The following is a 57,671-nucleotide window of genomic DNA, read 5'->3' as shown; positions in this document are numbered from 1 at the left end:
GTGACGTGGCTCAGAGAGAGCGTCGAGGAGACCGCCTTCTGGGAGGCCGCGGTCGAACACGACGCCACGGTCCAGATTCTCTGCGACCACGGGCAACTCGACCAGGCGCTCGAACTCGTCGAGACGTACCCCGAACTCACCTACCTGTTCGACCACTTCGCCCACGCGGGCCCGGACACGCCCACCGACGAGGGGACGTTCGGCCGCTTTGCCGACCTCGCGGAACACGACTCGGTCGCGGTGAAGGTCTCGGAGATCGTCCACATGTCCGACTCGGCGTTCCCCTATGCCGACATGCACGACCACGTCCGGTGGCTCCTCGACACCTTCGGGCGCGAGCGGGTCGTCTGGGGTTCCGACTATCCGAACGTCAGCGACGTGGCCAGCTACGCGGAGGCGTGCAACTGGCTCAAGCAGGTCGACTCGCTGTCGGCGGCCGACCGGTCGTGGCTGACCGGGAAGTCGTTCCGGCGGCACGTCGACCTCGGGTGAGCGTGACGGTCGCTCAAGCGCGCTCGCTCGGCTGCGTCATTCGCCACCCGTCGAGCCGTGACACGCGATTCTCACCGACATATTTATTATAATGAACTATAGTGGTTTGTAATGGCACATCATGACAGACAGTGGTTCACAGAACCGGCTCAGTAGGCGGCGGTACGTGACCGGGTTCGGAGCGGGTCTCACGGCGGCGTTGGCGGGTTGTATGGGTGGCGGAAACGACGGTGGCGGCGGTTCCGGCGGCGGCGGGTCCGGGTCGCAGTCCCTCGACTTCTGGCTGTTCGGCGGCATTCCCGCAGAGCGGGAGTACATCAGCAATCACTACAGCGGCTACGGCGACCACGACGTCACCTACCAGCACCAAGAGTGGGGACAGAAGTACCAGATTATCGCGTCCGCGGCGGCCAACAACAACCTCCCGGACGTGATGGCCGGCCAGACCCAGCAGATTCCGGACTACGTCGGCGCGAGCGCAATTCAGCCGCTCGACCAAGAGCAGTTCGCCGACCAGTTGGAGGAGATAAACAGCCGGTTCATTCAGGCGAACGTCGACACCCAGATTTACGACAGCCTCGGCGACACCGACGGGGAACGACAGTGGGGGCTCCCCGGCGGCTACGCCGACCTCGGTCCGTTCGTGGACATCCGAACCGACTACCTCGAACAGACGAGCTTCGACAGCCCGCCGCGCAACTGGGAGGAACTCATCCAACTCGGCGAGGAGATGCAGGAGCTCGACGAGGTGTCGGCGGCAATTACCGCGCCGGGAACCGACTTCGGCCTGACGACCGGGTACTTCATCGGCTTCGTCTACGCCAACGGCGGTCGGTACTTCGACCCCGAGACGCTGGAGGCGACGGTCGACCAACCCGGCTTCGTCGACGCCGTCAAGCTCTATCAGGACATCGCCGAGGCCGGGCTGTTCCCCGACTCGATGGCCGAGAACGACCACATCGGTGCGGGACGGCTCCTCCGCGAGGGCGAGTCCGGCATCTTCATCACGTACTCGCACGCCAACGCGGTCTACCAGACGACCGGCGCGCCGCAGGCGTGGCTGGACGGCGAGGGCCACACCGTCACCCGCGCGCCGCTTCCGGACAGCCCGTCGGGGAGCTTCGAACCTCGCGACCTGCTCTTGCAGAACGCGCAGGGCTTCATGCTCGGCAACGGCACCGACTCGGAGGCCGAACTGCAGGCCGCGTTCGACTTCACCGAGTGGTGGAACTCCGAAGAACAGCTCGCGCCGTGGACCTACGACGCCGAGAACGACGTGGGCATCCGCGGGCGCGTCCCGACGCTCAAGAGCGCCTTCGAGGACCCGAGTGACCTCTTCCGGAGCCAGTTCGGCGACCTCGTGACGCTGTACGAGAACGACGACCTGTTCACGCGCACCTCGCGGTTCCCGTCGTTCTCGGGCATCGCGTCGGTCCAGAGCATCATCAACACCGAGGTCATCCAGCCGGTCGTCCTCGGCAACGCGACGGCCGAAGAGGCCTGTAGCACCGCCAACGAATCGGTTCAGGAAGTCATCGACGAGGAGCTCGCCTGACGATGCGACTCGAACCGTCGCTCGAACGACGGCGGCCCAACGGCGGTGAGTTACGGCCATGAGTTACTCGAAGCAGGCGAGGGGCTCGTTCGAGAGCGTCTCCGAGCGGATTCCGGAGGGTGTCAAGGTGTACCTCCCGGTCCTGCCGGTGACGGCGCTCGTCGGACTGTTCATCCTCTACCCCATCGCGCAAGCCATCTATTCGAGCTTCTTCAACAAAGACCTGCTCGCGCCCAGCGAGGCCGAGTTCGTCGGACTGGCGAACTACGCCGAAATCTGGTCGAATCCGACTATCCATCAGGTCCTGTGGAACACGCTCATCTGGGTCGTCGTCGGCAGTTCCGCCGCTATCGTCCTCGGCTTCCTGATGGGCTGGCTCCTCCACGAGAAGCTCCCGTACACGAGCGTCGCGAGCGCAATCGTGCTCATCCCGTGGGTCCTCCCGCGGGTCGTCGGCGCGTCCATCTGGCAGTTCATGTTCGGCGGGTCGCAGGGCATCATCAACGAACTGCTCGTCCAGCTCGGCGTCATCGACGAGTACATCGTCATGCTCGGCTCGACGGAGCTCTCGTTGTGGCCCCCCATTATCGGGATGATTTGGCGGCTCGCACCGCTTTTCGCGCTGTTGACGCTCACGTCCTTGCAGGGCATCGACGAGCATCTCTACGAGGCCGCGCGCATGGACGGCGCGACACCGTGGGAGCAGTTCCGGTTCATCACCATCCCGATGATGCGGTACAACCTCGCCATCGGGTTCCTCCTGATGCTCATCTACAACATCAGGAACTTCTCGATGATTTGGGTGATGACGAAGGGCGGCCCCGGCGTCTCCAGCAGCACGCTCCCGGTCATGATTTACCGGACGGCGTTCGTCGACTTCGACGTGGGGCTGGCGTCGGCGCTGTCGCTCATCCTGTTCGTCGTCCTGCTCGTGTTCTCGTACTACTACATTCAGGTGTACGACCAAGTGCGGGGTGACGTCTGATGGCGGCGCAAGACCCCGACCCGGCCGCCGAGTTCCGGCGGAACGAGTCGTGGCTGTTCGACACCACGCCGGGCGCGTACGTCCGCAAGACGGCGGTTTCGCTCCTGACGCTCGTCGTCTTCGCGTTCGTCCTCTTCCCGCTGTACTGGATGGTCGTGACGGCGTTCAAGACCACCGCGGAGATTCAGCAGATTCCGCCGACGGTGTACCCGAACGACTTCTCGTTGGAGGGCTTCCGGCTCGTCGTCGAGTCGTCGATTCAGGCGGGCGGCTACACCTCGCTTTTCGCTAACCTGTTCGGCTGGCAGGCGTCGTCGGCCATCGACATCGACATCCTGTCGCTCGTGCTGAACAGCCTGAAAGTCGCGATCGGCGCGGGCGCAATCGCGCTCGTCTTCGGGACGGCCGCGTCGTACGTGCTCTCGCGCCGCGACTTCGCCGGGAAGAACGCGCTCATGAGCATCTTCCTCGCGTCGCTGATGTTCCCCGGGACCGCCATCATGGTCCCCGAGTGGGAACTCGTCTCGGCGCTCGGCCTGTTCAACACGCACCTCGTGTTGATCTTCATCTACGGCGCGATGACCGCGCCGTTCGTCGTCTGGCTGATGAAGGGCTTCTTCGACGACTTCCCGGACTCGATTATCGAGGCCTCCCGCATCGACCAGTGTAGCTCGATAGAGACGTTCTGGTACGTCATCGTCCCGATGGCGCGGAACTCGCTCATCGCATCGTTCATCTTCGCGTTCCTCCTCGCGTGGAACGAGCTGGTGTTCGCGCTGACGCTCCTCGACAACTCGCGGTACACGGTTCCGCCGGGGCTCCTGACGTTCGTGCAGGGGTTCAACACCCAATGGAACGTCGTCGCCGCGGCCTCCATCATCATCTCGCTTCCCGTCCTGCTCGGACTGGCCTACATCCAGCGCTACTTCGTGCAGGGACTCACCGGCGGCGCGATTAAGGGATAACACCCTTCTCCCGCCGTCTCGACGTACCGAGCGCCCCGGTCAACGTTTGCCGTCGGTCGCTAGGTTTAAGAGGCGCAACACGCTAATGATTTACAATGACACACCTCACAGTAGACGGTGTCACGAAGATTTTCGGCGACCCGGACAAAGACGGCGTCGTCGCAGTCGACGAACTCGACATTGACGTTGAAGACGGGGAGTTTCTCGTTTTGCTCGGCCCGAGCGGGTGCGGGAAGACGACGACGCTCCGGATGATCGGCGGACTGGAGACGCCTACCTCCGGTGAGATTCGCTTCGACGACGTCGTCGTCAACGACATCAAAGCCCGCAACCGCGACGTGGCGATGGTGTTCCAGGACTTCGCGCTCTACCCGCATATGACCGTCCGAGAGAACCTCGGGTTCGGCCTCAAGCGGGAGGACAACGGCATGTCGACGGCGGACGTCAACGAGCGGGTCGAGGAAGTGGCGACGATGCTCGAAATCGAACAGCTCCTGAACAACAAGCCCGCACAGCTCTCGGGCGGGCAGAAACAGCGCGTCGCGCTCGGCAGAGCGATCATCCGCGAGCCGCGGCTGTTCCTGTTCGACGAGCCGCTCGCGAACCTCGACGCGAAGCTCCGCAAGACGATGCGGACCGAAATCGACGAACTGCAGTCCGAGGTCGGAATCACCTCCGCGTACGTCACCCACAACCAGGAGGAGGCGATGACCATCGCCGACAAAATCGCCGTCCTCAACGACGGCGCGCTCCAGCAGTTGGGCCGCCCGGAGGAGGTGTTCAACGAGCCCGCGAACCTCTTCGTCGCGCAGTTCGTCGGGAGTCCGGACATGAACATCTACGACGGCGTCGTCGAGGAGGCCGCCGACGGCGTTCGCGTCGAACTCGACGGCGTGAGCTTCGAACTGCCGAGCGACGCCCTCGACGCGGAGGTGCCGCCCGGCGGCGTCAACGTCGGCTTCCGGCCGCAGGACTTCTACCAGACGGGGAAGCGGCGCGCCGACGGACTGACCTTCGACGTCGATATCCGCGTCATCGAGCCGGTCGGAACGAAAGCCATCGTTCACGGCGACGGCCCCATGGGCGACGTCACCGCCGAAATCGGCGAGTTCCACGGGCTGTCGGCCGGTGACACGCTGTCGCTTTCCATCGCGCCCGAACACGTCTACCTGTTCGACGCCGAGACGGAGGCGCTGCGCAAGGGCCGGCGTATCGAGAACCGGGCGTCCGTCCAATCGCAGTCCCAGTCGTCGGAGTCGGACGGCGTCGAAATATAACTCGGCGCGACTGCCGCCCAGCAAACGTCAGCGGGCGTGGTGTCTCGCGGCACGCAGAGCCGCGGCTTCAGCCGCGCTACGGCCGAAATTCTCCGACCGCACCCAAACATATTAATCGGTGTGTTCACATGGTGTAACCGAGACGAACTCACACGGTTATTCGCAACTATGAAAGCCATTATTCAGACCGGGCCGCGCTCGGTAGAGACACAGGAGCGGGAGGTCCCCACACCCAGTGCAGACGAACTGCTCATCAAGGTCCACACCGCGGGACTCTGCGGCAGCGACGCCCACGCCTACAAGTACGACGGCGGCTACGAGTGGATTCCCATCCCGCGTATCATGGGCCACGAGTACTCCGGGACGGTCGCGGAGGTCGGCGAGAACGTCGAGACGTTCGAGGTCGGCGACAAGGTCGTCGAGGAGCCGATTCACGACTGCGGTCACTGTTTCCAGTGTCAGAACGGCCAGCCCAACGTCTGCCAGAACTTCTCGATTACGGGGATGCACCGCGACGGCGCGTACACGGAGTACGTCACCGTCACGCCAGAGCACGTCCACGCGGTGCCCGAGGGCGTCCCCCTCGAACACGCCGCCATCACCGAGCCGACGAGCATCGCCACGCGCGCGGTCCTCGACCAGTCGGTGACGACGCCCGGCGACAACGTCCTCGTTGAGGGGCCCGGCCCCATCGGCATGCTCGTCGCCGCCGTCGCCGACTCCCTCGGCGCGAACGTCGTCGTCTCCGGGCTCGGACAGGACGCGGCGTATCGCCTCCCGCTGCTCGAAGACCTCGGCATCGATACGGTGAACCTCCAGGAGGAAGGCGTCCTCGACGAGCGGGTCGAGAGCCAGACCGACGGCATCGGCTTCGACGTGGTCTTCGACGCGACGGGCCACCACAGCGGCGTGGTCTCCGGCAACGACGTGGTCCGTAAGGGCGGCCAAATCGTCGTCGTCGGCATCCCGAACTCGCCGAGCGAACTCAGCCTCACCTCGACCGTTCGCGGTGAAATCGACATCAACACCTCCTACGGCTCGACGTGGACGAACTTCGAACAGGCGCTCCGTCTCATGGAGCGCGGCGAAATCGCGGTCGACAAGATTCTCGACACCTCCTACGGCATCGACGACCCGGCCGAGGCGTTCGAGGCGTTCCTCGACTCCGAGACCTGCAAGCCGGTCTTCCAGTTCGACGGCTGAGCGACCCCGCTTTCCGGCCGCGAACCGTCCGACGACAGAAACTATTTTACCCGTGCCGATTGGATGTGAGAACGTACCAAACAAATCATGGAGATTACAGACATCTCAGCGACGAAAATCAGCAACGAGTCGTGGGGCGAGTTCATCGAGTTCCCGCTCGTCACCATCATGTCGAAGTACGACGAGTACCGCAACGTCGACGGCGAGAACCCGCAGGCCCGCCGCAAGTGGATGGGGCCGGTGGGCGACGTGGTGGTCGAAGTCGAGACGGACGCGGGCATCACCGGTGTCGGCGTCGGTAACTGGGGCACCGGAGCCATCGCGACCGTCGTCGAGGAGACGCTCTCGAAAATCGTCGTCGGCGAAGACCCGGCACAGCGCGAGCTTCTCTGGGAACAGATGTACCGCGCCACGCTCCCGTTCGGCCGGAAGGGCGTCGCCATCATGGCCATCAGCGCGGTCGACCAGGCGCTGTGGGACATCGCCGGGAAGGAAGCCGGCAAGCCGGTGTACGAACTGCTCGGCGGCCCCACCAAAGACGAGATTCCCGCCTACGCGTCGAACCTCCACCCCGTCGACATGGAGAAGCTCGAACGCGAGGCCGTCCAGTACGTCGAGGAGGGCTTCGACGCGATGAAGCTCCGCTTCCTCCACGGCCCCGAGGACGGCCGCGCGGGCATGAAGAAAAACGAGGAAATCGTCGCGACGGTCCGCGACGCCGTCGGCGACGACATCGAAATCGCGGGCGACGCCTACATGGGCTGGTCGGTCAAGTACGCAAAGGAGATGACCAAACGCCTCGGCAAGTACGACATGGCGTGGGTCGAGGAGCCGGTCATCGCCGACGACATCTCCGGCTACGCCGAGGTTCGCGAGGCCGCGCCGATGCCGATTTCGGGCGGCGAACACGAGTTCACCCGCTGGGGCCACGAGGACCTCCTCGAAGAGGGCGCGGTCGACATCCTTCAGCCCGACGTGGGTCGCGTCGGCGGTATCACGGAGCTCCAGAAGGTCGCCGACATGGCCGAAGTCCACGACGTGCCCGTCATCCCGCACGCCGGCACGAATCCGACGCTCCACGCCATCGCCGGGCACACGAACATGCCGATGGCGGAGTACTTCCCGACCCCCGAGTGGTTCGAGGAGCGACAGGAGAAACGCGAGTCGACCTACGCCGACGCCATCTTCCAGAACCCGCCGTCGCCCGAAAACGGGTCGATTCCGCTCCCCGACGAACCCGGCGTCAGCACCCAACTGAACCGCGAGGCGCTCGAACACTTCGCCATCGAGTGACGATGTCTGACATCAGCTTCGAGTACAACGTCCCCGTCTTCGCCGGCGCGCCCGACGAGGGGTCCGAGCCGACGCACCGCGACACGCCGCAGTACGAGGCGCTCGACTGGGAGGCGACCAAGATGGGCGTCCAGAAGGCGGAGGAACTCGGCTTCGACGCGGCGTGGGCACCCGACCACCTGCTGTTGGGCCGCGACCACGCCGAGTACGAGTGCTGGACGCTGCTGTCGGCCATCGCCGGCTTCACGGAGGACATCAACCTCGGCTCGCTCGTCCTCTGTAACGACTACCGCAACCCGGCGCTCGTCGCCAAGATGGCCGCGACGCTCGACGTGATTTCCGACGGGCGACTGGAACTCGGTCTCGGCGCGGGCTGGCACGAGCCGGAGTACGACGCCTACGGCTGGGAGTACCGCGACGGCTTCGAGCGCCTGATGCGGCTCGACGAGTCCATCCGTCTCATGAAGCGCATGTGGGCCGCCGGGACCGACGGCGCGAGCTTCGACGGGAAGCACTACCAAATCGAGGACGCCTACTGCGTTCCGGGTCCCGTACAGGACCCCCATCCGCCCATCCTCGTCGGCGGACAGGGCGAGGAGGTCACGCTCAAACTCGTCGCCAAGCACGCCGACGTGTGGAACACCGACGTGTTCAACGGCGACGTGGAGACGCTCGAACACAAAATCGGCGTCATCGAAGACCACTGCGAGACCGTCGGCCGCGACCCCGACGACATCGAGTACTCGTGGGACGGCCACGTCATCTGCACCCGCGACGAGGAGAAGTTCGACCGCCTGCTCGACCTGATGACGCCCATCCAGTTCGAAGCGGAGTATCAGGACCAAGCGCCCATCGTGACGGAGGAAGACGCCCGGGAGTACTTCATCATGGGGACGCCCGAGGAGTGCGCGGAGGCCATCGAGCGCCGCATCGACGCGGGCGTGACGAAGTTCCAGGGCTGGTTCATCGACTTCCCCGACACCGACGGCATGGAACTGTTCGCGGACGAAGTCATCCCGCAGTTCAGCTGAGGCACCCTGCGGGTCGACCGCGCCGCGGTCGGTCCGCTTTTTCGTTCTGGATTTCACTCGTTGATTCGTTTTTCACGTTGTTTGGTTATCACCGCATAGACCCCGTGAGCGCCATCACTTCGCCATTTCAGACGCGCTGGAACACGTTCTTCGACGCTGGTTCACTTCCGGCCATAGCGGAAAGACCTTTGAAGGATGGAGTTTCATAACTAACTATGACGTCAGACGTTCCGGTCAACGCGGTCAAAATCTCGCTCGAACTCGTCGACCTCTTGCGGGAACTCGACGGGGCGGGCGTCTCGGAGGTAGCCAAGCGACTGGACAAGCCCACCAGCACGATTCACGACCACCTGCGGACGCTGGAGCAACAGGAGTACCTCGTCAAGGAGGACGACACCTACTACGTCAGCACTCGCTTTCTCCAACTGGGTGCGCACGCGCGGTCCCGCCAGAAGGTGTTCAAAATCGCGCGTCCCGAGATAAACGAACTCGCGCAGGTGACCGGCGAGCACGCGAACCTGATGATAGAGGAACACGGCGTCGGCGTCTTCCTGTACCGCTCGCGGGGTCCCGACGCCGTCAGGCTGGACACCCACGCAGGGATGCGCGTCCCGCTACAGACGACCGCGCTCGGGAAGTCCATCATGGCGAACCGGCCGCGAGAGGAGGTCGAACGAATCCTCGACCGCCACGGCTTGGAGGCGGTGACGGACCGGTCTATCACCGACCGCGAGGAACTGTTCGACGTGTTGGAACAGGTCCGCGAGCGCGGCTACTCGTACGACGACGAAGAGCGCGTCAAGGGCATGCGCTGTGTGGCCGCGCCGATACTCAACGAGGACGACTACGCCATCGCCGCCGTGAGCGTCTCGGGGCCGAAAAGCCGGATGCGAGAGGAGCGGTTCACCGAGGAACTGCCGAACCAGATTCTCAAGAGCGCGAACGTCATCGAGGTGAACCTGACGTACTCGTAGTTGACCACCTCGCGCCCGCGTTTCCGCCCGGCCGTCGTAATGCTGCGTAGAGCGCAACAGTTACGTATCACGGTGTGGCAGACTGTAACGATGCAACTCGTTCGATACACCGCGGGCGGTGCCCCCGAATGGGGCGTCCGCCGCGACGACGACGTCGTCCCGCTCTCCGGCCTCCGCGAAGACGTCACCGTCCAGAACCTGAACAGCCCCGGCTTCCTCACCGTCGTCGAGGACGCCGCGGACGCCGCCGAGGACCAGTCGGTCCCCGTCGAGGACGTGAAGCTCCTCGCGCCCGTCCCGCGCCCCGGAAAAATCGTCTGCGTCGGGCTCAACTACCACGACCACGCCGAAGAACAGGACGAAGAAGTCCCCGAGCGCCCGCTCCTGTTCGGTAAGGCCGGCACGTCCGTCACGAACCCCGGCGACCCCATCGTCCACCCGGCGGCCATCGACGAGGTCGACTACGAGGTCGAACTCGGCGTCGTCATCGGGCAGACGGCCAAGAACGTGGACGCCGAGGACGCCTTCGACTACGTCGCGGGCTACACCGCCATCAACGACGTGAGCGGCCGCGACGCGCAGTTCGACGACGGCCAGTTCTTCCGCGGCAAGAGCTACGACACCTTCGCCCCGATGGGGCCGACGTTCGTCCCCGAGGGCGACGTCGACCCGCACGACCTCGACGTGGCCTGTCGCGTCAACGGCGAGACGAAACAGGAGTCCAACACCTCCGAGTTCATCTTCGGCGTCGACGAGGTCGTCGAGTACATAAGCGGCATCACGACGCTCCGACCGGGAGACGTCATCTCCACCGGCACGCCCGGCGGCGTCGGCATCTTCCGCGACCCGCCGGAACTGCTCGAACCGGGCGACAGCGTCGACGTGGAAATCGAGGGCATCGGCACGCTCACCAACCCGGTCGTCGCCGAGCGCGACGAGTAACCGGCCGCCGCACAGCGCAATTATTTATACGATATCCCGGTACTACCGACTATGAGCACGCACACAGACACCCGACTGAGAGACAAGCATATCGTCGTCACCGGCGGCGCGCGCGGCATCGGCCGCGGTATCGCGGTCCGCTGCGCCCGCGCCGGAGCCGACGTATCGATTTTCGACACGAAACCCGAGGTGGCCGCCGAGACCGCCGAACTCGTCCGCGAGGAGGGCGGTGAGGCCGCGGTGTACGAGGTCGACGTGACGGACGCCGCGGGCGTCGAAACCGCCGTCGACGCCGCCATCGAGGCGCTCGGTGACATCCACGGTCTCGTGAACAACGCGGGCGTCCAGCAGGCCGTCCCGCTCCTCGAAACGACCGAAGACGACTGGGACCTCCACTTCGAGGTGAACGCCAAGGGTACGTTCCTCGTCTCCAAGGCCGTCGCCGCCCGGATGGTCGACCGAGACGTCGAGGGGAGCATCGTCAACATCTCGTCGGTCGGCGCGGAGCGACCGTTCGCCGGACAGGGCGCGTACGGCGCGTCCAAGGCGGCAGTCCTCGCCTTCACGACCGTGCTGGCGAAGGAACTGAGCGACCACGGCATCACCGTCAACGCGCTCAAACCGGGTACCGTCGAGACGCCGATGGTCGAGACGTGGCTCGACGAGCACGCCGAGCAGTCCGGTAAGTCGTCGGACGAAATCCTCGCGGAGACGCTCGACGCGCACATCCTCGACCGAATCGGCCAGCCCGAAGAAGTCGGCCACGTCGCGGTTCTCCTGCTCTCCGAGGAGGGCGACTGGATAACCGGCGAGTCCATCGCCGTCGACGGCGGTTACCTCAAACACTGACTTCGACGAGGAGGCGCCCGGTGACTCGCCCACATAGGTCCGCGCGATATTTGTGGGTTCCGATCGTCTCCCCGTGAGCGAACCCGTCTTTTCGAACTGGTCCCTATCGCCCGAGTCGTCCGTCCCCGCGCTCTTCGCGTCGATGCACGGTCGCCTCCGCCGGTCCGGCATCGTCGGATATAGATTACGTCAATGTTCGGTGACGGTCGCCCCGGAGGCGTGCCACGACGCGCGCCGCAGAGGGGGGCCAACCAGTCTGAGACGTCCGCCTCGCGCGTTCCTCTCGTTCGGAGGCGAGGTCCGGCCTCCGCCCGTGTGACCGCGGTTGCCAACTACACAACTGTTATATCGATGTGTCTCGTGGTAACATGTGATCAGATCGGTCTGATCACGTGCGACCAGTATCCCGTGCGTCCAGCACGATAGCCATCAGTACGACGACCATCACGTACGCTCGGTGGCCGCCACGGAGTACACCTGCCAATCGGTACTCGCGGATATGCAGTGCGGCCGCCACCCGAGCACGACGTCCCATTGATACTCCATTTTTTGATGACCAACGTCCGGGTACGGCCGAGTCCGACTCGTCGGTCTGAGGGACACCGGTCCGCGCCACCGGCTCTTCGTTCGCGCGCTCGGTCCGGCACTGCCGGATACGCCCCCTTCGATTCAGTCCGTGGGCGCACCGCTCGGGCCGTCGAACCGGGCTCGAACCTGAAGATATTTTACGCTACCGTGTGAAATCCGGGTAATGGGTACCGATCAAAGCACGAACCGTCGCCTGAGTAAGGTAGAGCGGGTCATCGAGACGTACGACTTAGACGGGTTCGGCGAGCAACTCGCCGAGCGGTGGACGGCCCCCGAGGACAGCGATAGCCTCCGGGACCTCGCGGATCTGATGAACGAACGGGTGCTCGACGCCGCGCTGCGCGAGGCGGGCGAGGACGTTCTCGAAGGCGAGGTGGAGAACCTCTATACGCTTCTCACCGGCGACGAGACCACGGAGGGGATGCGCGTTCAGGCGAAGAACACGCTCCAGTCCCGCGGCGTCGACGTCGACCAATTGCTCTCGGACTTCGTCTCTCATCAGGCGGTCTACACCTATCTGACGGAGATTCGGGGCGTCTCGAAAGAGTCCTCGTCCGGAAACAGAATCGACAACGTCGTCGAGTCCATCCAGCGACTCCGCGGTCGACTGGTCGCGGTCATCGAACAGAGCCTGAGCTCGCTCCGCAACACGAGCAAACTCCGGCTCGGAGACTTCGACGTCCTCGTCGATACGCAGGTGTACTGCCGAGACTGCGGGACGCAGTACGAAGTCGTCGAACTGCTTCGGCGCGGCGGGTGCGACTGCGACGAAAGCACGTCGAACTAAACGATTACATACTTAGCTCTGTCACATTCCGCTCGATTCAACGGGTGATTTTATATTGATGTACCTATAGCATCAAGGTATGAGCTCAGAACAAGTGTCAAGATCCAAAGTCCACCTTTCGGTCGAGAACATCGGTGGCATTGACAACCTGTCAACGTCGTTCGAGCCGGGTGTGACGGTGTTGGCGGGTCGGAACGCCACGAACCGAACGTCGCTCTTGCGGTCCATCATGGCCGCACACGGGAGCGACGACGTCGCGCTCAAAGGCGACGCAGACGAGGGGTCGGTCGAACTCACGATCGGCGACGAGACGTACACCCGGACGTTCGAGCGACAGGGCGACGCGGTCATCTCCGGTGGGAACCCGGTCCTCGACGACCCGGACCTCGCTGACCTGTTTGCGTTCCTGCTCGAAACGAACGACGCCCGGCAGGCGGTCGCCCGCGGCGACGACCTCCGCGACCTCATCATGCGCCCGGTCGACGTCGAGTCGATAAACGAGCAGATCGAGTCGCTCCAGCAGGAGAAACGCGACATCGCCGACGAGCTCTCGACGCTCAGCAACCTCTCTGACCGCCTGCCGCAGCTCGAACGCCGGCGGACGAAGCTCGAAGACCAAATCGAGGAGAAAGAAGAGGAACTCGCCGAGAAAGAAAAAGAGGTCGAGGAGTACGACGCCAGCGTGAGCGAGCGTCAGGAAGTCGAGAGCGAACTCGAATCCAAGCTCGGCGACCTCCGGAGCAAGCGCCGCGACATCAACGACGTCGACCGCCGCATCGAGACGGAGAAACAGAGCCTCGACGCGCTCGAATCCGAGGAAGACGAACTTTCGGACGACGCCGAGGACCTCCCCGAGGTCGTCGGCGGCAAGATCGACGAAATCGACTCCGAGATCAGCCGGCTCCGGACGCGCCGACAGGAGATTCAGTCGACCGTCAACGAGCTTCAGTCCGTGATTCAGTTCAACGAGGAGATGCTCTCTGGAACCTCCTCGGACGTCGTCGACGCGCTCCGAGACGCCGACGACTCCGGCGGGAGCGTCACCGACCAACTGCTCGGCGACGACCAGGTCGTCTGCTGGACGTGCGGCTCCGAGGTCGACAAGTCCGAAATCGAAGGGACGATCGAACGTCTCCGGACGCTCCGCGAGGAGAAACTCGAAGACAACCGCGAACACCGCGAACAGCTCTCCGAACTCGAAGACGAGAAGTCCACCTACGAGCGCCGCCAGCGCGAGCGCGACCGCATCGAGCGCCGCCTGTCTGAAATCGAAAGCGAGCGCGAGACTCGCCAGGAGCGCATCGAGGAGCTCAAGTCCGACCGCTCGGACCTCGAAGCCGAAATCGAGTCGCTCGAACAGACGGTCGACGAACTCGAAAGCGAGGAACACGGCGACCTGCTCGACCTCCACCGCGAGGCGAACCAGCTCGAATACGACCTCGGACGCCTCCGCAGCGACCTCGAAGACGTCGAAGACGAAATCGACGACATCGAGCGCAAACTCGACGAGCGCGACGAACTCGAAGCGGCCCGCGAGGACATCGAAGACGAACTCGAAGAGCTCCGGACGCGTATCAAGCGCCTCGAATCCGAGGCCGTCGAGGAGTTCAACACCCACATGGACGACGTGCTCGACGTGCTCGAATACGACAACCTCGAACGCATCTGGATCGAGCGCACCGAAAAGCGGGTTCGGGAGGGCCGAAGGAAGGTCACGAAGTCCGTCTTCGACCTCCACGTCATCCGGACGAACGAAGACGGCGTGAGCTACGAGGACTCCGTGGCGCACCTCTCGGAGTCCGAGCGCGAGGTGACCGGCCTCGTGTTCGCGCTCGCGGGCTACCTCATCCACGACGTCTACGAGACGGTGCCGTTCATGGTCCTCGACTCGCTTGAGGCCATCGACTCGAACCGCATCTCGCGGCTCGTGGACTACTTCGCCGACTACGCCGACTACCTCGTCGTCGCCCTCCTCGAAGAGGACGCGCAGGCCGTCGACAGCGCGTACCCGCGCTACTCGCCGGCGTAACGAGGTCGTTCTCGTTTTCTGTTTTTTCGACCCCGAACTGTGCCGCGTCTCGGCCGAAGTGGTCCGTTTCGAGTTACACTAATAGCGATGTAACGTTGACCGGAGAACTGCGAGGACGACTGCGGCGCGTTCAGGAGAGCGCGATGCTCAGTTCGAGTTCCTCGGCGATGCCGAGGAGGACCTCGGTGAGACGGTCGAACTGCTCGCCTTTCATTCGGTTTGAGGGGCCGGCGACGCTCAGCGCGCCGAACACGTCGCCGTCCGGTCCCATGACGGGAGCGCCGACCGCGCGGACGCCGCTAATCTGCTCTTCGACGTTCAGCGCGTAGCCGCGCTCTCTGATCTCGTCGAGTTCGTCGAACAGCGCCTCCTCGTCGTGAATCGTCTGTTCGGTCTCCTTCGGGAGGCCGATCCGGTTGATGATTTCTCGGACCCGCTCTCGCGGCATATTGGCGAGAATGGCCTTCCCGCTCGCCGTCGAGTGGAGATAGACGCGCTTTCCCACCGTCGACTGCGTCCAGACGCCGTGTTTTCCGGGTGCGGTGTGGACGTACACGCCCCGCCCGTGCTCCTCGACGGTGAAAATCGAGCGCCGTTCCGACTCCTCGGAGAGGACGTTGGTGTAGTGTTCGGCCTTCCCGAATTTTCGTTTCCGCGTCCGGACGAAGTTTCCGAGACCGAGGAAGCGAAGCCCGAGATGGTACGTATCGCCCTCTTTAACCACGTATTCCTGCGCTTCGAGGGTCGTCACGTGGGTGTGTGCAGTGCTCGGCGCGATGTCGAGTTCGCGGGCGATTTCGGTCACGCCGGCACCGTCGCGTTCCCTGAGCAATTCGACGATTCTGAGGGTTGTGACCGTCGTTTTGAGCGAGCGGTCGTTCGGGGTTTCGGTCATTACCTGCGGGTCGTCACCATTGCACATAGTCGTTTCGGCTCTCCCGAATACCAGTTGTTCGATGGCGAATGCGGGCCACGCTGTCGCCGAAACGAGTCGTTTGTGAACGATACGCACGCCCTGTGGCCGGACCGGGGTGCGACGCCCCGGCCCAGAGACGGCGAGGTCGGCGACCGAAATCGGCAGAGAGCGGTACGGACGCATCCGAAAGGCGGGGGGTACGCCGCTCGCACGATTTCGGCGTCTCCCGGTGTTCGCATTCGTTCCTCGTGAATAGTCTCTTCTGTGGGTTAATCGGAGCCCGAACGTCCACCGGTCCGGAAGTGTTATTATCGTTTCTCCAGTCGATTCGGACGAAACTCAATGAACCACAACGAGACGTTCGAAACGGTCGAGTCGCTGGAGGCGGAGCTCGTCTCGCTCGCCGAGTCGCTCTGGGAGACGCCCGAACTCGGGCTTCACGAGACCGAGTCCGCCGAGTCGCTTTCGTCGGTCCTCCGCGACGCGGGATTCGACGTCACCGAGGGCATCGGCGGGATGCCGACGGCGTTCAGCGCGACCTACGGCGAGGGCGACCCGCACGTCGGCATCCTCGGGGAGTACGACGCCCTGCCCGGGCTGTCCCAGACGGTGTCGTCGAGCAGGGAACCCGTCGAAGTCGGCGCGCCGGGCCACGGCTGTGGACACAACCTCTTCGGCGTCGCCGGCGTGGGGGCCGCCCTCGCCGCGAAGCGCGCCATCGACGACGGGCGGGCCGAGGGGACGGTCACGTTCTTCGGCTGTCCCGCCGAGGAGATTCTCGTCGGCAAGGTGTTCATGGCCCGCGACGGGGCGTTCGACGACCTCGACGCCGCGCTCACGTGGCACCCGAGCCACCTCAGCGCGCCGTTCATGGCGCAGACGCTCGCGATGAACTCCGTCGAGTACACGTTTCACGGCGAGTCGGCCCACGCCGCCGACAGCCCGCAGTCGGGTCGGAGCGCGCTCGACGCCGTCGAACTGCTGAACACCGGGTCGGAGTTCATGCGCGAGCACGTCTCCGACGACGCCCGCATCCACTACACCATCCCCGACGGCGGCGGCGCGCCCAACGTCGTCCCCGCGGAGGCGACGGCGTGGTTCTACGTCCGCGCGCCGACCCGCGACGAGGTCGACCGCATCACCGACTGGCTCGACGACGTGGCCGAGGGCGCGGCGCTCATGACCCAGACGACGGTGTCGCGGCGGTTCCACACCGGCTGTTACGACTACGTGGCGAACCACGCGCTGTCGGATACACTGCTGGAGAACATGCGACTCGCCGGCCCCATCCCGTACACCGACGAGGACCGCGAGTTCGCCGCGGAGCTTCGGGAGACGCTGTCGGCGGAGACCATCGAGGCGCGGACGGCGCAACTCCCCGAGGAGCGGCGGGAGGCGGCGCGCTCGTCGGTGCTGTATCCGGACGCCCAGCCCTCCTACGACGTGGGGACCGTGCTCAACGGCTCGACGGACGTCGGCGACGTGAGCTGGATTACGCCGACCGCGCAGTTCTGGGCGGCGTCGTGGCCGGTGGGGACGCCCTCGCACACGTGGCAGGCGGTCGCCGCAAACGGGAGCTTCGGGTCGAAGGCCGCGGTGTACGCCGCGAAGGTCCTCGCGGCGACGACGCTCGACCTGTTTTCGGACGAGGCGCTGGTGGCGGCGGCCCGCGAGGAGTTCGAGGCGTCCGTGCCCGGCGAGTACGAGACGGCGCTGCCGGAGGGGACGGAGCCGCCGTTCCACCTCACGCTGTAGGCGGCGAGCGTCGGGAAAATCAGCCCTCGTTTCGGCTCCGGTTCCGGTACGCGGTTTCGCTCGCTTCTGTCCGTTCTTCCGTCGCCGAGACTCGCGTTACTCCAGTTCCGACCGGAGGTGCGTCAGGATGCGGTCGGTCGTCGCCTCGATGACGTCTTCGAGGAACTCGGGATCGGACTGCGTCGGGTCGCCGAGGCCCCCCTCGACGGTCAGGTCGTCGAAGTGGGCGTACTGGCGGACCTCGTAGCGGTTCTTCTTCGTCTGCGGCGTCTTGCGGTCGCCGCGGACGAGGTCGGGTCGGTAGTGTTCGATGACGCTCGTCTCGTACTCGCCGGCGTGACCCCACTCGGTGCCGAACCGCGCTTCCAACTGGTCGCGGGCGAAGTCGGTCCAGTGGGCGTAGTACGAGTCGAGTTCGTGGTCGCGCTGGAGTCGGTCGAGGGCGAGTTTGTGCGGCTCGATGTTGCCCCCGTGGAAGTTGGCGACGAGAAACCGGGTCGCGCCGTGGCGCTGGACCGACCGGCCCACGTCGATGATTATCTCTTGGTACGTGTCGGCTCCGAGCGAAATCGTCCCCGCGTAGTTGATGTGGTGCTCCGAGTAGCCGTACGGGAGGACCGGCAGAACGAGGAGATTCAAGTCGTGTTCCGGCGCGGCCGCGGCGAGTTCCGCGGTCAGGTTCTCCGCCCGGATGGAATCGACCGAGGTCGGGAGGTGCGTCGAGTGCTGTTCGGTTGCCCCGCAGGGGAGCACGACGAAGTCCGCCTCGTCGAACGCGGTTTCGGCTTCCTGCCACGTCATCTCCGCTAGGAGCGACTGTGACTCCGTTGAGTCCATAGAGAGATACGCACAGTTCCGATATATAATGGTTCACAATTAGGCAGTCTGAGTGGGTAAGCGGAAACGAGTGCACAGTATGCAAATGCTTATGTTGGTGATGCCGAAATGATTCGGCGTCAATGATGAGAGAGAGTGTCTCACGTAGAGATATACTGAAAACGACGGGTGCGTCGATACCCGTCCTGCTCGCCGGTTGTACGTCCGACTCCGGGTCCGAAGCGACGACCGAGGGCGACGGTGGCGGCGGCGAAACGACTACGAGTGGCGGCACGGAGACGGCTGCCGGGAGTTCCGGCGCGACGATACGCATCGGCCAGTCGCTGAACCCCGTTCGATTCGACCCGATAACCCAGCTTTCGAACCCGGACGCGCTCGTCGCCAACCGAGTGTTCAGCCAGCTGTACACCTACGGCGAGGGGACGGACGTGGTCCCGAACCTCGCGACGAGTATGCCGACCATCGAGCGGGACAACACCCGTTACACCGTCGAGATCGTCGACAACGCGATGTTCCACAACGGCGACCCGGTCACCGCCGAGGACGTGGCCTACTCGTTCCGCGCGCCCATCGAGGAGGAGACGCCCCTCCTGGGCATCTTCAGCGTCATCGACTCCGTCGAGGCCATCGACGAGACGACGGTCCAGTTCGACCTCTCGAACCCCTACGCGATGTTCCAGCACGTCCTCACCCATCAGGTCGTGCCGGAGACCGTCCGCGAGGAGGACAAGGAGGCGTTCAGCACCGAACAGCCCATCGGTTCGGGGCCGTTCCGGTTCGTCGAGTGGGAAGAGAGCAACTACGTCACGCTCGAACGCTGGGACGACTACTGGGGCGACGAACTGCCCAACGTCGCCGGCGTCGAGTTCACGCCCATCACGGAGTCGACGACGCGCGTCACCAACCTCAGAACGAGCGACGTGGACGTCATCGAGACGATTCCGCCGCGGCTCTGGGACACCGTCGAGAGCACCGAGGACACGAGCATCTCCGAGGTGGAGAGCGTCGGCTACTTCTACGTCGCGTTCAACTGCAACGAGGGGCCGACCGCCGACAAGCGCGTCCGCGAGGCCATCGACTACAGCTTCTCGATGGACGACGCGGTCGAACGCTACATCGACCCGGCCGGACTCCGCCAGTACGGCCCGCTTCCGGGTCCGATGGTCGAAGAGTGGGACATGCCGCTCGAAGAGTGGATGGAGATTCCGAACGACAAGGACGTCGAGCAGGCGACGGCGCTGTTCGAGGAGGCCGGCGTCCCCGCCGACTGGGACGCGAAAATCATCGTCCCGCCGGACGACAACCGCGAGAACATCGGCCTCTCTATCGCCAACGGCATCAAGGAGGCCGGCTACGAGGCCCACGTCGAACGGCTCGACTGGGGCGCGATGCTCAGCCGCGCGTACACCGGAAACGCCTCGGACTACAACATCTACGTCCTCGGATGGGTCCGCTACCCCGACCCCGACGACTTCATCTACAACCTGTTCCACGAGGACTCCGAGGGCGTGAATCAGGGCGTCTACTACCGGAACGACGAGGTCATGGCGCAGATTCAGGGCGCGCGCGAGTCGACCGACCGCGACGAGCGCCAACAGCTCTACCAGTCGGCCATCTCGACGCTCTTGGAGGAGAAGGTCCACCTCCCCGCGTTCAACTACAAGAACTCCTACGGGGTGAAGTCCACCGTCAGCGACTTCCAGGTACACCCGGTCTCGCCGCAGAACCCGCGGCTCCTCACCTCCTACAACAACGTCTCGGTCGACAGATGATCTCCAACAGACGGTAACAGTTACCAAACGTTATATGCTCTCTCCCCATCCACCCTATCAATGACGACAACCGGCTACATCGGACGGCGATTACTCCAAATCGTCCCGGTCTTGTTGTTCGTCGTTACGGTCACGTTCGTCCTCATCAACTCGATTCCCGGCGACCCGGTTCGCATCTTGGTCGGGCCGAGCGCCGACGCGGCGGCCATCGAGGCCGCTCGCGCGAGGTACGGCCTCGACCAGCCGCTGTACGTCCGGTACGTCAAGTACGTCGCGGCGGTCGCCACGGGCGACTTCGGGACGAGCATCCACTACGGGGGAGTCCCGGTCACGGAGAAGATTCTGGAGCGGCTTCCGGTGACGCTGCTCCTCCTCGCGTCGAGTTTCACCCTCGCTATCGGCTCGGCGATTCCGCTGGGTATCTTCGCCGCCAAGAACCGTAACAACGGCTACGACCACCTCGCTCGCATCACGTCGCTCGTCGGCGTCAGCACGCCCAGCTTCTGGGTCGGCCTGCTGCTCATCATCGTGTTCGCGTACTACGGCGACCTCCTGCCGCCGAGCGGGCTCGTCATGCCGTGGGCGGACCCCGCGTCGGTCGACGGCGCGACGTCGAGACTGGACGTGCTGGCGACCGCGGCGTCGCATCTGATACTCCCCTCTATCACGCTGGGGACGCTCCAGATGGCGGCCATCACGCGCATCGAGCGGTCGTCGATGCTCGAAGTGCTCAACAAGGACTACGTCCAACTCGCCCGCGCCTACGGCGTCTCCGAGCGGACGATTCTCCGGCGGCAGGCGTTCAAGAACGCGCAACTGCCGGTGCTCACGGTTATCGGCATCCAGATGACGACCGCCCTCGGCGGCGCGGTGCTGACCGAGACGGTCTTCAACATCAACGGGATGGGGAACCTCATCATCACCGCGGTCCGAGCGCAGGACTACCAGCTCATCATGGGCACGACGATATTCTTCGCCATCGTGTTCGTCCTCGGCGTGCTCGTCGTGGACGTGCTGTACGCGGTCATCGACCCGCGCATCTCCTACGGGGGTGGTGCCGGTGAGTGATTCGACGGCCGCCGTCGGCGACTCGGCTCACACGGGCGGCGTCGCGGACGCGGGCGAGCGGAGCTCTGTCTCCCGCACGTCGCAGGTGCTCCGACAGCTCAGGCGCAATTCGGCGTCGCGCGTCGGCCTCTACGTCATCGGGCTCGTGACGCTCGTCGCGCTGGTGACGACCATCGACGCCGACCTGTTCGACTACCAGTTCGCGGCGACGTACTGGTACCATCCGGAAAGCGACTCCGCGGGCAGCGCCATCCTGCTCCCGCCGGTCGGCATCGAAAACAGCTTCGGGACGGGGACGTGGGCCCATCCGCTCGGGACGGACCACCGCGGCCGCGACGTGCTCGTCAGACTGGTGTACGGAACGCGCATCGCCGTTCAGGTGGGTCTCATCGCGACGGGCATCGGGATGACCATCGGGACGGTCGTCGGTGCGGTTTCGGGCTACTACGGCGGCTGGGTCGACGACGTGCTTCAGCGGTTCGTCGAGTCGCTGTACGCGATTCCGTTCCTCATCCTCGTCATCGCCATCATGTCCGCGTTCGGCCGCGAGCTCGGCATCGCCATCGTCGGCGTCTCCATCACGACGATTCCGGTGTTCACGCGCCTGATTCGCTCGCAGGTGCTGAGCGTCCGGGAGATGGAGTACGTCGAGGCCGCGAAGGCCGCCGGCGTCCGCGACCGCCACATCATCTTCCGCCACATCATCCCCAACAGCTTCGCGCCGGTGCTCGTCCAGTCGACCTTGCAGGTCGGCGTGAACATCCTCATCGTCGCGTCGCTGTCGTTCCTCGGGTTCGGGGTCCAGCCCCCGACGCCGTCGTGGGGGCAGATGCTCGCCCACTCGCGGCAGTACATGATCGTCAACCCGTGGTTCAGTCTCTGGCCCGGCCTCGCGATTCTCGCGACGGTCGTCGGCTTCAACCTGCTGGGCGACGGCCTGCGCGACGCAATCGACCCGCGGTCGAACGACTGACGATGAACGGACGACACCTCTCACCGACCGTTCGCCGCGGGCCCGGGAGTCGCCCGGCCTCCGCCAGTCGCTCGCCCGCCGAACCACCGCTCCCTACTCGGGGCGGCGTCGGAACTCGCTCTCGCGGTTCTGCAGAGGCACCCATCTCACGCACCGGCGCCCCCCACGATTCCACGACCAATGTCTGACACGCTACTCACCGTCCGCGACCTGCACACCCACTTCCGCACCGACGCGGGGACCGTCCGGGCCGTCGACGGTATCTCGTTCGAGGTACAGCGCGGCGAAGTGCTCGGTATCGTCGGCGAAAGCGGCGCGGGAAAGAGCGTCGCGGCGCGGAGCATCATGCGCCTCATCGACTCGCCGGGCGTCATCGTCAACGGCGAGGTCCGCTTCGAAGACGACCTGCTCGTCGGCGTCGAGCGCGGCGACGACCCCGACGGCGAACCCCGGCAGGACCCCGAGATGCTGTCGAGCCGCGAGATTCGCGAGCGCGTCCGGGGCCGCGAAATCGCGATGATATTTCAGGACCCCACGGAGAGCCTCAACCCGGTGTTCACCGTCGGCGAGCAGTTGAGCGAGATTATCGGGCTCAACCGCGACGTGTCGGCGGCCGAAGCCGAGGCCATCGCGGTCGAGCGCCTCCGCGAGGTCGGCATCCCCGAGGCCGAACGCCGGATGGACGACTACCCCCACGAGTTCTCCGGGGGGATGCGCCAGCGCGTCCTCATCGCGATGGCGTTCGCGTGCGAACCGAGCCTCGTCATCGCCGACGAGCCGACCACCGCGCTCGACGTGACCGTCGAGGCGCAGATTCTCGACCTCGTGAAGGACCTCGCGGCGCGCTACGACACGTCGTTCGTCTGGGTCACCCACGACATGGGCGTCGTCGCCGAGATATGCGACCGCGTGGCCGTGATGTACCTCGGCGAAATCGTCGAGCAGGCGACCGTCGACGACCTCTTTCACGACACGAAACACCCCTACACCGAGGCGCTCCTCGGGTCGATTCCGCGGCCCGACCGCGACGTGGACGGCCTGTCGCCCATCGAGGGCATCATGCCGGAAGCCATCAATCCGCCGCAGGGCTGCCGCTTCCACACGCGGTGTCCTCACGCCCGCGAGGCGTGTCTGCACGCCCACCCCGACGCCCGCGTCGTCGACGGCGGGAGCGAACAGGCCCGAGACGTAGAAACCGCTGACGGCACCGCTCTCACCGAAGTCGCCGCCGCGCCGCACCGAGCGGCGTGCCTGCGCAACGACGCGTTCGCCGAGGCGGGCTACTGGGAGAGCGTCCCGCTCGACGACGCCGAGTCGGTGTCGGCTTCGACCGCCGCCGAGTCGGCTTCCGATTCCGCCGGTGACGCCGCCACCGACGCTACCGGCCCCACCGACGCCCCTGACGCTACCGCCGCCGCCAGCAACGGCTCCACCGTCGACCCGGACGCCGACCCGCTGCTCAGCGTGCGCGACCTGCGGAAGTACTTCGACGCGAGCGACGGCTTCCTCGACCGCCTCCGGTTCGACCGCGACGCGGGGCTGCTCCCCTTCTCGGCCGACCGCGAGCACGTCCGCGCGGTCGACGGCGTCTCGTTCGACATCCTGCCCGGCGAGACCCTCGGCCTCGTCGGCGAGTCCGGGTGCGGGAAGTCCACGCTCGCGCGGACGCTCCTCCGGTTGGTCGACCCGACGTCCGGCGACATCGTCTTCGACGGGGAGAACCTCGCCGAACTGTCGAAGGAGGAGCTTCGGAAGCGCCGCAAGCGCATGCAGTTCGTCTTTCAGGACCCGCAGGCGTCGCTCGACCCGCGGATGACCGTCGGCGAAACCGTCGAGGAGCCGATGCGGGCCCACGGGCTCTACGAGGGCGACCGCGAGGGGCGGGCGCGCGAACTGCTGGAGACGGTCGGTCTCGACGCCGACCACTACAACCGCTATCCGCACCAGTTCTCCGGCGGTCAGCGCCAGCGGGTCAACCTCGCGCGGGCGCTCTCTGTCGACCCCGACTTCATCGTCTGCGACGAACCGACCTCGGCACTCGACGCGTCGGTGCAGGCGCAGGTGCTCAACACGATGAAGGAACTTCAGGACGAGTTCGGGCTGACGTACCTGTTTATCAGCCACGACCTGAGCGTCATCCGCCACGTCTGCGACCGCGTGGCCGTGATGTACCTCGGCGAACTGGTCGAACTCGCGGACAAGGACGACCTGTTCGAGTCGCCGAAGCACCCCTACACCCGGGCGCTCCTCTCGTCGATTCCGGTGCCCGACCCGCGGGTGTCCCGCGAGACGGTCCCGCTGTCCGGCGACGTCCCGTCGCCGATTCATCCGCCCACCGGCTGTCGGTTCCACACCCGGTGTCCGAGTCTCGTCGCCCCGGCGGAACTCGGCCTCGGTGACGACGAGTGGGACCGCGTGCGCCGGTTCGTCAGGGCCGTCCAGCGCGAGTCCCCGGACGTCGTCGCCGACGATGCTCGCGCGACCTACTTCCCAGACGGCCTCCCAGCCGGCGACGCCGGCGCGACCGTCGAGCACGCGCTCTCGCTCGCGGCCGATGGCGCGTGGCGCGACGCCGCGTCGCTCCTGACCGAGACGTTCGTCGAGCCGAGCGTCTGCACCTCCGAGGTGCCGACGCTGGACTCGCCCGGCGGACTCGACCGTATCGTCAGCTGTCACCACTACTCCTGAAAAGCGCCGCCGCCTTTACTTCGTCCTCACGCCGACCCGAATCGGTCGGCGACCTCGCCCACGGTTTCGAAGGCGACGCCCGGCGCGTCGGCGACGTGTTCGACGAACGATTCGAGCCGGGCGAGCCGGTGGGACTGCCCGATGACCTGCGGGTGCATCGTGAGGACGAACACGCCGCCGTCGACGTTGTCGACCATCCAGTCGAACTGCTCGCGCCACTGGCGGAACACCGCTTTCTCGTTCGCGTAGCCCCGCTCGCGGTTGAACGCGAACGCCGGGAAGTCGTCGCGTTGCCACGACACGGGCACCTCGACGATGTCGGTCTCGGTGCCGCGTTCGAAGGGGGCGTCGGCGGGCGCGGCCCACCCCTCGCGGACGCGGTACGGCTCGAAGTCGGTCGCCATCTGGCTGGAGTCCCACTCGAAGCCGAGTTCGTCGAGGATGCCGAGCGTGTGGGTCGAAAAATCCCACGAGGGCGAGCGGTAGCCGGTCGGCCGCCGGCCCGTGAGGTCGACGATGCTCTCGACGCCGCGTTTCACGTCGTCGTACTCGGCCGCCCTCGACTCGTACTGTCGCGGGCGGGTGTGCGACCAGCCGTGGTGCTGGACGTCGTGGCCGCGGCTCCACACCTCCTCGGCGGCCTCGGGGAAGCTGTCGATGGTGTGGCCCGGCGTGAACCACGTGGCCTCGACGCCGAACTCGTCCAAGAGGTCGAGGACGCGGGGCGCGCCCACGTCGACGCCGAACAGTCCTCTCGACAGTTTCGTCGGGCTGTCCGGCGACCCGAAGGAGTGTATCCACGAGGAGACGCCGTCGAAGTCGAACGTGAGGCAGACGCTGTGGTGAGTCACGCTTCGACCTACGAAAATCGATGTGATAGCTGTTTCCATGCCGCACTCCCGTCCGGCGACCTATCGTCTCCTGCCTCGCGAGTTACCGAAACGCCGGCGCGACGCGCTCGGCGAACAGTTCGGCGCTCGTCGTCTCGGGGAAGTCAACGAACTCGACGACGACTTCGCCGAAGCCCATCCCATCGAACGTCTCCAGTCGCTCGCGGACCTGCTCGGGCGTGCCGACGAGCGGGTACTCGCTGTCGGCGACGTTCTCGGGTTTGAACCGCGGGAAGTGTTCGTCGAGGAGGGCGTCGAGTTCCGCCTCGTCCTCGCGTATCAGACACCGCGCGAACCACGAGCGCTCTATCTCCTCGAACGGCCGGCCGTAGCCCTCGCAGTGGCGTTCCAGCACGTTCAGTTTGTGTCGCATCACCTCCGGCGGCCCCCAGAAGTTCCACGAGTCGGCGAACTGGGCGGTGATTCGGAGGGTGAACGACTCGCCGCCGCCGCCGACCATGATGGGCGGGTGCGGGTCTCGGACGGGATACGGCCGGCACATCGCCTCGTCGAGGCTGTAGTAGTCGCCGTCGAAGCTGACCGTCTCCTCGGTCCACAGGCGCTTGAGCATCCGAATCGACTCCTCCAGCATCCGGAGGCGAGTCGGCGCGTCCGGCCAGTCGTAGCCGTAGGCCCGCGCCTCGCTCTCCTTCCAGCCGGCTCCCATCCCGAGTTTCAGTCGTCCGTCGCTCACGGCGTCGAGGGTCGCGGCCTGCTTGGCGAGGAGCGCGGGGTTTCGGAAGTGGTTGTTCACCGTCTTCGGGTAGAGGTACACGTCTTCGGTCTCGCGGGCGATACCGGCCAGCGTGACGAAACACTCCGTCGTGGGGCCGGTGCCGGTCATGACGTGGTCGGGGACTGCGACGCCGTCGAAGCCGAGGCCCTCTATCGCCACGGCGAACTCGACCTGCGCGTCCCACGAGATCTCGTCGCAGAACGCCAACTGGGAGTGAACCGAGTCGCCGGCGCTGGTCGGAACGTTGACTGCGAACTGCATACGAACGGCTCACGCGCGACCACGAAAACAGTTACCACTTCTCGCATCGCGTCACCCGCTGCTACACTTCACTCGCCGTCACCCCAACACGTACTACGGTTCGCGCCCTCCGGAACAACATGACGGACCACCAGCGCGCGGCAATCGTGACCGGCGCGTCCAGCGGTATCGGTCGGGCGGTCGTCGAGCGACTCCGAGCGGACTACGACCACGTCGCCTGCTTCGACGTCGCGACCGGCGAGAACGACTGGGACGACGAGCGCGTCCACGAGTTCGCGGTTGACGTTCGCGACCCCGACGCGGTCGCGGACGCGGTGGCCGCGGTCGAATCAGTCGCCGACGTGGCGGCGCTCGTGAACAACGCGGGCATCTCGCGGGCCGTCTCCCTCGCGGACCTCGACCCGGACGAGTGGGACCGCGTCCTCGGCGTGAACCTCAAAGGGCAGTACGTCGTCGCCCGCGCCGTCGCCCCGGGGATGGTCGAACGCGGCGAGGGAGCCATCGTCAACGTATCGAGCGTCGCCGGCCTCCGCGGGAGCGCCACCGGCGGCGTCCACTACTCCTCGTCGAAGGCGGGCGTCTTCGGGCTGACGAAGGGGCTGGCGAAACAGCTCGGCCCCGAGGTGCGCGTCAACTGCGTCGCGCCGGGACTCGTCGAGACGCCGCTTCTCACCGAGTCGAACCTCTGGACCGAAGCGGCGCTCGCCGAGTACGCCGCCGACCTCCCGCTCGAACGCATCGGAACCCCCGAGGAAGTCGCCGACGTGGTCGCGTTCCTCTGCGACGGCGCGAGCTATATGACGGGCACGGTGCTGACGGTCGACGGCGGGTCGATGCTCCGGTGACGCGACGTGCGATGTACTCAGGGGCGGTTCCGCGTCGCGCCGACTGAGCCGACTGATATCGAACATATCAGAATAAATTTTATATATAATTTTGAATGTGTCGTTTTGATTTTCAATTCTTGCACGACTCGCCATCGGTGAGTCTCGTCGGTGGCCGCGATAGCGCAATCCGGCGGGAAAACGCGCTAGACCGCCCTAAATCTGCCCTTGGTCCTTTCTCCATGTCCGTGTGTCCGAGGTGACGACCGGACGAGCGTGGTTGGACTGAATGACCGTGTCGGTAGTCCGAGATTTCGACGGCGATGCTACCGACTGCTCCCGTCTATCCGAGGAGAAAGCGTCTATAGCGGGCTGGTAACCCGGGGACCCCGATGAATGAGGAGACGGGGATAGTGGTCTCTGGTCGATGCGAAACCGGCCAGTCGAGTGTCGAGAGAGCTCGGACGAATATATACAAAAATTGATTAGTTTGTAGTTCACTCAGATAATCGAGTACTCTGACACCACCGTTGGCCCGCAACGTTGAGTCTTTCAAAACATATTACGCAGCCGCCGCTGTACCGGACCCTCGGGCACAATCATGGACTACGTCAAAGAAGACGACACGGTCGTCGTCAGGTTGGACCCCGGCGAACAGGTCCTCGACTCGCTCGCGTCGGTGCGCGACGAGTTCGACATCGAACACGGCTTTCTCACGGGTATCGGTGCGGTCGACTCCGTCACGCTCGGCCACTACGACGTGGACGATCAGGAGTACCTCGAAGAGGAGTTCACGGGCCAGTTCGAGGTGACGAGCTTCCTCGGCAACATCGGCCCCGACAAGATTCACACGCACATTCAGGTCGGAACGCGCGACTTCGAGACGCTCGGCGGCCACTGTTCCGGCGCGCGCGTCTCCGGGACGTTCGAGGTCGTCATCCACCTCGGCGAGACGCCGTTGACCCACCACCTCGACGAGCGGACCGGACTCGACGTGTTCGATATCTGAACTGGCCCAGCTTGGGCCGAGCCGAGCCGAACTGAACCGAACCGAGCGAGCCGCGGTGCGGACACCCGGTTTCTTTTCTGTGCGACTGTCGCGGGTCGAGAGCGCCGCGCTCGTCGGGCGACGTGAGACGGTCCGGGGAAGAAAAGTCGGCGCTGTCGGGGCGTCGGCCGGTGGTGGAGGGCCGAAGCGAGGGGGTGGGGGGCGTGCGGTCGGCGGACTGGCCGGCGCCCCGAACGCGCCGAACGAGGGTTCCGGGGGGCGTCCGCCGACGCGGGTTCCGCCGCGGGGACGCGGCCGGGGACCGGTGGTCGCGTCGCCGTCGGCGGGGCAACCGCCGTTCCGTCTGAGTGCGGCCGGCGGCAACTATTCGTAGTCGGTACCCCACATTGTCGGTTCCTCGGTTACTACCGTGTGTAACGTGAGTAGCGTGAGTAGCATGTGTACGTCGGTATGTGTGGCTTCAGGCGCTCTACCGCCGGCTCGTGCGAGAATCTCCCAATCGAATGACTTTCGACGCGGGGGGTCGTGGCCGAGAGTGATAGATGAAACGACACCTCCGCGTTCACATCGTCCCCCTGTGGCGCGAACACGACCGCATCGTCGGCCCCATCGAGGACGACCGGCCGGATAAGGTCTACCTCCTCGAACACGACGACCCGTCGGTCGAGCGCCCGACGTATCACGAGGCGGTCGTCGACCGCATCGCCGACGTAATCGGCTCCCCACCGGACGTCGAATACTTGGACCTCTTCGACATGTACGAGGTGATGGGCGCGATTACGACCATCGCCGACTGGCACCCCGACGACTTCGTCCGCGTCAACGTCACCGCCGGCACCAAGCGCGCGGCCGTCGGCGCGACGATGGCCTGCATGGACGAACACACCGACGCCGAACCCTACGTCGTCGACCCCGAGGTCCGGCCGCACGGCCTCGACGCGCCGGTCACTGAGGGCTTCGAGCGGGCGTCGCTCCTGACCACCTACCAAATCGACTCTCCTTCACCCGACCAGGTCGCCGCGCTCGCCATCATCGAGGCCCACGACACCGACGCCAAACACGCGAAGAAGAAGACGCTCATCACCGAGGCGGCCCGCTACGGCCTCGACTTCATGCGCGGCCGCGTCGACGGCGACGCCGCCGACTACGACCCCGTCACCGGCGACTACAACGTCCTCGACAACCGCGTCACCGCGACGCTCGAACACCAGGGCTACGTCACCGTCACCCGTCGCGGAACCCGACGGTATCTCGAACTCACGGAGGAGGGCAGACAGACGCTCCGCGCGTTCCGCCACCGGGCCGAATCGGTCGTCTCGGACCTCGAAGCCCGGACCGAAGACCCCTCCGAGAACGTCGATTTCGCCCTCGACAACCCGGTCGACGCGCTCGTCGAAAATCGGTAGGGATAGTCGCCACTCTCGCACCCCGAGGGTAACTGTTAGTACAGTCGAGAAGATATGCTGACATATATGCCCTCCAACAAGCAGACGCGCAGAGCCGTCCTCGCGGCCGGCGGCGCGACCGCCCTCGCGTCGCTCTCAGGCTGTGTCGCCCGCGCGTTCAGTGCCCTCGACGTTGAGCGCGAGTACCGACGCGACGCGCCCGTCGGCGACGTGGCGGGTGCGTGGCCGACCTACCAGCGCGATTTCGCCAACACCGGCCACACGACCGACCCCGGGCCCTCGGCGGACGCGAGCGTCGAGCGAATCGCGTCGGGCGACGCGGCGCTCGGCACGTCGGTCGCGCTCGCCGACGGGCGCGGCGTGCTCGGCTACAGCGACGGCGAGGGCGAGGACGGGGTCTACCGCGCGCTCGACCTCGATTCCGAGACCGCTCCCGCCGAGTCCGACGACGCGTGGACCATCGACTACGCGTACGGCAAATCCACGCCCACGCTCGCCGGCGACGCGATGTTCGTCTCGACCGCCGAGTTCGTCGCGGCCTACGACGCCCGGACCGGCGAGCGGTGCTGGCGGACGAGCGAGGGTGGGTACGGGACTCCCGCGAACGCGCCGGTGCTCGCCGCGGGAACGCTCGTCGATGGCGGCGGCTCGACGGTCTTCGGGCGCGACCCCGCGACCGGAGAGGAGCGATGGAGCTACGACGCCGGCAGGGCGTCGCCGGGACTCGTCGCCCGCGACGGCGTCGTCTACACGCCAATCGGCGCCGACGGACTCGCCCTCGGCGTCGCCGCGCTCGACGCCGCGACCGGCGAGGAGCGGTGGCGACGCGAGGACATCCCGCAGACCGGCGTCCCATTCGCGGTGGGCGACGCTCACCTCTACTACAACGCCCACCGCGGGAACGTGTTCGCCCTCGCCCTCGAAGACGGGTCGACGCAGTGGCGGGCGTCGATCCCGCTCCCGGAGAACGGAAGCCCGCAGACCGCCGTCGCGGGCGACACGCTTCACGTCCAGTCCTCGCGGGGGAGCCTCGCCGCGTTCGACGCCGCCGACGGCGCGACGAACTGGTCGCTGTCGCTCGATGCGGATACGTTCTCCCGACCGCCGGTCGTCGCCGACGACACCCGGTTCGTGGCGACCGACGACCGAATCTCCGCAATTTCGGCGGCGTCCGGCGAGGAACTGTGGTCGAAGGCGCTCGACGCCCGTCCGACGGGCGGTCTGTCGGTCCGCGGGTCTGAACTCTACTTCGCCGGAACCGGAAGGAACCCCGGCGTGTTCCGCGTGGCCGACTGACGGCCGCGGGCCGTCGTCGTCGAGTTTGTCGCCCGCGGCGAGACCATGAACCGCCTCGCCGTCAGTCGAACGTGTACGTCCGATACCGTCGAATCGCGTACCGGTACGAGCCGTAGGAGACGCCGACGGTCACGAGGAGGTACAGGCCGAGTCCGACGGCGAGAAGCGGCGTCGCCGAGACGTGGCCGGTGACGCCGAACCACGTGGCAACGAGGCCGATGACGGTGCCGGGGCCGACGACGAACATGAACGCCATCAACACGAGCGTCGAGGGAACGACCGTCTTCGCGCCCCAGAACTCGCGTTCCTCGTATATCGGGTAGGCCGCGCCGATGCCGACCGCGAAGGCCGCGGCGGCGACGCACATGAAGACGCCGACGAGCGCGAACCCGACCGCCGACAGCGGCGACGTGCCGAGGGCGACGGTCAAAAGCGGGAGCGCCGCGGCGACCGGCACGCCGAGGACGACCCCGGCGAGCACGCGCCCGCGGACCAGCGCCCGCGGCGCAGTCGCCGTCAACAGCAACAGCGGGAACTGCGGGCGGTCGTCGCCGAGGGGATTGAGGCCGAACGTCGCGCCCGCCAGATAGGTCCCGAGGCCGGCCCCGCTCGCCGCGAGAAGCGGCCCGAGACCGTCGGCCGAGGACTGGACGATGGTCGTCCCGAGCGGGCCGAGGAAGAACGCCAGCATCACGAGGTGCGTGAACTTCTGGGGGTGGCGGACGCCGCGGACGAGCAGGCCCCACGCGACGCGGCCGCCTTTCGTCGCCGACAGCGGTCGGGGGACCGAGAAGCCGCCGGGCGAGCCGTTCGCCTCCGCGTCCGCCGCCGCCGACGAGCCTCGGTCGCCACCGGTCGCGCGGTCGGTGAACCAGAGCGCGCTCGCCTGTCGGGTGGCGACGACGAGGCCGACGGGCGTGAGCGCGACGATGGCCGCGAAGGTGGCGACGGCGACCGCAGAAAACGGTCTGGCGAGCGGCGTTCCGACGAACGCGAGCGCGAGGTAGTCGCCGAGCGGGCCGACCGCCAGCGTCGCCGCCAGCCACTCGACCGGGAGCGACCCGTCGGCCAGCGACCGGCCGACCGACTGCGAGACGAGGACGAACGCGACCGTCGCGACGAAGCCGACGACCTTGAGAATCCGCCGGACGCCGGGCAGGCGCTCGAACGCGCGGAGCACGGCGATGCCGGCCGCGTAGCCCCAGACGGTCGTACAGCACGCGAGCGGGACGACGACGAGGGCCGCCGTCACCAACAGCGACGGCGCGCCGAGACCGGCCGTGAACGTCGCGGCGACGACCGCGAACGGGAGTCCGAACCAGAGGGCGACGCGCCCGATTTCGGCCGCGATGAGTCCGATGACGACGGCCCGCGGATGGACCGTCGTCAACACGAGCGACTCGTGTTCGACGCGGCCGATGCGTTCGAGCGTTCGGAACGTCGCCAGAACCGCGAGCGCCACGGGCACCCCGGTGGCGGCGAGGTCGAAGAAGGGAATCTCGGTCACCGACTGCGCGCTTCGGCCGGCGACGTAGACGACCGGGAGCGAAAACAGGAGGCTGCCGCCGAAAAACAACAGGAGTAACAGGAGCCCGACGATTCGGCGCGTCTCGGAGGCGTATCCGCGGAGGCTCCGCACGAACTCGGCGCGCCCGATTCGCAGGCCGTGGCGAACGTCTCGTCGGAGGCTCATTCGTCTTCGACACCCGACAGTTGCGGCTCGTCGCTCGTGACCGCGAGGAACGCGTCTTCGAGCGAGCCCTCGCCGCCGGTCTGGGCGCGCGATTTCACCTCGTCGGGCGTCCCCTCGGCGACGACGCGACCGTCGAACAGGACGCCCACCTCGTCGGCGACGGCCTCCACGACGGGGAGGATGTGCGTCGAGAGGAAGACGGTCGACCCCGAGTCGGCCACGTCGCCGATGGACGTCCGAATCTGCCGGGCCGCGCGGGGGTCGAGCCCGGAGGTCGGCTCGTCGAGAAACAGCACGTCCGGCTCGTGGAGCACGCTCTGGATGAACGCGGTCTTCTGTTTCATCCCCTTCGAGTACGTGCCGATGCGCTTGTTCGCGTCGCCGACGAGGTCGAACTGGTCGAGCAGGTCGTCGATGCGCGTCTCGGCCGTCTCCGACGGAATGTCGCGGAGGTCGGCGACGTAGTCGAGCTGTTCGCGGGCGCTGAACTCGTCGTACAGCGGCGGCGTCTCCGGGAGGTAGCCGACGTGGGGTGCGAGCTGTCGACGGTCACTCGCGTCGAGTCCGCAGATGCGGACCGAGCCACCGGTCGGCTGCGAGAGTCCCGTCAGAATGCGCATCGTCGTCGTCTTCCCCGCGCCGTTCGGCCCGAGGAAGCCGTACACTGTTCCGCTCGGAATCGACAGCGAGACGCCGTCGAGCGCGACCTCGGAGCCGTACGATTTCCGGAGGTCAGTCGCTTCGATGGCGACGGCCGCGTTCGTGGAGGGCATGGGACGACCCCCGATTCACCCTCCGGACGCCTAACGGTTGCGACTTGATACACGAGCGACAGAACCGCGTCGATTCGCCCGCCGTCTCAGGGAGTCGTCGTCTCGGGGTTCGTCGGGCGAATCGACCGATAGAACGCCGTCGAGTACGCGGCGAAGAAGCCGCCGATGAGACCGCTGAAGAGCACGAGTCCGACCGCGAGGGCGACCATGCCGACGACGCCGACCGTCGGGAGACTCGAAAACGCCGACGCGGCGGGAGCGCCGGTACCCGACCCGGCCACCGCGGTCCCTTGGTGCCGGAGCGACGGGGTGAGCAGGAGCGAGATGACGACAGCGAACGCGCCGGCGAGGACGCCGCCGAGGCCGGTGATGACCGAGTAGCCGAGGACCGAGACGATGTTGCGCCTGACGCAGGAGACGCTTCGCTTGATGCCGTCGACCGCGCCGAGGTCGTCGATGACGATGGCGTGGCCGAAGAACTGCACGACGAACACCACGGCGAGGTAGGTGAGGGCCACGGCGAGGACGACGACGGCCAGAATCGCGAGCGCGACGGTACTCGTCTCCCCGCCGACTCCGAGGACGGCGATGCCGACGAACACCGAGGCGAAGACGCCGACGAACGACAACACGAGATTGACGGCCAGCAGGGAGAAGTACACCACGAGCAGCGAGACGTAGTGTGACCTCCCCTCGCTGACGAACGTGCCGAGCGAGGTGCGACCGTCGATTGCCTCGTTGGCCATGCCGAGGACGCCGCCGAGGAAGAACAGGGCGATGAATATCGTGAGTCCGCTGAACCCCAGCGAGATGATGCTCCCGATGAACGGGCTGACCGCCTGCGCGAACACCGACGGGAGTTGAATCAGGCTGAACGCCGCGGCGACGGCGAACAGTATCGGGTTCCGTCTGAGGGACCCGGCGGCTGTACCGATGGATTGGAGGGCTGCCATACCGGCCACGTCTCGACACCGCACAATCAATGTTTGGTTGACAGGACCTCTCATTCCGCCCGCGGCCCGAACCGCGAGCCGGCCGAAGACGACCGCGAGACGGCTCGTTCTCTGCAACTGTCGTTACACGGGTCTCCCCGTGTTCGACGTCTTCACGAGTGACCGGCCCGGTCACGGAGGAACGCGTCGACGGCGGCCGCGACTCGTTCGGGGTCGTCACCCGGGCCGCCGTGGCCGAGTGCGTCGAACTCCACGAACCGGCTGGTCGGGAGGGCGTCGTGGACGTTTCGTGCGCTCTCGCGGAGGAAGTCGGGGCCGTCGGTGCCGGCCAAGACCACGGCGGGCGCGTCAACGTCCAAGCGGGCCGGAAGCCGGTACTGCTCGACGGCGCGGTTCATCCGGACGACCTCCTCGGCGAGGGCGACGCAGTCGGGCCAGACGGGCCACTCGTCGAGCCACGCGTCGAGGTCGTCGATGCCGTCGGGGTGGAGCACCTGCTCGACGTAGCGCTTGACCGCCTCGCGCCGCTCCCCCGCCTCGACGAGCGCGGCCATGCGCTCCGAGAGGTCCGCCTCGCTTCGGTACGCCTCCGGGAGCACCGCCGGTTCGTAGGCGGCGACGGCGGCCACCCGCGCGTCGGTCGCCGCTTCGAGGGCGGTGAGCGCGCCGTAGGAGTGACCGAACAGCACCGGGTCGCGTCCGGTCACCTCATGAATCTCGTCGACGAGTTCCCGGACGTACTCGACTTCGCGCTCCAGCACCGCCTCGGCGGGCGTCGACTCGGCGTCGTCCAGACAGGTGCCGAAGCCGGGTCGCTCCGGGACGACGACCTCGTAGTCCCCGAGATGCGGGACGACCGGGTCCCAGAACGCCGGCGGTGCCATCCCGCCGTGACAGCACAGGAGCGGCGTGTCGTCTCCGAATCGGTCGTCGGACGGTTCGGCTCCGGGTTCGAATCGAATCGGTTGCATCGCACTCTCGCTTGTCGCCGGCGTCGGCTAAGTCGCACTCTCAGCCGTGCGGCCGTTTAAGTACGACCCGAGACTGCGGCCGCCTCGGCCGCTTCGACACGCCCATGACCGACCGCCGAGAGAGCGGACGTATGGGTCTCATCGCCGAGTTCGACATCGACTGCGACGCGCTCCCGCTGACCGGGGTCGCGGCGGCGGTCTCGGAGGCGACGCTCGCGCTGGAACTCCAGTACAACCACGGCGAGCGCCCGATGTTCGTCGTCACGGTCACGGGGGGGTCGGCGCGGGCGCTCGAAAGCGTCATCGACGACTCTCCCGACGTGGCCGACTGGACCCGAATCGGCGAGTCGGGCGAGACACGCCGGTATCAGGCCGTCCCGGCGCGGAGCTTCGAAGAACAGCTCGGTGACAGCCTCGACGACCTCGCCGGACTGGAATCTCTCGCCACCGCCGACGCCATCATCGAGCGCATCGAGGTCCGGCCTGCGGGCTGGCGACAGACCGGCTGGTTCGCGGACCGCGACGCGTTCGGGCGGTTCGCGTCGTTCTGGCGGCGGAACGCCGGTTTCGACCTCCGACGCCTCGCCCGCGACGGCGACCCCGAACCGCCGGGCGAGGGACTCACCGACCGACAGGACGAGGCGCTCCGGTCGGCGTACGAACTGGGCTACTTCGACATCCCCCGCGGGGCCACCCTGCGGGAGGTCGCCGACGAACTCGGCATCACCGCTTCTTCGGCCTCCGAGCGACTCCGACGGGCGCAGACCCGGCTCATCGCCGAGACGGTGGCGACGACGTGGCCGCCGCTTCCGAACTGACGGGTCGACGAACCGGAACCGACGAACTCGACGAACCACTCGGGTCGGTCACGCCCGAAGACCGACCTAACTCAGCCGAACGACGGCGCTCCGGCCGGCGAAGTAGACGCCGCCCTCGGCGATGCTCGGGCCGATATCGAAGCGCTGGCGCTTGCCCGCGGCCAGTTCTTGTCGCGTGTTTCCGGTCGGGGCGTCGAGAACGGTTACCGCTCCCCCGCTGTCGTCGTGCGTCGGGACGAACACCCTCCCCGCGCCGACGGCGATGCCGCTCGCATAGCTTCCGGCGTAGCTCCGATTATCCCAACAGCGAGTGCCGTCCGCCAGCGCGAGCGTGACCAGTCGGTCGTCGGTCGCGACGTACACTCGACTCCCGTCGGTCGCGATGGTCTCGGGCCGTCTCGGTCGACTCTCGCCCCTCGTCTTTCTCGGTTCGAGCCGATAGCGCCAGCGCCGTTCGCCCGTCTCGGCGTCGAATCCGAGCACGCTCCCGGCCTCGGTCCCGACGAGGACGGTTCCCTCGACCACCGAGACGTTGCACGCGATTCGGGCGTTCGTCTTCGCCCGCCAGCGCTCCGTCCCGTCAACCGCGGCCAGCGCCCGGACGTAGGTGTCGTCGCCGGCGGTGTAGACGGTGCCGCCGGCGACGGCGGGCGTCGAGTCGGACGGGAACCCGGTCGCGGCCCGCCAGCGGGTCTCGCCGGTCGAGAGCGCCAGCGCGCGCGTCGCCACGCCCGCTTGGACGTAGACGGTGTCGCGCGCGACGATGGGGCTCGCGCCGAAGATGCCGCCGCCGAGTCCCTCCCGCTTCCAGCGTCGGTCACCCGTCGCCGCGTCGAAGGCGTGGGTCTCTTCGCGGGTCACGACGACGAGCGTTCCGTCGCCGACTGCGGGCGCGGGCTCGGGGTCGGTGAGCGGTCTGGTCCACGTTCGCTCGCCCGTGTCGGCGTCGACCGCGGAGAGTTCGTCGTCCATGTCGTGGACGTAGACGGTGCCGTCGGCGACGACCGGGACGTGGTGGCCCACGTAGGTCTCCACGGGGACCGTCCAGTCGATGGCGAGGTCGCCCTCGGGGACGGCCTCGGCCGCGACGGCCCCGGTGTTCGTCGTCGGCCCCATCACGCCGCGCCAGTCCGTGGTCGCCGGCTCGACGGGGTCGTACTCGGGGCACTCCCCGCTCGTCGGGTTGTGCTCCGACGGCGTTCCGAGACAGCCCGTCGCGCCGACGGCGACGGCGCTTCCGAGACTCGCCAAGAGCCGTCGCCGAGTCGGGCGCTGGTCGGCGTCGGTCATGCGACTTTCACCACCCCGTGGTGCGCGTGGGTCAGATACGTCGCGTCCTCGGTGACGACCGGAGACGCCATCGACCGCTTGTAGTACGGTTCGGCGAAGTAGTTCCCCGTCTGGAGCCACTCGTCGGCGTCGCCGCCCCACAGCCGCGTCCCGTCGGCGGCGTCGAAGGCCCCGGTTCGGAGGTAGACCCGGCCGTCGGCGACGGGGGGACGAGCGAGATACGGGAGCGCCGTCGGGTCGCGCTCGTGGCTCGGCGGCGCTTCGTTCACCACGCGCCACTGTTCGACGCCCTCGTTCCGCGAGAGCGCGTAGAGGTTCTTCGCGCCGACGTACACTCGCTCGTCGTCGACCGTCGGCGGGCCTGCCACCGCCGAGCCGGTTACGAACCGCCACCGCTCCTCGCCGGTGTCGGCGTCCAGCGCGTAGACGGTACCGCCGACGGTCGCGTACAGCGCGTCGTCGGTGACGGCGAGGCCGTTGGGCGACCGGCCGTACCGCCCGTCGAGCACCGTCCGCCAGCGCCGCCCGCCGCCGTGGTCGTAGCCGAGGACGACGACCGCCTCGCGCTCCCGCTCGAACGGTGTGAAGGCGGCGTAGACGCCGCGCTCGTCGGCGACGGGCATCGTCGTCTCGACTGGCTCGTCCGGGCCGACGAGAAGCTCTGCCGGCCCCGGCCGGTCGGCGGTCCACAGCCGACTCCCGTCGTTTCCGACGGCGTGCAGGCGACCGCTCCCGCTTTCGACGTACAGCCGGTCCCCGTACGCCGTCGGCGTGCCGAGCCGGCCGCCGAGGTCCGCGGTCCACCCGCTCGACCCGTCGCTTCCGACGGCGTGGAGCGCGCCGTCGTACCCGCCGACGACGACGGTTCCGGAGTCGTCGCCGACGACCGCGGGGCCGCCGCCGAGTCCGTCCGCGAAGCCTTCGACCCACCGGACCGACCCGGACGCGGCGTCTATCGCGGCCAGCGGGCTCACGAAGTCGTTCGGCCTGTAATAGTGGGTGGCGAATCCGGCGACGTAGACGGTGCCGTCGGCGACGACCGGCGGGGAGAGTGCGCCGTAGAGCGGCGGGTCGGCGGCATCCCGCGAGACGCTCCACGAGAGGGTTCCTTCGGTCGGGCCGGCGGGGGCGCGACCCGTTGCCTGCGGGTCGTAGCCGGCGGTCGGCCACGCCGTCGTCGGGGCGTCGAACGTCGCGTCCGGGGTCGGCGAGGAGCCGCCACAGCCGGCGAGACCACCCGCGAGCGCGGCTCCGCCCGCGGCCAGCACCTCGCGTCTGGAGAGCATACGCCCGCCGTCTCGGCGCGGGATAAAAACCTTCGTGGCTCCCCGCTCGGGGACTCGCCGGACGCGACCGGTCGCGCCGCCGTCGGAACCACAGACGTATTATCAGTCGGGCCACACGTCCTCGCTGATGCCCTCCTATTCGAGACGCGACGCGCTGAAGGCGATTCCGGCGCTCGCCGCCGGTCTCGCCGGCTGCGCGACCCTCACGGGCCGCGACGACTCGCTTCCGATGCCGACCGCGTGGACGGCGGACGTGCGAACCCCGACCCGCGCCCGCCGGCCGCCGTCCGGTCCCCTGCTCGTCGGGACTGGAAGCCCGTTTCACGACGACCCGATGGTGACAGCGGTCGACCCCGAGACGGGCGAGGAGCGCTGGGCGGTGACCGGTCGAAAGGGTCACCGGTCGCCCCTCGGCGTCGACGACCGCCGCGCCTACCTGCTTTCGAAGGCGGGACGGGCCGCGGCGGTCGACTACGAGGCGGGCGAGCGAGCGTGGACCACCGAACTGACGGGCGTGGACAGAGCCGACCCGGGCGTCGTCCAGTACCCGCCGGTCGTCGCCGGCGACACCGTCGTCTTCCCCATCTCGGGCACGGAGAACGACGTGGTGGACCGACTGCTCGGACTGTCCCGCGCGGACGGCGACCGACGCTTCCGGGCCGAGCTTCCGGCCTCGCTCGCCGGCGCACCTGCTCCTGCCTCCGCCGTGGGCGACTCCGAAGCGGGCGTCGTCGCGCCCGTCCTCGACGGGACGCTCCGCCGGTTCGCCACCGATGGCTCCGAATCGTGGCGCGTCGACGTTGGTCCGTCGCCGTCGTCCGTGGCGGTCGCCGGCGACACCGCCTTCGTCGGGAGCGCGACCGAGGAGCTGTTGGCGCTCGACGCGGCGACCGGCGAGGTTCGGTGGCGCGCGCCGCTCCGAAACACCGTGTTCGCCCGGCCGCTCGTCTCCGACGGCCGCGTGTACGTCGGCGGCGCGGACTACTTCCTCTACGCTTTCGATGCCGAGTCGGGCACCCGGCTGTGGCGGGACGAGCTGGCCGCCCCCGTGACCTGCGGGCCGACCCGCGTCGGCGACCGACTGGTGACCGTCGTGGGGTCGGACATCCTCGTCCGGGGGCACAGCGGGACCGTCCCGTTCGACCCGACCGCGCTGTACGTCCACGCGACCGACGGGACGCTTCTCAACGAATATCGGTTCGAGGGCTACCTCGACGGCGGCAGGGTGAACTGGGCCGTCGCCGCGGGCGACGGCGTCTACGTCGGACAGGAGTGGCAACTCGCCCGCCTCGACGCGGAGGTGCTCGATGCCGAGTGAGCGTCCGGACCGGTCTGAGGCGACCGGGAACCGGGACCGAAACGTTTCCCGTCGAGAGGTGCTCGGCGGCCTCGCGGCCGTCGGTTCGCTCGCCGTCGCCGGCTGTAGTTCGATTCCCGGACTCGGCGGGAGACGACCGGTCTGGCGACGCGATATCGACGGCGCGTTCATGGCCGGCCCGCCCGCCGTCACCGACGAACTGGTTCTCGTCGGGATGCAGGACAAAGCGCTGTACGGCCTGCGGCGCGAGGACGGCTCGACCGCCCTCCGGTTCGAGACGGGCGGACCGATAGAGGCGCGGCCCGTCGCTCCCGCGTCCGGCGGCCCGTACCACGTCCACAGCACCGACGGCGACCTCTACGCCGTCGACTCGGCGGGCGACGAACTCTGGCGCGACGAGGGCACGCCCTACCGAGCGCGACTCGTCCGCACCGGATCGCTCGTCGCCGAACTCGACCTCGCCGGCCCCGAGAACACGCTCGCGGGCTACGACCCGCAAACCGGCGACCGACGCTTCGAACGAGCCGTCTCGTCGTACTTCCTCAACGGCGTCACCGACGACTCGTTCGTGGTGCCCGTGCCGGTGAGCGAGACCGAATCGCGCGTCACGTCGCTCTCGCCGGCGGACGGAAGCGTTCGATGGCGGACCGAGCCCCGGCGGTGGTATTCCAACGTGGTCGCGGACGCCCGACTCGTCGTCGCCGCGAGGGACGGAACGCTGACGGCCTTCGAACGGTCCGACGGGAGCGTTCGGTGGCGCGTCCCCATCGGCGACGTGGGACGGACGATGGTGCTCGGGTCGCAGGCGTACCTCACCCGCGACCGGGACGGCGGGCGGCAGGAACTGCTCGCGTTCGACCGGGAGACCGGCGAGCGCCTGTGGGAAAATCCCACGGGCTACCAGATTCGGGCGGTCGAGGCCACGGACGACGCGGTGTTCGTCGGGAGCCGCGTCGACGACCCCGACGGCGGGATTCTCGGCCGAATCGACTGCTTCGGTCTCGACGGGACGCGACGGTGGCAGACCGTCACCGGACTCCCGTCGCTCGACTCACTCGGCGTCACGGACTCTCGCGTCGTCGCCGTCTGGGACCGGGGCTTCGAGGTGCTGGCCCGCGAGACCGGCGCGTCGCGGTGGTCGTACGAACCGGAATCGTACAGTCGGCTCTCTCTCCGCGTCGAGCCGTCGTCGGTGTTCGTCTCGTACGTCGGCGACGGTGCAGTCGCGCGGTTCCCGCTGGACTGACTTCCACTCGGCGCTGGCGGCGCGCGATGCACCAACCAACTTATTGCTGTACCGAGGGGATACTGCGCCAACGAGGAGCACGAACCGATGGACGACACACGCCGCGCACCCCCGCTGGAGCGCCTCATCGAATCAGTCGAGGACCGCGCCTACGGCAAGGTGAGCGACTCGCTCGGGGCGCTCCGGGCGGCGTCGGCCGAGGACCGCAAACAGGCGCTCCGCGAACTTCGAGACCTCGCGGACGACCGGCCGACCGCGTTCGAGTCGTTCCTCCCCGCCGTCACGCCGTTTCTCACCGACGACGAGCGCGCCGTTCGACTGCTGACCGCGAAGGCGCTCGTTGCGGTCGCGGAGGCCGCTCCCGATGCGGCCGCTCCCGCGGTTCCGGCGCTCGCCGAGCGCCTCGCCGACGAAGACGAGTTCTACTTCGTCCGCGCCCGGTCGGCCGAGGCGCTGGGATACGTCGCGCTCGAACACCCCGACGCGGTCGCCTCGCCGGCGGTGCTCGCGGACCTCCGCGTCGGCCTCTCGTTCGACGAACCCGAGGTGAAACGGAAGCTGGCGAAGGCGCTCGAATGCGTCGCGCTCGGCGACCCCGGCCGGCTTCGCCACCGCGTCTCGACGCTCGTCGAACACCTCGACGACCGGGACGTACTCGTTCGATATCACCTCTGTACGGCGATGGCGGCCGTCGGCTGTGACGCCCCGGACTCGCTCGGCGCGGGTCGGTCGGCGCTCTCCGCTCGGCTCGCCGACGAGAACGCCTTCGTCCGGGGGCGCGCCGCCGAGGCACTCGGGCTGTTGGCCCGCGAGCGCGGCGGGTCGGTGACGGTTCCGGACTCGGTACTCGATACGGAGTCAGACGCGGCGGCCGAGTTCGTCGCCGAGCGGGTCCGCTTTCTCCGGGCGTCGGGTGACGGCGATGGCAGTGACTCGCCGGCCGACGGCGTTGGGACGCTCGCCGGCGTTCGAAACACGACCGCGGACGCGGTCGCCGAGATTACGTCGCCCGACGCGGACGGCGAGTGTCCCCATTGCGGTGTCGACCTCCCCGAGGGCGCGCCGCCGATGTGTCCGAGTTGCGGCGTTCCGCACTGATCTCTCCCGTCTGCTCTCCGGCCTCGCTCGCGGGAGGCGATACGCGCGGTCGGTTGTGGTCTGACGGCGACGGCCCGTGTGTGGCCGGCCGAACGGTACGGTTCACTCGGTGCGGACTTCGAACCTCGCGCCGCCGGTCTCGGCGTTCGTGACCGTCAGTTTCCACCCGTTCGCCTCGACGAACTCGCTCACGATAGCGAGCCCAACGCCTGTCCCGTCGGCGGACGTCGAATAGCCGTACTCCAAGACGGACGCAACCCGGTCGGGCGGAATCCCCTCCCCGTCGTCCGCCACGTAGAATCCGGCGGTATCCTCCAGCGGGCCGACCGTGACCGTGACCGTGACCGGGTCCCGGTTATGTTCGACCGCGTTTCGAAACAGGTTTTCGAGGATGTGGTCGAGCAGTCCAATATCGGACTCGTACTCGACTGCCGGGTCTATCAACACCCGGAGTTCGCTGTCTTCCGTCTCGGTCACCGACCAAGAGAGCTTCGCGTGCGAGGCGATGGACGCCGACACCGCGTTCGCCTCCCGGCGTCGTCCCATGGTGAGCGTCCGTAGTTCGGTTATCATTCTTGACATCCGATTGAGCGGTTCCACCATCGCGTCGAGTTCCTCGCTCTCGAACTCCTCGCGCGCACGACCGAGCCAGCCGATGGCGACGCTGAGCGGATTCCGGAGGTCGTGTGAGACGATGTCGGCGAACTCCTTGAGGCGCTCGTTGGCGCGTTCGAGTTCCTTTCGCTGTCGTTTTCGCTCGGAGATATCCCGCGTGTTGATGACATAGTAGCCGTCGGAAGTCGGTTCCGAGGACGTGACCGACTCCACCCAGACGTAACTCCCACCGCCCTGCAAATGCCGGTACTCGATGGCTTCGACGACGTATTCGTCGCTTGAGACGACGTTTTTGAAGGCGTCGTACACCCTCTCGCGGTCGTCTGGATGGAAGCACTCCGTGCACGGCACGCCGACTAATTCGTCTTGACCGAACGCTAATAGCCGCTCGACTGAGGGGCTCTGATACCAGACGACACCGTCTTCGTCGAGCAGTGAAAGCAGGTTGGTCGAGTGAAGTGGGATGTCTTCGAGCGGAATTACCCTGTCGGATGTCTCGACCCGACCCGGCGTATCCCCCGTCTCATCACTCATGGGGTGTATCATTACAGAGGATGATATTATCTCTTTGCGAGGGAGAAGTCGCGACCGAATCGAGTCGAACGGGGGAACAGTTTCGCCGACAGGCTTGGGGCCGTCGTTCCCTGAGCGCGGCTGTCCGGTCGGCCGCGTAGCGGCGCGACGCAGGTCTCTTCTTACCGGTGGCCGGGCGACCCGGCCCCCACCGCCCTCCGCTCCGATTCTCAGTCGTTCGCGTCGGCGAAGTCGACGCCCGTGATTTCGAAGCGAGTGCCTCCCTCGGCGGATTCGGTGGCGCGGACCTCCCAGCCGTGGGCTTCCGCCACCTGCTTGACGATGGCGAGACCGAACCCGGTTCCCGAGCGCGACGTGGTGTACCCGGCCTCGAAGACGGTGTCGCGGTGGTCGGTCGGGATGCCGTCGCCGTCGTCGGCGACGTAGAAGCCGTTCGGGAGGTCGCCGACCGTCACCGTCACGTCCGGACCGCCGTGCTCGACTGAGTTACGGACGAGGTTCTCGACGAGTTGCTGGAGCCGGCTCCGGTCGGCGACGACGGTCACCGTCAGCTCGTTTCGGAGGTCGGCGTCGGCCGTCTCGACGGTCCGCCAGCAGTCGGCGACGAGCGAGGACAGCGACACGAGTTCGCGGTCGCCGACGTCGTCGCCCTCGCGGGCGAGCGTCAGCAGGTCGTCGATGAGGTCACCGATACGGTCGAGCGCCTCCGCGGCGGTGGCGAGCCGGTCGCTGTCGTGTTCCTCGCGGGCCAACTCGACGTTGCCGGCGGCGACGTTCAGCGGGTTCCGCAGGTCGTGGCTGACGACGCTGGCGAACTCGCTCAGCCGCTCGTTCTGCCGCTGGAGCTGTCGTTCGTGCTCGCGTTGCTCGGTCGTGTCGCGGTACATCCAGAGATGGCCGGTCCCGTCGGGCAGTTCGATGGGTTCGTAGCTGCGGGCGAGCGCCCGGCCGTTCTCCAGTTCGACCGACTCGGCGTAGACGGGTTCGGACTCGGATATCAGTTCGTCGACGCGCTCGACGAAGCCCTCCGGGTCAGTGGTGAGTTCGCCGGCCTCCCGTGCCAGTTCCCGACAGTCCGCGTCGACGAGGTTCGCGGGCGCCCCCGAGATGTCGAACAGTTCGAGCAGTCGGTCGTTGACGGCGAGGACGGTCCGGTCGCTGTTCTCGGCGAGGACGCCGACCGGGAGCGCCCCGACGAGCGTCGAAAGCAGGGCGTTGGTCCGTTCGAGCTCGTCTTCGTGATCGACGCGCTCGGAGACGTCGCGGCTGATTGCGACGAAGCGGTCCTCGCCGGCGAGGTCGAGTCGGCGGGCGTGGACCTCGACCGGGAACGTCGAACCGTCCTTGCGGGTGTAGACGCTCTCGGCCCGTCGTCTGCCGCCTTTATCCATGTCGTTCCAGATGGCCGTAGCTCGCTCGGCGTCCAGCGTTCGGTCCAAGTCCCAGACCTTCATCTCGGTGAGCTCCGCGGCGCTGTAGCCGGTCGCCTCGCACAGTTGGGGGTTCGGGTCGATGATGTCGCCGTCGACGTTGTGGACGTTGACCATGTCGGGCGACTCCTCGAAGAGCGCGGTGAGCCGCGCCGTCGTCTCTCGGAGTCGTTCCTCGCGCTCGATGCGCTCGGTCACGTCCTGAAACAGCGAGAAGACCGCGACGACCTCGCCGTCGTCGTCGGTGACGACGCGGTTGTGCCACTCGCAGCGGATGTGTTCGCCGTCCTTCCGGACGTTCTCGTCGACGCTGTGGTAGCCGCCGGTGTCCGTGGCGAGTTGGTCCGTGACTGTGTCGACGTTCTCGTAACTGTCCTCCGTGACGATGGCCTCCCAGGTGTGGCCGCGCAGTTCCGCCTCGGAGTAGCCGAGAATCCCCTCGGCGCGCTCGTTGACGCCGACGATGCGGAAGTCCCTGTCGTACTCTATGACGCCGAGGGGCGACTGCTCGATGAAAAGCGAGAGCCGTTGCTCGCTGGCCTTGAGAGCGGTCCGCGAGCGGTACTGCTCGACCGCGTTCTCGATGCGGTTGGCGAGGACGGTGTACTGGCTGGTCCCGTGTTCCTTCTGGAGGTAGTCGGTGACGCCCGCGGAGATGGCGTCGCTCGCGACCTCCTCGCTTCCTTTCCCCGTGTAGAGGATAAACGGCAGTTCGGGGTCGTCCTCGCGGACGGCGTCGAGGAAGTCGAGACCGTCGAGGCTGGGCATGTCGTAGTCCGAGACGACGCAGTCGAACTCCTCGTCGGCAAGTCTGTCGAGTCCCGCCGCCACCGACGCCGCGGTCTCGACCCGGAATCGGTCGTGCTCCCGTTCGAGGAACGCCGCCGTCAACTCCGCGAAGGATTCGTCGTCGTCGACGTGCAGGACGGCCACCTCGTTCACCGTCTCACTCATAGCTGTTCGCCGTGAGTGTTCGACGGAAGATACTTAATCGTGACTGGGCCGGCGGCTCGGTCGAAGACGCGCGAGTTCGCGGCCTCGGTGAACTGTTCGCTCGCCTCGCGGGCCTTGACCTCCAACACCGCGGGGGCGCGGCCGCGCTGTTGCTGTCCGAACCGTAGACCGGTCCGAGACGAGACGCTGCGAGCGGCGGCGGCCGTCGACGACGACTGACCGCGAACCTCCGTCGTCCTCCTCACGAACCCTCTCATCGCGGACCGCGAGACGTACCGACGGTTCCCGACTGCGAGAGTAACCATCCGATTAAAAATATGTTTTTGAAAACACAATTAGTCTGATATTTAGATGCTCGTCTTTCTCCCGACGCGTTCGAAAAAGCGATGCCACAGGCACACTCACGAGACGCTGTTCTACCGATACCGCCGTTGAGGGGCTTTAACGGGACTCGACGGTGGTATCTCGTCTGCGTGTGAACCTCTCTCGAAAGCCATCGTCCACGAACCGTGGTTCGTGACAGCATTGACCCCGGAGAGCGGGAGATACCGTTCCTCGCTGGCTTGAATCGCGGTTTCACCAATGAGTCTCCCCTGAACTACACCCGGCTTGCTATCGCTCGTCTTCGGGGGCTTGCGGGTGACGAGCGGTTTTCGACACCAATAGTATCAGATACTAATATAATCTCTAATTCTGATTATTCCGTGTTGAAAACCCGGCTAGCGAGCTCGTGGGCCGGCGCGGGCGTCCCCGTACAACTATACTGATTGCCGGCAATCACGACGGTACGATGCGCGCAGTGACTTTCACAACTCCCGGCGGCCCGCTCGAAATCCGGGAGATTGACGAACCGGAACTGGACGAGACGGGCGTCGTCGTGGAGACGGAGGCGTGCGGTATCTGCCGAAGTGACTGGCACGCGTGGCGGGGGGACCCGCTCTGGGAGTCCCGGGATTTCGACGACGGACACGTTTTCGGCCACGAACCGGCCGGTGTCGTCGTCGAGGTCGGCAGCGAGGTCGAGCACGTCCGCGAAGGCGACCGAGTGACGGTCCCCTTCAACCTCGGTGACGGGACGTGTCCGTCCTGTCGGTCGGGTCGCTCGAACGTCTGCGACAACCGTATCCCGCTCGGACTCGCACCCGAATCGAAAGGAGCCTTCGGAGAACGGTTCCACGTGCCGTGGGCGGACTACAACGTCGTCCACCTCCCGGACAGCGTCTCGTCGGTCGAGATGGCCGGTCTCGGCTGTCGGTTCATGACCTCGTTTCACGCCCTCGTCCACCGCGCAGACGTCACCGCGGGCGATTGGGTGGTCGTCTACGGGTGCGGTGGTGTCGGCCTGTCCGCCGTTCACATCGCCGACGCGCTCGGGGCCAACGTCGTCGCCGTCGACCTCTTCGACGAGAAGCTGTCGTTTGCGAGCGAACTGGGCGCTGTCGAAACGGTCAATGCGAACGACGTCGCCGACGTCCCGGCGGCGGTGAGGGCGCTGACGGACGGCGGTGCCCACGTCTCTGTCGACGCCCTCGGAATCGCTGAAACGTGCCAGAACGCGGTCAAGAGCCTTCGAAAGAGGGGCCAGCACGTGCAGGTCGGGCTCACGTCGAACGAGGAGGGCGGCGAGGTCGCGCTCCCGACGGACCGGATGGTACTCAACGAACTCCAGTTCATCGGCGCGGTCGGTATGCCTCGACCGCGGTACGACGAACTCTTCAGAATGATGGACCGTGGCGGGCTCGACCCGGCGGCAGTGATATCCGAGACGGTGTCTCTCGACCGGACCCCCGAGATACTGGCTTCGATGACGGACTTCGACACCGTCGGCATTCCAGTGATCACCGAGTTCTGACGGTGGCACTGGGAAAGAGCGCAGCCAAACGGGGGACTCCGCGCTCGCGTCGGCAGCCCGAACCCCTTCGACAGCCCGAATCGACTACTCCGGAATCCCGTATACCTCCCGAGACCAGTCTTGTTCGAGCGTATCGTAGACCGGCCGGTTCCGGTCCAGCCCGTCGATACGTCGTTGGTCTTCCGTGTCGAGTTCCCAGTCGAACAGCGTACCGTTCTCCGCGATGTGCGTCGCGGAACTCGATTTCGGCAGGACGACGACGTCCTTCTCGACGGCCCACTTGAGGACGATTTGCGCGGGAGATTTGTCGTACGTCGCTGCGATATCCTGAATCGTCGAATCTTGGAGCACCTCCGTCCGCCCGAGCGGTGCGGCCGCTTCGACGGCCACCCCGTTCGACTGGCAGTAGTCGACCAGTTCGCGCCGCTGGAACCAGGGATGGAACTCGATCTGATTGACGGCGATGGGGACGTCGGTGACGTGCAACGCGTTGCTGAGCTGATAGCCGCTGAAGTTGGATACGCCGACGTTGCGAACCTTCCCGTCGTCGGAGAGCGTCTTCATCGCGTCGAGCGTCTCTCGGAGCGAAATCGCCGGGTTCGGCCAGTGAATCAGATACAAATCGAGATAGTCGGTGCCGAGTCTGTCGAGCGAGTCCTCACACGACTCGATGACGCTCCCGTAGTTGAGATTCGCCGGCAGTACCTTCGACGTGAGAAACAGCTCCTCGCGGTCGTAGTCCGCGAGCGTCTCGCCGATTTCGCGCTCGTTTCGATACCCTTCGGCCGTGTCGACGTGGGTGTAGTCGCCGTCGAGCGCGGCGCGAACAGATGCGCGAACGGTCGCTCCATCGATATCCCACGTTCCGAGGCCGACCTTCGGGAGGTCGTCTCCGCTCGGAAGTCTGACTGTCGAACTCGTCATCGGCCGATACATCAGTACGCCATCGTATCAATCTACCCCCGTGCGGGGAGACGAGGACGAACGCAGTTCGGGTCAGACGGGTCGGGACTGAACGCGCAACGGTTCGGAGTTGTCCCGGTCGCTGCGTCGTGGACGTGCCGACGGCGAAAGAGTTTACTTGCAGATGCGGGTGATACGTCGTATGGTACCATCGCTGCCACCAATCGGGCTCGGAACGTGGGAGAACGACGACCCGACGCAGTGCGCCCGGTCGGTCAGGACCGCCATCGAACTGGGATACAGACACGTCGACACCGCAGAACACTACGGAAACGAATCGGCCGTCGGCGACGGGATCGCGTCCGCCGACGTGCCCCGCGACGAGCTGTTTCTCGCCACGAAAGTCCACCCGATAAGCGGTGGGATGACCCACGACGACGTCCTCGACGAGGCCGAAGCGAGCATGGAGCGACTCGGCGTCGACTATCTCGACCTCCTCTACGTCCACTGGCCGGTCGGGGAGTACGAGGCCGGGGAGACGCTCGGCGCGTTCGAACACCTCGTCGAGGAGGGTCTCGTGCGGAACGTCGGCGTGTCGAACTTCGACGTCGACCTCCTCGACGAGGCCCGCGGAGTCCTCGAATCACCGCTTTTCGCACACCAAGTAGAGATGCACCCGTTTTTACCGCAACGAGAACTCGTCGAAGACGCACAGCGCCACGATTACACGCTCGTCGCGTACTCGCCGCTCGCACGCGGCGCGGCTCTCACGAACCCGGTCATCTGTGATATCGCCGACCAGTACGAGACGTCGCCCGCGCAGGTGTCTCTCGCGTGGGTGACGAGCCACGAGAACGTCGTCGCGATTCCAAAAGCCACCTCGCGTGCCCACCTCGAAGACAATCTCGGTGCCGCCGCGCTCGAACTGGACGACGAAGCCATCGCCCGCATCGACGACATCGAACGGCGCACGCGATTCGTCGAGCGCGATGGTGCGCCGTGGCAGTGAGCGCCCCGACGAGTCGGTGTGCGACGAGAGTGAACGTGTTCGATGGTCACCACGAGGACGCGAGGACGATATGACAGGCGTACCCGTGTAATGCGCTGGGAATCGGACCGGCCTGCGTCCGACGATAGTAAACCGCGGCGTGGCGGGCGACGACCGCGCTGAGCGTCCACAGCTACGGTTCGCTCCCGTGGTCAGGGGAACGCAACCCAATCGACGCTGTCGCGTCGCAGCGTGCGAATGTTCAGTCGTGTCGAACGCGACCCGAACGCAGTGAACGAGGGAGATTGGTTAAGTCGCTCCCACACGAGGGGCCCGTATGGACGTGCAATCGATGACGGACGACGGCGAAGAGGTACTGGACGGCGTCCACCTCGCGCAACTCGCAGCGGGGAGTCGGGGCAGCGTTCAACACTTCCGTATCGAGTCGGGCGCGCTCGTCGGAACGCACAGCCACGAACACGAACAGATCGGATGGGTGTCGTCGGGGGAGTTGCTGTTCACGGTCGACGGGGAAGAGTACCTCGTCGGCCCGAACACCTCCTACGTGATTCCCGGTGCGACCCCGCACTCGGCGGAGAACCGCGGCGAGGTCGACGCCGTCGGTATCGAGGTGTTCTCTCCGCCGCGACCGACACCGCCGTGGGAAGGTGACGACGAATAGGCGGGACCCCGCCCCGCGGCGACGGACGCGCCGGCGACAGCAGTCGGCGACACCGGTCGAGCGCAGTGAGCGCCGCGACCGCTCGGTATCGATACGAGTCTCCGAGGCCCATGCCAACAATTATCATTCCCGTCCCGCATGATACTGTCATGGCTACCGGTACTATCGGGGCGTTCGAACGGTCGCTCACGGACGTCGGCGTGGAGTTGACGCGTACGACCCCCGCGACGTTTGCCGAGACGCTCGCGGGCGTCGTCGACGAACCGGCCGTCGGAACCCCGCTCGGGTTCGACGGCGTCTCGCTGAAGGACACCCCCGTAACGACGGAACTCACGCCGAGAGCCCTCACCGAAGCGCAGACCGGCGTCACGCCGGTCGGACGCGCCATCGCGCAGTACGGGACGCTCGTCGTCGAGTCGAACGCCGCCGGGAACGAACCCGTCTCGCTCTACCCGCCGACCCACGTCGGCGTCGTCCGCGAGAGCGATGTCCTCGCGGACGTGACCGAGGCGATGCCGCACCTCGCCGGGCGGTTTTCCGACGGCGGGTCGGTCGTCTTCGCCACCGGTGCGAGCGCGACCGGTGATATGGGCGCACTCGTGAACGGCGTCCACGGGCCGAAAACGGTGCGCGTGGTCCTCGTGGAGGGACTATGAGCCTCGAAGACCGCCGGGAGAAAGCGAGGCACATCCGTCATCTCCTGGAGACCGAAGGCGGCGCGATTCGCGAGAACACGACCGTGTTCAACGAAGACCGGTACGAAGTCTCCGAGAGTTTCGACGACTACGAGGACCTCCGCGGTCGGGCGCGCCGAATCAAGGAAGACGCAATCGACCGATTACCGGAACTCATCGACCGGCTCCGCGAGAACGTCGAAGCGAACGGCGGCGAGCTGTACGTCGCCGACGACGCGGCGGACGCCAATCGGTACATCGAAGGCGTCGTCGACGGCGAAGACGCCGAGACCGTGGTGAAATCGAAGTCGATGACGACGGAGGAGTTGGACGTCAACGACCACCTCGAAGACGTCGGCGTCGACGTCTGGGAGACCGACCTCGGCGAGTTCGTCCTGCAGGTCGCAGACGAATCCCCGTCGCATCTCGTCGGCCCCTCGCTCCACCGGTCACAGGAAGACGTCGCTCGACTGTTCAACGACCGCTTCGACCCGGACGAACCGTTCGAAACGGCGGAAGAGCTCACGGCGTTCGCGCGCGACTACCTCGGAGAACACATCCGCTCTGCGGACGTGGGAATGACCGGTGCGAACTTCGTCCTCGCGGATTCGGGCACGATTACGCTCGTCACGAACGAGGGGAACGCCCGCAAGACCGCGGTGACCCCCAACACGCACATCGCGGTCGCGGGCGTCGAGAAAATCATCCCGAGCGCCGACGAACTCCAACCCTTCGTCGAACTCATCGCGAAGGCGGCGACGGGACAGCCCATCTCCCAGTACGTCACGATGCTCACCCCGCCCGTGGAGTCGCCGACCATCGACTTCTCTCGGCCGACAGAACCGCTCGGGTCGGGCGACGACGACAGGGAGTTCCACCTCGTCCTCGTCGACAACGGTCGGATGGCGATGCGAGGGGACGACCACCTCGAAGAGACGCTCTACTGCATCCGGTGCGGGGCGTGCGCGAACTCCTGTGCGAACTTCCAGCACGTCGGCGGACACGCGTTCGGCGGCGAGACCTACACCGGCGGCATCGCGACGGGGTGGGAAGCCGGCGTTCACGGACAGGACTCGGCGGCGACGTTCAACGACTTCTGTACGGGGTGTTCGCGCTGTGCTGACGCCTGCCCCGTCAAAATCGATATCCCGTGGATAAACACGGTCGTCCGCGACAGAATCAACCACGAACCGGACGAAAGCGCCTTCGACTTCCTCGTCGAGGGGCTGACTCCCGATGCGGAGCCCGGGGGCCTCGACGCGCAGAAGCGCCTGTTCGGGAACTTCGGCACGCTGGCGAGGGTCGGGTCGGCGACGGCACCGCTCTCGAACCGACTCGCGGAACTCGGACCGGTGCGGTCGGCGATGGAGCGATTGTTCGGCGTCGACGCCCGGCGCGACCTCCCGACGTTCGAGCGGGAGACGCTCACCGACTGGTTCGCCGCCCGCGACTCGCCGGACAACGACGGGCGCGAGGTCGTCGTCTACCCCGACGCGTACACCAATTACGTGCTCGTGAACCGGGGGAAGGCGGCGGTGAGGACGCTCGAAGCGCTGGGCGCGCAGGTCGAACTCGCCACGCCGCAGGAGAGCGGCCGGGCACCGCTCTCGCAGGGGATGATACGGACCGCAACTCGGCGAGCGTCCGCGGTTGCCGCCGACCTGACGACGTACATCGACGACGGGTTCGACGTCGCGGTCATCGAGCCCTCGGACCTCGCCGCGTTCCGCCGAGAGTACGGGAAGCTCCTCGACGAGGAGACACACGAGCGACTCGCAGAGAACTCCTACGACGTCATGGAGTACGTCTACGGCTTGCTCAACACCGGGGCCGACGCGGGCGTGCTCGCCGAGCCGTCGGAGCCGCTGGCGTACCACAGCCACTGCCAGCAACGCACCCTCGGCGTCGAGACGTACACTGAAGCCGTCCTGACGGAACTCGGCTTCGACCTCCTCACCTCGGACGTCGAGTGCTGCGGGATGGCGGGGAGCTTCGGCTACAAAAGCGAGTACTACGAACTCAGCATGGACGTCGGGGGGGATCTCGAAGCGCAGTTCGCGGACGCGACCGACCGCACGCTCGTTGCGAGCGGGACCTCCTGTACCGAACAACTCGGCGACCTGTTCCAACGGGAGGTCGTCCATCCGGTCGAACTCATCGCACCGGACGGGTGACGTAGGCCGGTTCGGACGCTCCCCCCGCGGAGCGGTCAGCCGAACTCTCTCGCGGGCGTCCGCGGTGACTCTGGAAGCCGAGGGCTGACGGCGGCAGACTTTTCTCAGACTGTGCGAAGGTATAGCATATGGCAAATAACGGCACTCAGCGGGACGGACCAGTCCCGATTTCCGAGGAGGCCGTCCTCGAAGTGAGCGGCATGGACTCGGTCCCGGAGATGGGAATCGTCGAACAGTTGTGGGAGACGGACCCGATTCCGAAAGCGGAGCTTCGAGACAGCGTGTTCGATGCGGTCGAAACGCTCGACTTCGACGCGGTTCCGGACGGCGGCGAAGTCGCCGTCGGGGCGGGGAGTCGCGGTATCGCAAACCTCCCGACCATCGTTAGCGGCGTCGTCGACGCGCTCGACGACCGCGGGTACGAGCCGTTCGTGTTCCCGGCGATGGGGAGCCACGGGGGCGCTACCGCCGAGGGCCAACGCGAGATGCTCGAAGCGCTCGGCGTCACCGAAGCGCGCATCGGCTGTGAGATTCGAGCGACGATGGACACGGTCGTCATCGGGAAGACGCCCGTCCGAGACGTCGAGGTCCACGCGGACGCGAACGCGGCGGCCGCGGACGCGATAATCCCGGTCAACCGCGTGAAGCCCCACACGGACTTTCAGGGCGACGTGGAGTCTGGGCTCTCGAAAATGCTCGTCATCGGGATGGGGAAACAGCGCGGCGCGAAAGCGGCACACGACTGGGCCGCCGACTGGAGCTTTCGGGAGATGCTCCCCGAAATCGCGCGTCTGCACGTCGAGAACCTCCCGATTGCCGGCGGCATCGCCATCGTCGAGGACGAACACGACGACACCGCGCTCATCGAGGGGGTGCCGCCGTCGGGCTTCTTGGACCGAGAGGCGGAACTCCTCGAACTCGCCTACGAGCGCCTCCCGACCATCCCGTTCGACGAGCTCGACGTGCTCGTGGTGGACCGGATGGGAAAGGACGTCTCCGGGGCGGGCATGGACACGAACGTCATCGGCCGAATCGTGTACGGGTTCGAACCGGACCCGCCGAAACCGGACATCACACGGATATTCGTTCGCGGGCTGACGCCAGCCTCCCACGGGAACGGTTCGGGACTCGGGTCGGCGGACTTCGTCCACGCGGACCTGTTCGAGGAACTGAACTGGGGCGACACGCTGGTCAACGTTCTCACCGCGAGCACACCGCGGGCCGCTCGGATTCCGCCGGCCGTCGAAACCGACCGGTCCGGTCTCATCGCCTCGCTGTCCACCGTCGGCGTGAGTGCCCTCGAAGCGCCGCGCGTCGTCCGCATTCGCGACACGATGCGCCTCGACCGCATCGCCGCGTCGGCACCGCTCGTCGAGGAGGCGCGCGAACGCGACGACCTGCGCGTCGTCGAAGAGCCAACCCCCGTCGAGTTCGAAGACGGGCAGTTCGCCGACGACGTCCTCGAAACGGGCGACCACTGACCGTGGATGCACGAGAAACACTGATAACGCTCGAACGAAACCGTGTGGTATGGAGCCATCACTCATACTACCGCCGGAGCGCGACGAACGGTGGGACCTCGCGAAACAGGTCGGCGTCGACACCGCCGTCGTCCACACGCTCGAAATCGGCGACGGGTCGCGACCGTGGCAGTACGACGAACTGCTCGCGTTGACTCGGGAGTTTCGTGACTACGGCCTCGACGTCGGGGTCATCGAAGGCTGTGTCCCGATTTCCGACGACACTCGACTCGGGCGCGACGGTCGCGACGAGGAGATAGAGCGGTTCAAGCAGTACCTCCGAAACCTCGGTTCACTCGGCGTGCCGGTCGTCGCCTACGACTGGATGGCGGGCAAGCGCTGGGCGCGAACCTCGACGGCGCTTCCTGCCCGCGGAGGGTCGCTGACGACGGCGTACAGTAACGAGTTCATGGAGGACGCGCCCGAACAGGAACTCGCCCCCGTACGCGCCGACGAGTTGTGGGACGCTCTCGAACACTTCCTCAACGAGGTGGTCCCGGTCGCCGAGGAAGCGGGCGTGAAACTCGCCTTGCACCCCGACGACCCGCCGATAGAGAACCTCCGCGGGGTCGACCGAATCATCACGTCGCCGGAGCACTACGAGCGCGTGATGGGGATGTACGACAGCGAACACAACGGAATCACCTTCTGTCAGGGGAACTTCGCCGCGATGGGCGCGGACGTCCCGGAGACGATTCGGCGCTTCGGCGACCGAATCAACTTCGTGCATTTCCGCGACGTCGAGGGAACGAGCGAGCGGTTCGTCGAGACGTGGCACGACGAGGGGCCGACCGACATGCGCGCCTGCGTCCAGGCGTACCGCGACATCGGCTTCGAGGGCCCGGTCCGACCCGACCACGTCCCGACGATGGCCGGCGAGGAGAACTCGAACCCGGGGTACATGACGCTCGGGCGACTGTACGCGACGGGGTATCTGAAGGGGCTGCTAGAGGCGGTCGAGTAACGGCCGGACGCTCGCGCCGTGACCGCTCTGCTCTCGACCGATGTACCGACGCCAGAGGCGGCGGTTCGACACGGGCGAGTACGGCGGAATCCCGGATGCCGGCCGCCGAACTCGGTTCCGGAGTCGGTCAGGCGATTCGGTTGTCGGGGTCCGCGCCGCCGATGAGGCTCTCTATTCCCTCGGCAATCATCCGGGGGCCGTTCGTCACGGCGTCGCGCGTCGACCCCGCGGTGTGCGGTGAGAGGACGACGTTGTCCATTTCGAGGAACGGGTGGTCCTCCGGGAGGGGCTCGGTCTCGAAGACGTCGAGCGCCGCCCCCGCAATCGACCCCGTTCGCAACGCGTCGACGAGCGCGGCTTCGTCCACGAGCCCCCCGCGGGCGGAGTTGACGAGTATCGCGGACTGGTTCATCCGAGCCAACTCGTCCCCGCCGAGCAGACCTCGCGTCTCCTCGGTCAGTCGCGCGTGAAGCGTCACGGCGTCCGCGCGTTCGAGCAGGCCGTCGAGCGTCGCGCGTTCGACACCGGCGTCGTCGAACGTCGACTCGTCCTGATAGGGGTCGTACGCGAGGAGTTCGGGGCCGAACCCCGAGAGCCGTCGGGCGACTTGTTGGCCGATGTTTCCGAACCCGACGATACCGATGGTCATCGCCTCGACGTCGCGGGGTAACCGGTCCGGGTCGAACTCTTGGCTCCACTCGCCGGCGTGGAGCGCGCTCGTGTGGTGCGGAATCTCGCGGACCTTCGCGAGCAAGAGGCTGACGGCGTAGTCGGAGACCGCGTTCTTGTTCCGTCCGGGCGCGTGGAGGACGGCGACGTCGTTCGTTTCGGCGGTCTCGATATCGACGTTCTCGACGCCTCCCCGTGCGGCCCCGACGACCTGCAGCGAGTCGCCCGCTTCGATTACCGACGCGGAGACCGGCGCTTTGTGAACGACGAGAGCGTCCACGCCGTCGAGGTGCGCTTCGATACTCGACGTGTCGTAATCGGACGGCCCCCTCGACTCCATCTCCATCGTGACTTCTCGAAACCGTTCCGCGGAGACGTCGGCTTTCCAGTCGATACGGGAGAGCGACACGCCTTCGGATTCGAGGAACGACGCCGCCTCGTACATGTACTCGCTCGGCTGTTGTGGGTCTCCGCAGAGGAGCACGGTTTCAATCGTCATTCGTTTGGGTCTCCCGCTCAATCGACGTTAATTTTTCCCACGTGGCGGCGGTCCCCTCGGCGGCCAGTCGGTACGCGTCGTGGACCTCCCGGTACGCGTCAGTGTGCGCCGGCGTCGGGTCGTGCCGGCGTTCGACCCCGACGACGCGTTCGACGGCGGATTCGACGTCGTCGTACAGGCCGACGGCGAGACCGGCGCAGATGGCGACACCTCGGGCGCCCGCCTCCTGACCCGTCGGGACGGCGACCCGTTCGCCGAGAACGTCGGCGAACATCTGGGACCACACGGCGCTCTTTGCGCCGCCGCCGCCGAGGCGAACGTCGGTGAGCCCGTCTCCGGACGCCAGTTCCAGCAGTCGGTCGCTCA

Annotated in this window: 49 protein-coding genes (2 of these 49 only partly in view); 33 read left to right on the top strand and 16 right to left on the bottom strand. The window is 66.7% G+C overall.

The features are described from left to right. The 13 genes from rhcC to NDI65_RS09420 form a co-directional block, all read left to right on the top strand. Positions 1-492, top strand: partial view of an L-rhamnono-1,4-lactonase gene (rhcC, locus tag NDI65_RS09480; RefSeq protein WP_089780181.1) — the 3' portion only. 378 nt of this gene lie to the left of the window's left edge; 492 of the gene's 870 nt are visible here — the last part of the coding sequence; the start codon falls outside the window, past its left edge; it ends in the stop codon at positions 490-492. 211 nt (positions 493-703) lie between these two features. After that, entirely contained in the window at positions 704-2,047 is a 1,344-nt protein-coding gene (locus NDI65_RS09475; RefSeq protein WP_089780183.1) for an ABC transporter substrate-binding protein, read from the top strand. A 58-nt stretch (positions 2,048-2,105) separates the two neighbouring features. Then, positions 2,106-3,032, top strand: coding sequence for a sugar ABC transporter permease (locus NDI65_RS09470; RefSeq protein WP_042665828.1), 927 nt, complete (start codon positions 2,106-2,108; stop codon positions 3,030-3,032). Next, positions 3,032-3,997 carry a carbohydrate ABC transporter permease gene (locus NDI65_RS09465; protein ID WP_310893609.1) on the top strand — a complete coding sequence of 322 codons (966 nt, stop codon included), beginning with the start codon at positions 3,032-3,034 and terminating at the stop codon, positions 3,995-3,997. Before NDI65_RS09470 ends, NDI65_RS09465 begins: the two co-directional genes overlap by 1 nt. Positions 3,998-4,092: 95 nt before the next feature. Continuing rightward, positions 4,093-5,274 (top strand): ATP-binding cassette domain-containing protein, encoded by a 1,182-nt coding sequence (locus NDI65_RS09460; protein WP_042665830.1) that lies wholly within the window; start codon positions 4,093-4,095, stop codon positions 5,272-5,274. A 168-nt stretch (positions 5,275-5,442) separates the two neighbouring features. Next, the gene (rhcE, locus tag NDI65_RS09455; RefSeq protein WP_089780187.1) at positions 5,443-6,477 is read left to right on the top strand and encodes a 2-keto-3-deoxy-L-rhamnonate dehydrogenase; all 1,035 of its coding nucleotides are present in this window, start codon (positions 5,443-5,445) and stop codon (positions 6,475-6,477) included. Between the two features lie 87 nt (positions 6,478-6,564). Next, positions 6,565-7,770, top strand: coding sequence for an L-rhamnonate dehydratase (rhcD, locus tag NDI65_RS09450; RefSeq protein ID WP_042665832.1), 1,206 nt, complete (start codon positions 6,565-6,567; stop codon positions 7,768-7,770). 2 nt (positions 7,771-7,772) lie between these two features. Next, positions 7,773-8,801, top strand: a complete 1,029-nt coding sequence (locus tag NDI65_RS09445; RefSeq protein WP_089780189.1) for a TIGR03560 family F420-dependent LLM class oxidoreductase — start codon at positions 7,773-7,775, stop codon at positions 8,799-8,801. 215 nt (positions 8,802-9,016) lie between these two features. Beyond that, positions 9,017-9,775 (top strand): IclR family transcriptional regulator, encoded by a 759-nt coding sequence (locus NDI65_RS09440; RefSeq protein WP_089780191.1) that lies wholly within the window; start codon positions 9,017-9,019, stop codon positions 9,773-9,775. Between the two features lie 90 nt (positions 9,776-9,865). After that, positions 9,866-10,717 carry a 2,4-diketo-3-deoxy-L-rhamnonate hydrolase gene (gene rhcF / locus NDI65_RS09435; RefSeq protein WP_042665834.1) on the top strand — a complete coding sequence of 284 codons (852 nt, stop codon included), beginning with the start codon at positions 9,866-9,868 and terminating at the stop codon, positions 10,715-10,717. A gap of 51 nt (positions 10,718-10,768) precedes the next feature. Next, the gene (gene rhcB, locus NDI65_RS09430) at positions 10,769-11,566 is read left to right on the top strand and encodes an L-rhamnose 1-dehydrogenase (protein WP_089780193.1); all 798 of its coding nucleotides are present in this window, start codon (positions 10,769-10,771) and stop codon (positions 11,564-11,566) included. 751 nt (positions 11,567-12,317) lie between these two features. Further along, positions 12,318-12,941: a rod-determining factor RdfA gene (rdfA, locus tag NDI65_RS09425; RefSeq protein ID WP_042665835.1), complete on the top strand. Its 624-nt coding sequence runs from the start codon at positions 12,318-12,320 to the stop codon at positions 12,939-12,941. A 79-nt stretch (positions 12,942-13,020) separates the two neighbouring features. Further along, on the top strand, positions 13,021-14,970 hold the full coding sequence (locus NDI65_RS09420; protein WP_042665836.1) for an archaea-specific SMC-related protein: 1,950 nt from the start codon (positions 13,021-13,023) through the stop codon (positions 14,968-14,970). A 130-nt stretch (positions 14,971-15,100) separates the two neighbouring features. On the opposite strand, the gene NDI65_RS09415 is transcribed toward NDI65_RS09420, so the two are convergent. Continuing rightward, a complete protein-coding gene (locus NDI65_RS09415) occupies positions 15,101-15,865 on the bottom strand; it encodes an IclR family transcriptional regulator (RefSeq protein WP_089780197.1) in 765 nt (254 codons plus the stop codon). A gap of 363 nt (positions 15,866-16,228) precedes the next feature. Here NDI65_RS09415 and NDI65_RS09410 point away from each other — a divergent pair, with 363 nt between their 5' ends. Further along, positions 16,229-17,641: an amidohydrolase gene (locus NDI65_RS09410; protein WP_089780199.1), complete on the top strand. Its 1,413-nt coding sequence runs from the start codon at positions 16,229-16,231 to the stop codon at positions 17,639-17,641. A 96-nt stretch (positions 17,642-17,737) separates the two neighbouring features. Here the strand turns inward: NDI65_RS09410 and NDI65_RS09405 are convergent, their stop codons facing one another. Beyond that, positions 17,738-18,442, bottom strand: coding sequence for a creatininase family protein (locus tag NDI65_RS09405; RefSeq protein WP_089780526.1), 705 nt, complete (start codon positions 18,440-18,442; stop codon positions 17,738-17,740). Between the two features lie 221 nt (positions 18,443-18,663). Here NDI65_RS09405 and NDI65_RS09400 point away from each other — a divergent pair, with 221 nt between their 5' ends. From NDI65_RS09400 to NDI65_RS09385, 4 genes are all read left to right on the top strand, one after another. Then, positions 18,664-20,250: an ABC transporter substrate-binding protein gene (locus tag NDI65_RS09400; RefSeq protein ID WP_089780528.1), complete on the top strand. Its 1,587-nt coding sequence runs from the start codon at positions 18,664-18,666 to the stop codon at positions 20,248-20,250. Between the two features lie 60 nt (positions 20,251-20,310). Continuing rightward, positions 20,311-21,318: an ABC transporter permease gene (locus tag NDI65_RS09395; RefSeq protein ID WP_089780530.1), complete on the top strand. Its 1,008-nt coding sequence runs from the start codon at positions 20,311-20,313 to the stop codon at positions 21,316-21,318. Beyond that, a complete protein-coding gene (locus NDI65_RS09390) occupies positions 21,311-22,291 on the top strand; it encodes an ABC transporter permease (RefSeq protein WP_193310960.1) in 981 nt (326 codons plus the stop codon). Before NDI65_RS09395 ends, NDI65_RS09390 begins: the two co-directional genes overlap by 8 nt. 180 nt (positions 22,292-22,471) lie before the next feature. Further along, positions 22,472-24,979: an ABC transporter ATP-binding protein gene (locus tag NDI65_RS09385; protein WP_089780203.1), complete on the top strand. Its 2,508-nt coding sequence runs from the start codon at positions 22,472-22,474 to the stop codon at positions 24,977-24,979. A gap of 26 nt (positions 24,980-25,005) precedes the next feature. Here the strand turns inward: NDI65_RS09385 and NDI65_RS09380 are convergent, their stop codons facing one another. Continuing rightward, positions 25,006-25,830, bottom strand: a complete 825-nt coding sequence (locus NDI65_RS09380) for a polysaccharide deacetylase (protein WP_089780205.1) — start codon at positions 25,828-25,830, stop codon at positions 25,006-25,008. 82 nt (positions 25,831-25,912) lie between these two features. Further along, entirely contained in the window at positions 25,913-26,866 is a 954-nt protein-coding gene (locus tag NDI65_RS09375) for an LLM class flavin-dependent oxidoreductase (RefSeq protein ID WP_310893608.1), read from the bottom strand. Positions 26,867-26,985: 119 nt separating this feature from the next. Between NDI65_RS09375 and NDI65_RS09370 the strand changes: the two genes are divergently transcribed. From NDI65_RS09370 to NDI65_RS09355, 4 genes are all read left to right on the top strand, one after another. Then, entirely contained in the window at positions 26,986-27,711 is a 726-nt protein-coding gene (locus tag NDI65_RS09370; RefSeq protein ID WP_089780209.1) for an SDR family NAD(P)-dependent oxidoreductase, read from the top strand. Between the two features lie 580 nt (positions 27,712-28,291). Beyond that, positions 28,292-28,699, top strand: coding sequence for a PPC domain-containing DNA-binding protein (locus tag NDI65_RS09365; protein WP_089780211.1), 408 nt, complete (start codon positions 28,292-28,294; stop codon positions 28,697-28,699). A 542-nt stretch (positions 28,700-29,241) separates the two neighbouring features. Then, complete coding sequence (locus tag NDI65_RS09360; RefSeq protein ID WP_089780213.1) at positions 29,242-30,105, top strand: DUF6293 family protein; 864 nt, start codon at positions 29,242-29,244, stop codon at positions 30,103-30,105. A 66-nt stretch (positions 30,106-30,171) separates the two neighbouring features. After that, positions 30,172-31,401: a PQQ-binding-like beta-propeller repeat protein gene (locus tag NDI65_RS09355; RefSeq protein WP_089780215.1), complete on the top strand. Its 1,230-nt coding sequence runs from the start codon at positions 30,172-30,174 to the stop codon at positions 31,399-31,401. A 61-nt stretch (positions 31,402-31,462) separates the two neighbouring features. Here the strand turns inward: NDI65_RS09355 and NDI65_RS09350 are convergent, their stop codons facing one another. From NDI65_RS09350 to NDI65_RS09335, 4 genes are all read right to left on the bottom strand, one after another. Continuing rightward, on the bottom strand, positions 31,463-33,094 hold the full coding sequence (locus tag NDI65_RS09350) for a hypothetical protein (RefSeq protein WP_089780217.1): 1,632 nt from the start codon (positions 33,092-33,094) through the stop codon (positions 31,463-31,465). Beyond that, complete coding sequence (locus tag NDI65_RS09345; RefSeq protein ID WP_089780219.1) at positions 33,091-33,867, bottom strand: ABC transporter ATP-binding protein; 777 nt, start codon at positions 33,865-33,867, stop codon at positions 33,091-33,093. Before NDI65_RS09345 ends, NDI65_RS09350 begins: the two co-directional genes overlap by 4 nt. Positions 33,868-33,953: 86 nt before the next feature. Beyond that, the gene (locus NDI65_RS09340) at positions 33,954-34,820 is read right to left on the bottom strand and encodes a hypothetical protein (protein WP_310893607.1); all 867 of its coding nucleotides are present in this window, start codon (positions 34,818-34,820) and stop codon (positions 33,954-33,956) included. Between the two features lie 152 nt (positions 34,821-34,972). Further along, positions 34,973-35,791, bottom strand: coding sequence for an alpha/beta hydrolase (locus NDI65_RS09335; protein WP_089780222.1), 819 nt, complete (start codon positions 35,789-35,791; stop codon positions 34,973-34,975). A 131-nt stretch (positions 35,792-35,922) separates the two neighbouring features. Here NDI65_RS09335 and NDI65_RS09330 point away from each other — a divergent pair, with 131 nt between their 5' ends. Continuing rightward, positions 35,923-36,609 carry a helix-turn-helix domain-containing protein gene (locus tag NDI65_RS09330; RefSeq protein ID WP_089780224.1) on the top strand — a complete coding sequence of 229 codons (687 nt, stop codon included), beginning with the start codon at positions 35,923-35,925 and terminating at the stop codon, positions 36,607-36,609. Positions 36,610-36,675: 66 nt separating this feature from the next. On the opposite strand, the gene NDI65_RS09325 is transcribed toward NDI65_RS09330, so the two are convergent. Together NDI65_RS09325 and NDI65_RS09320 are read right to left on the bottom strand one after the other, a co-directional pair. Further along, entirely contained in the window at positions 36,676-37,899 is a 1,224-nt protein-coding gene (locus tag NDI65_RS09325; protein WP_089780226.1) for a PQQ-binding-like beta-propeller repeat protein, read from the bottom strand. Next, positions 37,896-39,185: a PQQ-binding-like beta-propeller repeat protein gene (locus tag NDI65_RS09320; RefSeq protein WP_310893606.1), complete on the bottom strand. Its 1,290-nt coding sequence runs from the start codon at positions 39,183-39,185 to the stop codon at positions 37,896-37,898. Before NDI65_RS09320 ends, NDI65_RS09325 begins: the two co-directional genes overlap by 4 nt. 127 nt (positions 39,186-39,312) lie before the next feature. Between NDI65_RS09320 and NDI65_RS09315 the strand changes: the two genes are divergently transcribed. From NDI65_RS09315 to NDI65_RS09305, 3 genes are all read left to right on the top strand, one after another. Beyond that, positions 39,313-40,503: a PQQ-binding-like beta-propeller repeat protein gene (locus NDI65_RS09315; RefSeq protein ID WP_089780230.1), complete on the top strand. Its 1,191-nt coding sequence runs from the start codon at positions 39,313-39,315 to the stop codon at positions 40,501-40,503. Then, the gene (locus tag NDI65_RS09310) at positions 40,493-41,749 is read left to right on the top strand and encodes a PQQ-binding-like beta-propeller repeat protein (RefSeq protein ID WP_089780232.1); all 1,257 of its coding nucleotides are present in this window, start codon (positions 40,493-40,495) and stop codon (positions 41,747-41,749) included. Before NDI65_RS09315 ends, NDI65_RS09310 begins: the two co-directional genes overlap by 11 nt. 87 nt (positions 41,750-41,836) lie before the next feature. Next, positions 41,837-42,847, top strand: coding sequence for a HEAT repeat domain-containing protein (locus tag NDI65_RS09305; protein ID WP_089780234.1), 1,011 nt, complete (start codon positions 41,837-41,839; stop codon positions 42,845-42,847). Between the two features lie 102 nt (positions 42,848-42,949). Here the strand turns inward: NDI65_RS09305 and NDI65_RS09300 are convergent, their stop codons facing one another. The 3 genes from NDI65_RS09300 to NDI65_RS09290 all read right to left on the bottom strand — a co-directional run bounded on the left by NDI65_RS09300 (position 42,950) and on the right by NDI65_RS09290 (position 46,685). After that, the gene (locus NDI65_RS09300) at positions 42,950-43,996 is read right to left on the bottom strand and encodes a PAS domain-containing sensor histidine kinase (protein WP_089780236.1); all 1,047 of its coding nucleotides are present in this window, start codon (positions 43,994-43,996) and stop codon (positions 42,950-42,952) included. A 209-nt stretch (positions 43,997-44,205) separates the two neighbouring features. Beyond that, on the bottom strand, positions 44,206-46,380 hold the full coding sequence (locus tag NDI65_RS09295) for a PAS domain S-box protein (protein ID WP_089780238.1): 2,175 nt from the start codon (positions 46,378-46,380) through the stop codon (positions 44,206-44,208). Continuing rightward, positions 46,377-46,685, bottom strand: a complete 309-nt coding sequence (locus tag NDI65_RS09290) for a hypothetical protein (RefSeq protein ID WP_042663654.1) — start codon at positions 46,683-46,685, stop codon at positions 46,377-46,379. The genes NDI65_RS09295 and NDI65_RS09290 overlap by 4 nt, the downstream gene beginning before the upstream one ends. Before the next feature lie 485 nt (positions 46,686-47,170). On the opposite strand from NDI65_RS09290, the gene NDI65_RS09285 reads away from it, so the two are divergent. Beyond that, positions 47,171-48,232 (top strand): zinc-binding dehydrogenase, encoded by a 1,062-nt coding sequence (locus NDI65_RS09285; RefSeq protein ID WP_089780239.1) that lies wholly within the window; start codon positions 47,171-47,173, stop codon positions 48,230-48,232. An 84-nt stretch (positions 48,233-48,316) separates the two neighbouring features. Here NDI65_RS09285 and NDI65_RS09280 read toward each other — a convergent pair whose 3' ends face one another. Then, the gene (locus NDI65_RS09280; protein ID WP_089780241.1) at positions 48,317-49,156 is read right to left on the bottom strand and encodes an aldo/keto reductase; all 840 of its coding nucleotides are present in this window, start codon (positions 49,154-49,156) and stop codon (positions 48,317-48,319) included. 181 nt (positions 49,157-49,337) lie between these two features. Here NDI65_RS09280 and NDI65_RS09275 point away from each other — a divergent pair, with 181 nt between their 5' ends. The 6 genes from NDI65_RS09275 to NDI65_RS09250 all read left to right on the top strand — a co-directional run bounded on the left by NDI65_RS09275 (position 49,338) and on the right by NDI65_RS09250 (position 56,137). Then, positions 49,338-50,144 carry an aldo/keto reductase gene (locus NDI65_RS09275; protein ID WP_089780243.1) on the top strand — a complete coding sequence of 269 codons (807 nt, stop codon included), beginning with the start codon at positions 49,338-49,340 and terminating at the stop codon, positions 50,142-50,144. A 316-nt stretch (positions 50,145-50,460) separates the two neighbouring features. Next, positions 50,461-50,805, top strand: a complete 345-nt coding sequence (locus NDI65_RS09270; RefSeq protein ID WP_042663657.1) for a cupin domain-containing protein — start codon at positions 50,461-50,463, stop codon at positions 50,803-50,805. A gap of 149 nt (positions 50,806-50,954) precedes the next feature. Next, a complete protein-coding gene (locus tag NDI65_RS09265) occupies positions 50,955-51,461 on the top strand; it encodes an LUD domain-containing protein (RefSeq protein ID WP_089780245.1) in 507 nt (168 codons plus the stop codon). Next, entirely contained in the window at positions 51,458-53,653 is a 2,196-nt protein-coding gene (locus NDI65_RS09260) for an LUD domain-containing protein (protein WP_089780247.1), read from the top strand. The genes NDI65_RS09265 and NDI65_RS09260 overlap by 4 nt, the downstream gene beginning before the upstream one ends. A 128-nt stretch (positions 53,654-53,781) precedes the next feature. Continuing rightward, on the top strand, positions 53,782-55,134 hold the full coding sequence (locus NDI65_RS09255) for a DUF362 domain-containing protein (RefSeq protein WP_089780249.1): 1,353 nt from the start codon (positions 53,782-53,784) through the stop codon (positions 55,132-55,134). 49 nt (positions 55,135-55,183) lie between these two features. Then, positions 55,184-56,137 (top strand): mannonate dehydratase, encoded by a 954-nt coding sequence (locus NDI65_RS09250; RefSeq protein WP_089780251.1) that lies wholly within the window; start codon positions 55,184-55,186, stop codon positions 56,135-56,137. Positions 56,138-56,264: 127 nt separating this feature from the next. On the opposite strand, the gene NDI65_RS09245 is transcribed toward NDI65_RS09250, so the two are convergent. Next, positions 56,265-57,305 (bottom strand): 2-hydroxyacid dehydrogenase, encoded by a 1,041-nt coding sequence (locus NDI65_RS09245; protein ID WP_089780253.1) that lies wholly within the window; start codon positions 57,303-57,305, stop codon positions 56,265-56,267. After that, positions 57,295-57,671, bottom strand: the 3' end of a protein-coding gene (locus tag NDI65_RS09240; RefSeq protein ID WP_042663666.1) for an FGGY-family carbohydrate kinase. 1,168 nt of this gene lie beyond the right edge of the window; the window shows 377 of its 1,545 coding nt (coding positions 1,169-1,545); the start codon falls outside the window, past its right edge — the gene reads right to left on this strand; its stop codon occupies positions 57,295-57,297. Before NDI65_RS09240 ends, NDI65_RS09245 begins: the two co-directional genes overlap by 11 nt.

This window comes from Haloferax sp. S2CR25 (assembly GCF_031624535.1).
In the GTDB taxonomy this organism is placed as follows: domain Archaea; phylum Halobacteriota; class Halobacteria; order Halobacteriales; family Haloferacaceae; genus Haloferax; species Haloferax massiliensis.
This window is presented reverse-complemented; position numbering and strand designations above follow the sequence as displayed.

Excerpts from the sequence above, each read along its gene's own strand:
- NDI65_RS09280 (WP_089780241.1), bottom strand. The coding sequence starts at position 49,156 with ATGACGAGTTCGACAGTCAGACTTCCGAGCGGAGACGACCTCCCGAAG.
- NDI65_RS09255 (WP_089780249.1), top strand. The coding sequence starts at position 53,782 with ATGGCAAATAACGGCACTCAGCGGGACGGACCAGTCCCGATTTCCGAG.
- NDI65_RS09360 (WP_089780213.1), top strand. The coding sequence starts at position 29,242 with ATGAAACGACACCTCCGCGTTCACATCGTCCCCCTGTGGCGCGAACAC.
- NDI65_RS09475 (WP_089780183.1), top strand. The coding sequence starts at position 704 with ATGGGTGGCGGAAACGACGGTGGCGGCGGTTCCGGCGGCGGCGGGTCC.
- NDI65_RS09270 (WP_042663657.1), top strand. The coding sequence starts at position 50,461 with ATGGACGTGCAATCGATGACGGACGACGGCGAAGAGGTACTGGACGGC.
- NDI65_RS09470 (WP_042665828.1), top strand. The coding sequence starts at position 2,106 with ATGAGTTACTCGAAGCAGGCGAGGGGCTCGTTCGAGAGCGTCTCCGAG.
- NDI65_RS09245 (WP_089780253.1), bottom strand. The coding sequence starts at position 57,305 with ATGACGATTGAAACCGTGCTCCTCTGCGGAGACCCACAACAGCCGAGC.
- NDI65_RS09335 (WP_089780222.1), bottom strand. The coding sequence starts at position 35,791 with ATGCAACCGATTCGATTCGAACCCGGAGCCGAACCGTCCGACGACCGA.
- NDI65_RS09285 (WP_089780239.1), top strand. The coding sequence starts at position 47,171 with ATGCGCGCAGTGACTTTCACAACTCCCGGCGGCCCGCTCGAAATCCGG.
- NDI65_RS09300 (WP_089780236.1), bottom strand. The coding sequence starts at position 43,996 with ATGAGTGATGAGACGGGGGATACGCCGGGTCGGGTCGAGACATCCGAC.
- NDI65_RS09420 (WP_042665836.1), top strand. The coding sequence starts at position 13,021 with ATGAGCTCAGAACAAGTGTCAAGATCCAAAGTCCACCTTTCGGTCGAG.
- NDI65_RS09315 (WP_089780230.1), top strand. The coding sequence starts at position 39,313 with ATGCCCTCCTATTCGAGACGCGACGCGCTGAAGGCGATTCCGGCGCTC.
- NDI65_RS09415 (WP_089780197.1), bottom strand. The coding sequence starts at position 15,865 with ATGACCGAAACCCCGAACGACCGCTCGCTCAAAACGACGGTCACAACC.
- NDI65_RS09385 (WP_089780203.1), top strand. The coding sequence starts at position 22,472 with ATGTCTGACACGCTACTCACCGTCCGCGACCTGCACACCCACTTCCGC.
- rhcB (WP_089780193.1), top strand. The coding sequence starts at position 10,769 with ATGAGCACGCACACAGACACCCGACTGAGAGACAAGCATATCGTCGTC.
- NDI65_RS09340 (WP_310893607.1), bottom strand. The coding sequence starts at position 34,820 with ATGGCAGCCCTCCAATCCATCGGTACAGCCGCCGGGTCCCTCAGACGG.
- rhcE (WP_089780187.1), top strand. The coding sequence starts at position 5,443 with ATGAAAGCCATTATTCAGACCGGGCCGCGCTCGGTAGAGACACAGGAG.
- NDI65_RS09275 (WP_089780243.1), top strand. The coding sequence starts at position 49,338 with ATGGTACCATCGCTGCCACCAATCGGGCTCGGAACGTGGGAGAACGAC.
- NDI65_RS09410 (WP_089780199.1), top strand. The coding sequence starts at position 16,229 with ATGAACCACAACGAGACGTTCGAAACGGTCGAGTCGCTGGAGGCGGAG.
- NDI65_RS09375 (WP_310893608.1), bottom strand. The coding sequence starts at position 26,866 with ATGCAGTTCGCAGTCAACGTTCCGACCAGCGCCGGCGACTCGGTTCAC.
- NDI65_RS09365 (WP_089780211.1), top strand. The coding sequence starts at position 28,292 with ATGGACTACGTCAAAGAAGACGACACGGTCGTCGTCAGGTTGGACCCC.
- NDI65_RS09460 (WP_042665830.1), top strand. The coding sequence starts at position 4,093 with ATGACACACCTCACAGTAGACGGTGTCACGAAGATTTTCGGCGACCCG.
- NDI65_RS09330 (WP_089780224.1), top strand. The coding sequence starts at position 35,923 with ATGGGTCTCATCGCCGAGTTCGACATCGACTGCGACGCGCTCCCGCTG.
- NDI65_RS09350 (WP_089780217.1), bottom strand. The coding sequence starts at position 33,094 with ATGAGCCTCCGACGAGACGTTCGCCACGGCCTGCGAATCGGGCGCGCC.
- rhcD (WP_042665832.1), top strand. The coding sequence starts at position 6,565 with ATGGAGATTACAGACATCTCAGCGACGAAAATCAGCAACGAGTCGTGG.
- NDI65_RS09295 (WP_089780238.1), bottom strand. The coding sequence starts at position 46,380 with ATGAGTGAGACGGTGAACGAGGTGGCCGTCCTGCACGTCGACGACGAC.
- NDI65_RS09260 (WP_089780247.1), top strand. The coding sequence starts at position 51,458 with ATGAGCCTCGAAGACCGCCGGGAGAAAGCGAGGCACATCCGTCATCTC.
- NDI65_RS09370 (WP_089780209.1), top strand. The coding sequence starts at position 26,986 with ATGACGGACCACCAGCGCGCGGCAATCGTGACCGGCGCGTCCAGCGGT.
- NDI65_RS09325 (WP_089780226.1), bottom strand. The coding sequence starts at position 37,899 with ATGACCGACGCCGACCAGCGCCCGACTCGGCGACGGCTCTTGGCGAGT.
- NDI65_RS09345 (WP_089780219.1), bottom strand. The coding sequence starts at position 33,867 with ATGCCCTCCACGAACGCGGCCGTCGCCATCGAAGCGACTGACCTCCGG.
- NDI65_RS09395 (WP_089780530.1), top strand. The coding sequence starts at position 20,311 with ATGACGACAACCGGCTACATCGGACGGCGATTACTCCAAATCGTCCCG.
- rhcF (WP_042665834.1), top strand. The coding sequence starts at position 9,866 with ATGCAACTCGTTCGATACACCGCGGGCGGTGCCCCCGAATGGGGCGTC.
- NDI65_RS09445 (WP_089780189.1), top strand. The coding sequence starts at position 7,773 with ATGTCTGACATCAGCTTCGAGTACAACGTCCCCGTCTTCGCCGGCGCG.
- NDI65_RS09465 (WP_310893609.1), top strand. The coding sequence starts at position 3,032 with ATGGCGGCGCAAGACCCCGACCCGGCCGCCGAGTTCCGGCGGAACGAG.
- NDI65_RS09440 (WP_089780191.1), top strand. The coding sequence starts at position 9,017 with ATGACGTCAGACGTTCCGGTCAACGCGGTCAAAATCTCGCTCGAACTC.
- NDI65_RS09310 (WP_089780232.1), top strand. The coding sequence starts at position 40,493 with ATGCCGAGTGAGCGTCCGGACCGGTCTGAGGCGACCGGGAACCGGGAC.
- NDI65_RS09355 (WP_089780215.1), top strand. The coding sequence starts at position 30,172 with ATGCCCTCCAACAAGCAGACGCGCAGAGCCGTCCTCGCGGCCGGCGGC.
- rdfA (WP_042665835.1), top strand. The coding sequence starts at position 12,318 with ATGGGTACCGATCAAAGCACGAACCGTCGCCTGAGTAAGGTAGAGCGG.
- NDI65_RS09320 (WP_310893606.1), bottom strand. The coding sequence starts at position 39,185 with ATGCTCTCCAGACGCGAGGTGCTGGCCGCGGGCGGAGCCGCGCTCGCG.
- NDI65_RS09405 (WP_089780526.1), bottom strand. The coding sequence starts at position 18,442 with ATGACGTGGCAGGAAGCCGAAACCGCGTTCGACGAGGCGGACTTCGTC.
- NDI65_RS09265 (WP_089780245.1), top strand. The coding sequence starts at position 50,955 with ATGGCTACCGGTACTATCGGGGCGTTCGAACGGTCGCTCACGGACGTC.
- NDI65_RS09290 (WP_042663654.1), bottom strand. The coding sequence starts at position 46,685 with ATGGTTACTCTCGCAGTCGGGAACCGTCGGTACGTCTCGCGGTCCGCG.
- NDI65_RS09250 (WP_089780251.1), top strand. The coding sequence starts at position 55,184 with ATGGAGCCATCACTCATACTACCGCCGGAGCGCGACGAACGGTGGGAC.
- NDI65_RS09305 (WP_089780234.1), top strand. The coding sequence starts at position 41,837 with ATGGACGACACACGCCGCGCACCCCCGCTGGAGCGCCTCATCGAATCA.